At 38.4% G+C, this 48,088-nt stretch carries 52 protein-coding genes and 1 riboswitch; of the genes, 12 read left to right on the forward strand and 40 right to left on the reverse strand.

The window, feature by feature from the left end:
• Window positions 1-292: 292 nt before the first annotated feature.
• The 9 genes from hisC to hisZ are packed head-to-tail and all read right to left on the reverse strand — an operon-like array spanning window position 293 to window position 7,870.
• On the reverse strand, window positions 293-1,372 hold the full coding sequence (hisC, locus tag G532_RS0110730; RefSeq protein ID WP_027964823.1) for a histidinol-phosphate transaminase: 1,080 nt from the start codon (window positions 1,370-1,372) through the stop codon (window positions 293-295).
• Between the two features lie 6 nt (window positions 1,373-1,378).
• Window positions 1,379-2,008 carry a bifunctional phosphoribosyl-AMP cyclohydrolase/phosphoribosyl-ATP diphosphatase HisIE gene (gene hisIE, locus G532_RS0110735; RefSeq protein ID WP_027964824.1) on the reverse strand — a complete coding sequence of 210 codons (630 nt, stop codon included), beginning with the start codon at window positions 2,006-2,008 and terminating at the stop codon, window positions 1,379-1,381.
• Window positions 2,008-2,766 carry an imidazole glycerol phosphate synthase subunit HisF gene (hisF, locus tag G532_RS0110740; protein ID WP_027964825.1) on the reverse strand — a complete coding sequence of 253 codons (759 nt, stop codon included), beginning with the start codon at window positions 2,764-2,766 and terminating at the stop codon, window positions 2,008-2,010. The genes hisIE and hisF overlap by 1 nt, the downstream gene beginning before the upstream one ends.
• A 2-nt stretch (window positions 2,767-2,768) precedes the next feature.
• Window positions 2,769-3,476: a 1-(5-phosphoribosyl)-5-[(5-phosphoribosylamino)methylideneamino]imidazole-4-carboxamide isomerase gene (gene hisA, locus G532_RS0110745; RefSeq protein ID WP_027964826.1), complete on the reverse strand. Its 708-nt coding sequence runs from the start codon at window positions 3,474-3,476 to the stop codon at window positions 2,769-2,771.
• A complete protein-coding gene (gene hisH, locus G532_RS0110750; RefSeq protein WP_027964827.1) occupies window positions 3,473-4,087 on the reverse strand; it encodes an imidazole glycerol phosphate synthase subunit HisH in 615 nt (204 codons plus the stop codon). Before hisH ends, hisA begins: the two co-directional genes overlap by 4 nt.
• 16 nt (window positions 4,088-4,103) lie before the next feature.
• Window positions 4,104-4,691, reverse strand: a complete 588-nt coding sequence (gene hisB, locus G532_RS0110755; protein ID WP_027964828.1) for an imidazoleglycerol-phosphate dehydratase HisB — start codon at window positions 4,689-4,691, stop codon at window positions 4,104-4,106.
• 14 nt (window positions 4,692-4,705) lie between these two features.
• Window positions 4,706-5,989: a histidinol dehydrogenase gene (gene hisD / locus G532_RS0110760; RefSeq protein ID WP_027964829.1), complete on the reverse strand. Its 1,284-nt coding sequence runs from the start codon at window positions 5,987-5,989 to the stop codon at window positions 4,706-4,708.
• Window positions 5,986-6,639 carry an ATP phosphoribosyltransferase gene (gene hisG, locus G532_RS0110765; protein WP_027964830.1) on the reverse strand — a complete coding sequence of 218 codons (654 nt, stop codon included), beginning with the start codon at window positions 6,637-6,639 and terminating at the stop codon, window positions 5,986-5,988. The genes hisD and hisG overlap by 4 nt, the downstream gene beginning before the upstream one ends.
• Window positions 6,629-7,870, reverse strand: coding sequence for an ATP phosphoribosyltransferase regulatory subunit (gene hisZ, locus G532_RS15170; protein ID WP_051189148.1), 1,242 nt, complete (start codon window positions 7,868-7,870; stop codon window positions 6,629-6,631). The genes hisG and hisZ overlap by 11 nt, the downstream gene beginning before the upstream one ends.
• 125 nt (window positions 7,871-7,995) lie before the next feature.
• On the opposite strand from hisZ, the gene G532_RS0110775 reads away from it, so the two are divergent.
• Window positions 7,996-8,793: a histidinol-phosphatase HisJ family protein gene (locus G532_RS0110775; protein WP_027964831.1), complete on the forward strand. Its 798-nt coding sequence runs from the start codon at window positions 7,996-7,998 to the stop codon at window positions 8,791-8,793.
• A 129-nt stretch (window positions 8,794-8,922) separates the two neighbouring features.
• On the opposite strand, the gene G532_RS0110785 is transcribed toward G532_RS0110775, so the two are convergent.
• The 4 genes from G532_RS0110785 to G532_RS0110800 all read right to left on the reverse strand — a co-directional run bounded on the left by G532_RS0110785 (window position 8,923) and on the right by G532_RS0110800 (window position 12,729).
• Window positions 8,923-9,753, reverse strand: a complete 831-nt coding sequence (locus tag G532_RS0110785; RefSeq protein ID WP_027964832.1) for a DUF368 domain-containing protein — start codon at window positions 9,751-9,753, stop codon at window positions 8,923-8,925.
• Between the two features lie 90 nt (window positions 9,754-9,843).
• Window positions 9,844-10,608, reverse strand: a complete 765-nt coding sequence (locus G532_RS0110790) for a heme ABC transporter ATP-binding protein (protein WP_027964833.1) — start codon at window positions 10,606-10,608, stop codon at window positions 9,844-9,846.
• Window positions 10,609-10,635: 27 nt separating this feature from the next.
• The gene (locus G532_RS0110795; RefSeq protein ID WP_035512937.1) at window positions 10,636-11,676 is read right to left on the reverse strand and encodes a FecCD family ABC transporter permease; all 1,041 of its coding nucleotides are present in this window, start codon (window positions 11,674-11,676) and stop codon (window positions 10,636-10,638) included.
• A gap of 21 nt (window positions 11,677-11,697) precedes the next feature.
• Entirely contained in the window at window positions 11,698-12,729 is a 1,032-nt protein-coding gene (locus G532_RS0110800; RefSeq protein WP_027964835.1) for an ABC transporter substrate-binding protein, read from the reverse strand.
• A 146-nt stretch (window positions 12,730-12,875) separates the two neighbouring features.
• A riboswitch (cobalamin riboswitch) is annotated at window positions 12,876-13,060 on the reverse strand.
• 117 nt (window positions 13,061-13,177) lie between these two features.
• Between G532_RS0110800 and G532_RS0110805 the strand changes: the two genes are divergently transcribed.
• Window positions 13,178-14,419 (forward strand): helix-turn-helix domain-containing protein, encoded by a 1,242-nt coding sequence (locus G532_RS0110805; protein WP_027964836.1) that lies wholly within the window; start codon window positions 13,178-13,180, stop codon window positions 14,417-14,419.
• Between the two features lie 14 nt (window positions 14,420-14,433).
• Window positions 14,434-15,204: an enoyl-CoA hydratase gene (locus tag G532_RS0110810; protein WP_027964837.1), complete on the forward strand. Its 771-nt coding sequence runs from the start codon at window positions 14,434-14,436 to the stop codon at window positions 15,202-15,204.
• A gap of 94 nt (window positions 15,205-15,298) precedes the next feature.
• Here the strand turns inward: G532_RS0110810 and G532_RS0110815 are convergent, their stop codons facing one another.
• Window positions 15,299-15,862 carry an NADPH-dependent FMN reductase gene (locus tag G532_RS0110815; RefSeq protein WP_027964838.1) on the reverse strand — a complete coding sequence of 188 codons (564 nt, stop codon included), beginning with the start codon at window positions 15,860-15,862 and terminating at the stop codon, window positions 15,299-15,301.
• A gap of 44 nt (window positions 15,863-15,906) precedes the next feature.
• Window positions 15,907-16,434, reverse strand: coding sequence for a DNA topology modulation protein (locus G532_RS0110820; protein ID WP_027964839.1), 528 nt, complete (start codon window positions 16,432-16,434; stop codon window positions 15,907-15,909).
• 278 nt (window positions 16,435-16,712) lie between these two features.
• Between G532_RS0110820 and G532_RS15905 the strand changes: the two genes are divergently transcribed.
• Window positions 16,713-17,456, forward strand: a complete 744-nt coding sequence (locus G532_RS15905) for a 3D domain-containing protein (RefSeq protein ID WP_245570142.1) — start codon at window positions 16,713-16,715, stop codon at window positions 17,454-17,456.
• 99 nt (window positions 17,457-17,555) lie between these two features.
• Here the strand turns inward: G532_RS15905 and G532_RS0110830 are convergent, their stop codons facing one another.
• The 3 genes from G532_RS0110830 to G532_RS0110840 all read right to left on the reverse strand — a co-directional run bounded on the left by G532_RS0110830 (window position 17,556) and on the right by G532_RS0110840 (window position 20,575).
• On the reverse strand, window positions 17,556-17,972 hold the full coding sequence (locus G532_RS0110830) for an organic hydroperoxide resistance protein (protein ID WP_027964840.1): 417 nt from the start codon (window positions 17,970-17,972) through the stop codon (window positions 17,556-17,558).
• A 64-nt stretch (window positions 17,973-18,036) separates the two neighbouring features.
• A complete protein-coding gene (locus tag G532_RS0110835; RefSeq protein WP_027964841.1) occupies window positions 18,037-20,121 on the reverse strand; it encodes a putative bifunctional diguanylate cyclase/phosphodiesterase in 2,085 nt (694 codons plus the stop codon).
• Between the two features lie 256 nt (window positions 20,122-20,377).
• On the reverse strand, window positions 20,378-20,575 hold the full coding sequence (locus G532_RS0110840; protein WP_027964842.1) for a cold shock domain-containing protein: 198 nt from the start codon (window positions 20,573-20,575) through the stop codon (window positions 20,378-20,380).
• Window positions 20,576-20,847: 272 nt separating this feature from the next.
• Between G532_RS0110840 and G532_RS0110845 the strand changes: the two genes are divergently transcribed.
• Window positions 20,848-21,669: a SurA N-terminal domain-containing protein gene (locus G532_RS0110845; protein ID WP_027964843.1), complete on the forward strand. Its 822-nt coding sequence runs from the start codon at window positions 20,848-20,850 to the stop codon at window positions 21,667-21,669.
• Window positions 21,670-21,865: 196 nt separating this feature from the next.
• Here G532_RS0110845 and G532_RS0110850 read toward each other — a convergent pair whose 3' ends face one another.
• The 4 genes from G532_RS0110850 to G532_RS0110865 are packed head-to-tail and all read right to left on the reverse strand — an operon-like array spanning window position 21,866 to window position 24,650.
• Window positions 21,866-22,516, reverse strand: a complete 651-nt coding sequence (locus tag G532_RS0110850; protein ID WP_425402132.1) for a class I SAM-dependent methyltransferase — start codon at window positions 22,514-22,516, stop codon at window positions 21,866-21,868.
• A 52-nt stretch (window positions 22,517-22,568) separates the two neighbouring features.
• On the reverse strand, window positions 22,569-22,979 hold the full coding sequence (gene arsC, locus G532_RS0110855) for an arsenate reductase (thioredoxin) (protein WP_027964845.1): 411 nt from the start codon (window positions 22,977-22,979) through the stop codon (window positions 22,569-22,571).
• 12 nt (window positions 22,980-22,991) lie between these two features.
• Complete coding sequence (locus G532_RS0110860) at window positions 22,992-24,290, reverse strand: arsenic transporter (protein ID WP_027964846.1); 1,299 nt, start codon at window positions 24,288-24,290, stop codon at window positions 22,992-22,994.
• Between the two features lie 15 nt (window positions 24,291-24,305).
• Window positions 24,306-24,650 (reverse strand): ArsR/SmtB family transcription factor, encoded by a 345-nt coding sequence (locus tag G532_RS0110865; RefSeq protein ID WP_027964847.1) that lies wholly within the window; start codon window positions 24,648-24,650, stop codon window positions 24,306-24,308.
• Window positions 24,651-24,854: 204 nt separating this feature from the next.
• Here G532_RS0110865 and G532_RS0110870 point away from each other — a divergent pair, with 204 nt between their 5' ends.
• The 3 genes from G532_RS0110870 to G532_RS15180 are packed head-to-tail and all read left to right on the forward strand — an operon-like array spanning window position 24,855 to window position 26,190.
• On the forward strand, window positions 24,855-25,508 hold the full coding sequence (locus tag G532_RS0110870) for a cobalamin B12-binding domain-containing protein (RefSeq protein ID WP_027964848.1): 654 nt from the start codon (window positions 24,855-24,857) through the stop codon (window positions 25,506-25,508).
• Window positions 25,508-25,813, forward strand: a complete 306-nt coding sequence (locus tag G532_RS0110875) for an antibiotic biosynthesis monooxygenase family protein (protein ID WP_027964849.1) — start codon at window positions 25,508-25,510, stop codon at window positions 25,811-25,813. The genes G532_RS0110870 and G532_RS0110875 overlap by 1 nt, the downstream gene beginning before the upstream one ends.
• On the forward strand, window positions 25,813-26,190 hold the full coding sequence (locus G532_RS15180) for a hypothetical protein (RefSeq protein ID WP_051189149.1): 378 nt from the start codon (window positions 25,813-25,815) through the stop codon (window positions 26,188-26,190). Before G532_RS0110875 ends, G532_RS15180 begins: the two co-directional genes overlap by 1 nt.
• 37 nt (window positions 26,191-26,227) lie before the next feature.
• Here the strand turns inward: G532_RS15180 and G532_RS0110885 are convergent, their stop codons facing one another.
• Entirely contained in the window at window positions 26,228-27,016 is a 789-nt protein-coding gene (locus tag G532_RS0110885) for a hypothetical protein (protein ID WP_027964850.1), read from the reverse strand.
• A gap of 129 nt (window positions 27,017-27,145) precedes the next feature.
• Here G532_RS0110885 and G532_RS0110890 point away from each other — a divergent pair, with 129 nt between their 5' ends.
• Both G532_RS0110890 and G532_RS0110895 read left to right on the forward strand, forming a co-directional pair.
• Window positions 27,146-27,568 carry a disulfide oxidoreductase gene (locus tag G532_RS0110890; protein ID WP_027964851.1) on the forward strand — a complete coding sequence of 141 codons (423 nt, stop codon included), beginning with the start codon at window positions 27,146-27,148 and terminating at the stop codon, window positions 27,566-27,568.
• Between the two features lies 1 nt (window position 27,569).
• Entirely contained in the window at window positions 27,570-28,043 is a 474-nt protein-coding gene (locus G532_RS0110895) for a thioredoxin family protein (RefSeq protein ID WP_027964852.1), read from the forward strand.
• A gap of 48 nt (window positions 28,044-28,091) precedes the next feature.
• Here G532_RS0110895 and ytzI read toward each other — a convergent pair whose 3' ends face one another.
• The 11 genes from ytzI to G532_RS0110955 all read right to left on the reverse strand — a co-directional run bounded on the left by ytzI (window position 28,092) and on the right by G532_RS0110955 (window position 38,502).
• Window positions 28,092-28,292 carry a YtzI protein gene (gene ytzI / locus G532_RS15185; RefSeq protein ID WP_035512938.1) on the reverse strand — a complete coding sequence of 67 codons (201 nt, stop codon included), beginning with the start codon at window positions 28,290-28,292 and terminating at the stop codon, window positions 28,092-28,094.
• 79 nt (window positions 28,293-28,371) lie between these two features.
• The gene (locus G532_RS15190; RefSeq protein WP_035512939.1) at window positions 28,372-29,517 is read right to left on the reverse strand and encodes an acyl-CoA dehydrogenase family protein; all 1,146 of its coding nucleotides are present in this window, start codon (window positions 29,515-29,517) and stop codon (window positions 28,372-28,374) included.
• 48 nt (window positions 29,518-29,565) lie between these two features.
• The gene (locus G532_RS0110910) at window positions 29,566-30,435 is read right to left on the reverse strand and encodes a DMT family transporter (RefSeq protein WP_027964853.1); all 870 of its coding nucleotides are present in this window, start codon (window positions 30,433-30,435) and stop codon (window positions 29,566-29,568) included.
• On the reverse strand, window positions 30,428-30,781 hold the full coding sequence (locus G532_RS0110915) for a hypothetical protein (protein WP_027964854.1): 354 nt from the start codon (window positions 30,779-30,781) through the stop codon (window positions 30,428-30,430). Before G532_RS0110915 ends, G532_RS0110910 begins: the two co-directional genes overlap by 8 nt.
• A gap of 324 nt (window positions 30,782-31,105) precedes the next feature.
• Window positions 31,106-32,074, reverse strand: coding sequence for a ring-cleaving dioxygenase (locus G532_RS0110920; protein ID WP_027964855.1), 969 nt, complete (start codon window positions 32,072-32,074; stop codon window positions 31,106-31,108).
• A gap of 315 nt (window positions 32,075-32,389) precedes the next feature.
• Window positions 32,390-32,824 (reverse strand): pyrimidine dimer DNA glycosylase/endonuclease V, encoded by a 435-nt coding sequence (locus G532_RS0110930; RefSeq protein WP_027964857.1) that lies wholly within the window; start codon window positions 32,822-32,824, stop codon window positions 32,390-32,392.
• 12 nt (window positions 32,825-32,836) lie between these two features.
• Window positions 32,837-33,697, reverse strand: a complete 861-nt coding sequence (locus G532_RS0110935; RefSeq protein ID WP_027964858.1) for a 5'-3' exonuclease — start codon at window positions 33,695-33,697, stop codon at window positions 32,837-32,839.
• Between the two features lie 19 nt (window positions 33,698-33,716).
• Window positions 33,717-34,073 carry a hypothetical protein gene (locus G532_RS0110940; RefSeq protein WP_051189150.1) on the reverse strand — a complete coding sequence of 119 codons (357 nt, stop codon included), beginning with the start codon at window positions 34,071-34,073 and terminating at the stop codon, window positions 33,717-33,719.
• A gap of 3 nt (window positions 34,074-34,076) precedes the next feature.
• Entirely contained in the window at window positions 34,077-35,225 is a 1,149-nt protein-coding gene (locus G532_RS0110945; protein WP_051189151.1) for a M20 family metallopeptidase, read from the reverse strand.
• Between the two features lie 100 nt (window positions 35,226-35,325).
• The gene (locus G532_RS0110950; protein ID WP_027964861.1) at window positions 35,326-37,971 is read right to left on the reverse strand and encodes an MMPL family transporter; all 2,646 of its coding nucleotides are present in this window, start codon (window positions 37,969-37,971) and stop codon (window positions 35,326-35,328) included.
• A 30-nt stretch (window positions 37,972-38,001) separates the two neighbouring features.
• Entirely contained in the window at window positions 38,002-38,502 is a 501-nt protein-coding gene (locus tag G532_RS0110955; protein WP_027964862.1) for a GNAT family N-acetyltransferase, read from the reverse strand.
• 181 nt (window positions 38,503-38,683) lie between these two features.
• Here G532_RS0110955 and G532_RS0110960 point away from each other — a divergent pair, with 181 nt between their 5' ends.
• The gene (locus G532_RS0110960) at window positions 38,684-40,414 is read left to right on the forward strand and encodes an ABC transporter ATP-binding protein (RefSeq protein ID WP_027964863.1); all 1,731 of its coding nucleotides are present in this window, start codon (window positions 38,684-38,686) and stop codon (window positions 40,412-40,414) included.
• Window positions 40,404-42,245 carry an ABC transporter ATP-binding protein gene (locus G532_RS0110965; RefSeq protein ID WP_027964864.1) on the forward strand — a complete coding sequence of 614 codons (1,842 nt, stop codon included), beginning with the start codon at window positions 40,404-40,406 and terminating at the stop codon, window positions 42,243-42,245. The genes G532_RS0110960 and G532_RS0110965 overlap by 11 nt, the downstream gene beginning before the upstream one ends.
• A 290-nt stretch (window positions 42,246-42,535) precedes the next feature.
• On the opposite strand, the gene G532_RS0110970 is transcribed toward G532_RS0110965, so the two are convergent.
• From G532_RS0110970 to G532_RS16090, 6 genes are all read right to left on the reverse strand, one after another.
• On the reverse strand, window positions 42,536-43,318 hold the full coding sequence (locus tag G532_RS0110970) for a DUF3298 and DUF4163 domain-containing protein (RefSeq protein ID WP_027964865.1): 783 nt from the start codon (window positions 43,316-43,318) through the stop codon (window positions 42,536-42,538).
• Between the two features lie 106 nt (window positions 43,319-43,424).
• Entirely contained in the window at window positions 43,425-45,053 is a 1,629-nt protein-coding gene (locus G532_RS15195) for a BCCT family transporter (protein ID WP_084500716.1), read from the reverse strand.
• 104 nt (window positions 45,054-45,157) lie between these two features.
• Entirely contained in the window at window positions 45,158-45,880 is a 723-nt protein-coding gene (locus tag G532_RS0110980; RefSeq protein WP_027964866.1) for an amino acid ABC transporter ATP-binding protein, read from the reverse strand.
• The gene (locus tag G532_RS0110985) at window positions 45,873-46,532 is read right to left on the reverse strand and encodes an amino acid ABC transporter permease (protein ID WP_027964867.1); all 660 of its coding nucleotides are present in this window, start codon (window positions 46,530-46,532) and stop codon (window positions 45,873-45,875) included. Before G532_RS0110985 ends, G532_RS0110980 begins: the two co-directional genes overlap by 8 nt.
• Window positions 46,533-46,566: 34 nt before the next feature.
• Window positions 46,567-47,418, reverse strand: a complete 852-nt coding sequence (locus G532_RS0110990; protein WP_027964868.1) for an ABC transporter substrate-binding protein — start codon at window positions 47,416-47,418, stop codon at window positions 46,567-46,569.
• Between the two features lie 526 nt (window positions 47,419-47,944).
• A partial coding sequence (locus G532_RS16090) for a transposase (RefSeq protein ID WP_211220363.1) occupies window positions 47,945-48,088 on the reverse strand: 144 nt, incomplete at its 5' end.

Consider the following 48,088-nt stretch of genomic DNA (forward strand, 5'->3'; position numbering starts at 1 on the left):
TTTCCCCAATGAAAAGGCCGCGTTTCGTCTAATTGGAGCCGTGTTAATGGATTACAACGATAACCTAGATCGAGGCAACCGCAAGTATATCTATCGAGCGAACACGTAGTCATTTGACACCGCCCTTAGGGACCATGCATCTCGAGGTCAACAGGCAGCTTTTCAAAAATTCTGCCTCTCTGCCTAAAAGGCTCGCATGGTCCCTCCTCGGCGTCAAATGCGCAGCGTTATCTAGACGAAGTCGTCCCCTAGATGACCCGCTCTACCCACAGGTGAAAATGAAGTAGCACTTTTACACATAATTATGGACTTGACACCGCACAATTTCCTTCACTGCTTGAATAAGGGCTCTCATCTCTTCATCGGTTCCTACGGTTACTCTTATATAGCCATTTATGACAGGCTTATTAAAGAAGCGCACGTAAATTCCCCTAATTTTCAATTGCTCGTATAAGTATGCTGCGTCGACATGTAACGGTTTTAAAAATAAGAAGTTCGCTTTGGAGTCGACTACCTCAAAAGATAACGCTTCAAACACGTCTTTACACCATTCGCGTGTTGCAATGATCTGATTTAAAATTTCTCGATAGTACTCTTCATCCTGTACAGCCGCTTCTGCTCCAGCCAACGTCACACGGTTAATCGTATACGAATTAAAGGAATTTTTTATCCTAATTAATCCTTGAATTAAATGCTTTTGACCGACTGCATAACCTAACCGCATGCCGGCTAATGCGTGCGATTTCGAAAGCGTCTTCGTCACAAGTAAATTAGGGTAAGTGTGCGTGAGTTGCACCGCCGACTCTGCTCCAAAGTCGACATAAGCTTCATCAATAATAACCACTTTATTCGCATTGGCTTTCACTATCTCTTCAACTTGCTCTATGTTTAAGGCGATGCCAGTCGGTGCATTGGGATTTGGGAAAATGACTCCCCCAATTGCACTTTTCATCCCTTCTACATCAATCGATAAATCTTCCTTTAAAGGAACTTCTTGAAAAGGAATATCGAAAAGTTTGCAATAAACAGGGTAAAAGCTATACGTAATTTCCGGAAACTTAATCGCTTCATTCGGTTCAAAAAAAGCTTGAAAGGCAAAAGCTAACACTTCATCTGAACCATTTCCAACGAAGACATTTTGATCAGAAACCCCTTCTTTTTCTCCAATTTTTATTTTTAATTGATCCAAAGTTGGCGAAGGATATCTTCTCAAATGATCATTCACTGCGAGTTTCATTGATTCGATACTTTTAGGAGATGGTGGGTACGGGTTTTCATTTGTGTTTAGTTTTATAACACCCGCTTCATACGGTTGTTCCCCTGGCTGGTAAGGTTCTGTATTTTTCACCGTACTGCTCCAGAATTTACTCACCTAAGCTCACCCTTTCATTCGTTCTGTAAGTACTTGTTTCACTTGTTCAATAGAAACCTCTTTTTCACCCATCAATACAAGGACATGATAGATTAAATCTGCAATTTCCATTGATAAATTTTCATTGTCATCGTTTTTAGCACCGATTAAAATCTCCCCAGCTTCTTCACTGATTTTCTTCAATATTTTATCGACGCCTTCTGTTTGAAGATATGTTGTATACGATCCTTCTTGCGGGTTCTTTTTTCGATCTTGAATCGAGGCAAATACATCGTGAATCACTTCGCGTTTATATTCCATCGTTTCATTCTGTAGTTCGACCGAGCGATAAAAACAGGAATGTTCCCCCGTGTGGCAAGCTGGTCCTTCTGGTTCTACTTTTAATAAAATGGTGTCCTCATCACAATCATAGTCAAAACTTTTAACATGTTGGATATTTCCAGAAGTTGCGCCTTTATTCCACAACTCGTCTCTACTTCTACTGAAGAACCAAGCTGTTTTTGACTCGATCGTACGTTTTACTGCTTCATCATTCATGTAAGCAAGCATCAGGACTTCTCCTGTCCGCACATGTTGGACAACAGCGGGAATCAATCCTCGATCATCGTAATTAAAATCTGTACTGTTCAATCTCATCACCCTTGTCTAATTGGAATCTGATGTTCCACTAAATATTGTTTTAATGAAGCGATCTCTATTTCATTGAAGTGGAACACTGAAGCAGCTAATGCCGCATCCGCTTTTCCTTCAACAAATACATCACGAAAATGTTCCATACTTCCTGCTCCACCAGAAGCTACAATTGGAATAGACACTTGCTCTCCAAGTAATCGCAGGGTTTGGTTATCATACCCTTCTTTCACTCCATCCGTATTAATAGCGTTCAAAACAATTTCCCCTGCGCCACGATCTTCTCCTTCTTTCGCCCAGTCAATTAAATTCATGCCTGTATCTTCTCGACCACCTTTAACAAAAACGCGGAATTCTCCGTCGATTTCTTTGGCATCAATCGATAACACGACACACTGGCTACCGAATTTTTGAGCTGCTTGATTAATTAAATCAGGATTTGCAACGGCAGCACTATTTATTGAAATTTTATCCGCACCAGCGTTTAAAACAGAACGAAAGTCTTCCACGGTACGAATACCTCCGCCAACCGTGAAAGGGATATGCACTTGTTCTCCGACTTGTTCTACGATCTCTAAGAAAATATTCCGCTCCTCATAGGAAGCAGTAATGTCATAAAGGACCACTTCGTCTGCTCCGAGTTCACTATAGCGTTTAGCTAATTCAACTGGGTCCCCAACATCTTTAATATTCTCAAACTTAGTTCCTTTTACAACGCGTCCGTCCTGCACATCTAAACACGGTATAATTCGTTTTGCTAACATGTTTAAAGCTCCTTTACAATCGACTCGAAATCGATTTTTCCTTCGTATAAGGCTTTTCCAATTATCGCGCCAGAGAGATGGTTAGCTTGCAATGTTCGTAAGTCCTCAAGAGTTGTCACGCCACCAGAAGCAATCACATCGATTTCACTTAATGTATTAATATCTTGAAGTTCCGTTAAGTTTGGTCCAGCTAACATACCATCTTTGGATATGTCAGTATAAACAATTGTTTGCACACCAATTGCTTCTAACTCTTTCACAAATGTACTTGCTTGTTTCGAACTCGTTTCTTTCCATCCATCCGTTGCGACATACCCATCTCTGGCATCTACAGAGATCACCACTTGCTCCGCATATCGCTCCACTGCTACTTTTAAAAATTCCGGATCTTTAATTGCTGCTGTACCGAGAATGACACGTGTGACACCTAAACTAAGGAGCGCTTCAATCCGCTGAATACTTCGCACGCCACCACCGACTTGAACGGGCACATCCACAGCTTCAATAATATCAGCGATCACTGCCATATTATTGTTCGTATCCCCTTTAGCCGCGTTCAAGTCCACTAGGTGAAGGTATGTCGCTCCCTTATCCACCCATTTTTGAGCCATTTTCACCGGATCCCCATACGAGGATTGGCGGTCATAATCCCCTTGAATTAATCGGACACTTTGTTGATCAAACAAATCAATCGCTGGATAAATTATCATTTTGTCATCTCCCCGAAGTTAAGTAATAACTGCTTCCCGACACGTCCACTCTTTTCCGGGTGAAATTGCATGCCGATTACGTGATCACGCTTCACTGCAGAAGGAAACGTCTGTCCATACTCTGTTTGGAACAATATATCTTGCTGGTCATGTGGGTTTGCAAAATAGGAATGAACGAAATAAACATAGTCTAAAGGCATAATATTTTCATTAATTAGATCGTCTATATACGTTTCTGTTACTTCTAGTTGATTCCACCCGATATGTGGAACTTTTACAGAACTTTCAAACCGAACAATATCGCCTGGAATCAAACCTAATCCTTTGTGCTTTCCGTATTCGAAGCTTTTATCGAATAATAACTGCATACCTAAACAGATACCTAATAGTGGTTTGCCTCGGTCCACTTGGTCTTTAATTACCTCTATAAATCCCATGTGCTCGAGCTGTTCGATCGCTTCTCCAAACGCGCCAACACCAGGCAAAATAATACCAGATGCATCCTCTAATTCTTCTGGATTGGTTGTAATGAATGCTTCAATTTCCAATTCCTTCAAGGCATGTCGCACGCTTTTTAAATTTCCAGCTCCATAATCAATAATCGCAATCATTCCTATACCTCCAATATTACAAGCTGCCTTTTGTCGAAGGAATGGACTGATTTCCTTCTTCCACTGTTATAGCCGTTCGTATAGCCCTACCTAGCCCTTTGAAAATCGACTCCACTATATGGTGGCTATTCTTTCCGTGAATAAGTTTCACATGTAAGGTGATCCCGGCATGTGTAGAAAATGCTCTTAAAAATTCTTCCACTAATTCGCTATCAAAATCCCCTATTTTCTCTGGTAAATCAGCTACATCATAGACAAGAAATGGTCGGTTGGATAAGTCTAGTGCAACTAATGATAAGGACTCATCCATCGGTGTATAGGCATGCCCATATCGAGTGATGCCCCGCTTATCCCCTACTGCTTCTTTTACAGCCTGTCCTAAAACAATACCGACATCTTCAACCGTATGATGGTCATCTACGAAAGTGTCACCATCAGCATTTAGAGATAAGTCGAGTTTCCCGTGAGCTGCGAACAACGTCAGCATATGATCGAAAAATCCAACACCTGTATGAATCGTTAGGTTAGGATCTGATTCATCTAAAGCTAAGGAAAGATTAATTTTGGTTTCATGTGTTTCTCGTTTAATATTAGACTCTCGCATGTTAAAGCCTCCCGTTATTCAAAGCGTTTTTTTACAGAAGCGGCGTGCCCATCTAGCCCTTCTTCTAATGCAAAACGATCTATTTGATTCACTACTTTACCTAAAGCCTCTTCGTTGTAATATATGACACTTGATTTCTTCATAAAATCATACACCCCTAAAGGTGAGGAGAATTTCGCAGTACCATTCGTTGGTAACGTGTGATTTGGTCCAGCAAAATAATCACCTAATGCTTCCGGTGCATACTCCCCTAAGAAGATTGCTCCCGCGTGCTTGATTTTTTCTAACTGTTCAAAAGGATTTTCGGTATGCACTTCCAGGTGTTCTGGTGCAAGTTCATTGACCAGTTCGAATCCTATTTTCAAATCATCCACTACATATAAAGCACCTTGCTGTTTAATCGATTGGTTTATAATAGATTGGCGATTTAACTGTTCCGTTTGAGCTTCCACTTCTTGTTTCACCCGTTCAGCAAACGCTTGAGAGGTTGTTACTACAATCGACGAAGCAAGCTCATCATGTTCAGCTTGAGCAAGCATATCAGCCGCTACAAAAGCTGGATTGGCATATTCATCCGCGATCACACAAACTTCACTCGGACCGGCGATCATATCTATTCCTACATCACCAAAGACCATCTTCTTTGCGCGAGCAACATACGCATTTCCAGGTCCTACTATTTTATCAACTGGAGTAACCGTTTCTGTTCCATAAGCTAACGCTGCAATCCCATGAGCCCCACCTACTTTGAGGATCTCATCAGCACCTGCAATAGAAGCGGCGATTAGCGTATTTGGATGAATCGAGCCATCTTCCTGTACAGGGGTCGTAACCGTAATCTTCTCAACTCCTGCAACCTTAGCGGGTATCACATTCATCAAAACCGTCGATGGATAAGCCGCTTTTCCACCTGGAACATACACCCCCACTCGATCAATAGGTCGAACTTGTTGCCCAAGCCATACGCCATCCTCTTGATTCGTATACCAAGATTTCTCTCGCTGTTCCTCATGATATGCGGTAATATTCGTTTTCGCCTCTTTCACAATATCTTGAAACGCTTTTGAGGTAGCTTCAAAAGCAGCATCGATTTCCGCCTGTGTGGCGACCAATTCATTTATATCCGCGTGATCAAGTTCTTTAATATAGCGAAAAACTGCTTCGTCTCCTTCTTGGCGAATCGCATTCACAATAATTTGTACACGTTGATCGATTTGAACATAGTCTTCACTTGTTCGTTGTTTACGCTCTTTGACTATCGTGGGAATTTGTTCTCGCGTTACTGATTCAAGCTTCATGAAGACACACTCCCCTGCTTTGATAATTGTTCTTTTACATGATTGATGAAAGGTGTGATTCGAGACTCTTTTGTTTTATAACTTGCTTTATTTACAACTAATCGAGCACTAATCTCAATCATATCTTCTAGAATTTGTAGGTTATTTTCACGAAGGGTGTTACCTGTTTCCACAATATCTACGATTACATCACTCAAGCCCACAATCGGGGCCAACTCTACTGAGCCATTTAATTTAATCGTTTCTATTTGTTTTCCCTGCTTTTTGAAATAGTCATTCGTGATTTTTGGGTATTTCGTCGCGATGGTTAACGGAGATTGTTGATAAAAGTCATACGATTCCGGCCCGGCGATAGAAAATTTACATTTACCAAAACCTAAGTCAACTAGCTCGTACACGTCAATGCCGTTTTCTAGTAAGGTATCTTTCCCGGCAACGCCAATATCAGCCGCTCCATTTTCCACATACGTCCCAACATCCATCGCTTTTACAAGAATCATCTCAAATGCTCCGTCATCACTAAGGAATGTAAGCTTTCTACTTTTTTCATAATAAGAACTGAAATGAATTCCTGCTTGCTCAATTAATTGAAGGAAATCGTCTGTTAACCTTCCTTTTGCTAAAGCTAATTTAATTGGTTTATTTGCCATGTTGGGTCACCTCGTTTACTACATCGCTTATGGAAGGGATCGGTTTCGATTTTGAGCCTTGGAGTTTAAATGAACCATCATTTAGGTTAATGACATTTCCCGCTTCTGGAATGGAACTTGTGTTTGAACGAATTTCAGCTACTACCCCTGCTTCTCTTAGTTGTTTAGCTAGCTTAATCGCAGCTGCAGCTTGATTGGAATCGGGATATATAGAAACACTTGTCGACTGACCTTCCGTAAGTATATTCCCTTGATTTAAAATCGCAATCAAATCATCTACATAGACTCCAAAACCTATTGCACTCGTTTCCATATCAAAATGCTCTGTTAAGGCATCATAACGGCCACCTTGGATCACTGATTTCCCGTATCCCTCAACAAACCCTTGAAAAATAGTACCCGTATAGTATTGAAAATCATTAATTAATCCTAAATCAACGGAAACATATCGATCATATCCAAGCTCGATTAATTGTTCACTTAAAAAAGTAATATGACTTAACGTTTCACTCATTTCATTATTTAAACATAAAGGCTTTGCTTGCGTGACAACCTGTTCTACTTGCCCAAACAATTGAGGCAAAGCAACGATTACATCAGCCACTTCTTTCTTTATATTCAAAGCTTCTACTTTACGTTTAATTTCAGCTTGATTTTTCTGTTCAATCAACTGTTGTAATTCGAATTGTTCTGCTTCTGTCAGGTCTACTTCTTTCATTAACCCTTTGAAAAATCCAGCCTGTCCTAATTCTAGATAAATGTTTTCCATTCCCGATGTAAGTAAGGAATCGATTGCTAGAACTATCATTTCTAAGTCGTGAATCGCTTCGCCTTGATCAAATTGTTCTACTCCTACTTGAGTAAACGACCTGGAAAACACATCGGACTCTCCATTATTCATGCGGAAAACATTCGTGACATAGGACAATTTATGAAAATCATTAACGTCTAGTTGTGCACTCGCCGCCATACGAGCAATAGGGATCGTTGCGTCTGGTCGTAATACAAGTATTTTCCCATCATGATCAATCATTTTAATCATTCGATCTGGATTGATTTTTCCAGGAATAGATAAAAATAAATCATAATATTCAAAAGTAGGTGTTTGTATTGGTTGAAACCCATTTGTATGCAATAATTGTTTCAGATTATCTATTACTCTTTCTTTTCTTAAGTAATCTTTCGCGTATAGGTCCGTTACACCACGAGGTAACGACTGTCCTTGATCCATCTAATCACCCTTTAACACTCTATTAGTTTATCGCTTTATCAGGATAAAGTTTTATTTTACTATTTTAATCAGTATACATGAAGCTGTCAACCGATTAAAATGATAGCTACAGAAAGGATGAGTTGATGTTTGATAACCACATGCACTCCAATTTTTCAGCCGATTGCGATGCTCCTATGGAAGACATGATCGAAAGCGGAATAAAACAGGGAGTAAAACAACTTACGTTTACAGAGCACATTGATTATGACTATCCAGATCAAACCATTACATTTGACGTGGCACTTGACGCCTACGCTGAAAAAATCGCAGCCATGCAGCAAAAATATAAGCAGCAGATTGAGATTCGAAAAGGTATTGAAATCGGTGTTCAGCCACATATATTAGCTCAGTATGAAACATTATTAAATAAGGAAACGTTCGACTTCATTATTTGTTCCATGCACACAACGAATAAATTAGACTTGCATTCTGGCAACCTATTTAATGGTCGATCCCTAAACGAAGCCTATGAATTGTATTATCAAGAACTATTAGATTGTGTACAGCGATTCGAACAATTTAGCATTCTAGGACATTTAGATTTAGTCACTCGTTATAAATACGAACCAGGAGTTCATCACTTTTTTGAAATCATTGATGAACTATTTCATACCATCATTCCGCGTGGACAAGGGATCGAGATCAACACTTCTGGTTATAAATACGGAATGGAACGGTTGCACCCAACAAAAGATATCTTAGAACGCTATAAGGAACTTGGTGGCGAAATTATTACAGTCGGGTCCGATGCACACAAGCCCGAACGTGTAGGAGATCGATTAGAAGAGGCCTATCACCTATTAGATGAAGTTGGTTTTAAGTATGTCACGACCTTCAAAGATCGGAAGCCGCAGTTTCATAAGTTAAATGATCTGTTGTAAAGATCATTTTGAAGCCATCAGCCACTTGTTGACCAGCTGGTGGCTTAAATATATCCAGAAAACTCCACCGATATCCAGAAAACATATAAAAGCTCCTCCAACCCTATTGATTGAAGGAGCTTCATTCATTTATTGCTTTAACTCTTTATATTCTAGTTTCCCTAATAAATAGGCTGCGAATAACCCCACACCTAGCATTAATACACTCATCAAGTTCATCATCATTTGCGCTTCAAACCCTGGGAAAATAACAAACACAGAGCCGACCACGAGTCCGATAATCAAGGCAAAGGTCTGATAGTAGTAATTATGCAAGAAGTATCGAATGATCTTACTCATAATGATCAACCCGGTCACAATTCCCATTGCAAGTGGGATTAATCCTTCAATCACAACTTCTGAGATTAAATACAAAAACGTTGGATACATTCCTACAATTAACAACAATAATGATCCGCTTATTCCAGGCAAGATCATTGCCGTACTCGCTAACCAACCTGATAAGAAAATGATTAGATAAGTTGAAGCACTAAACGTGGTAATCGTTGGTGGTGCACTCGCTTCTTGGAAAAATGCCATAGAAGCAATTAAGATTGCTGCTAAAGCAAATAATGCATAGTGCTGTGTCCCAAATGATTGTTTATAATTTGATTTTGCGAGTAGCATTGGTAACACACCAATAATTAGACCAATAAACAAGAATAATACCTGATTCTCATAGTTCTCTAATAACCATTTTATAATCGAACTGAAAAAGTATAATGCCGTTCCTACTCCTAATAATAAAGGAAGTAGAAATGCAATTGACCTTAGCCAGGCTTTCGTAAAAACGCCATTAATGGCTTCGATCAATTGTTGATAAATTCCTAACACAAGTGCAATTGTACCGCCGCTCACACCGGGAACGACATCGCTGACGCCCATAATGAACCCACGATACAAGTTACGCCATTCCATCATCTCGTATCCTCTTTTCTGTACAAGTACATGTTCTATTTCTATCCTATTATACTAGACTGATTGAATATTACTATCCATTCAAAAGAATCTTTATAATAAAATTTGTGGGATATTTGATCTTGGATGTCGGATGATTTCTGGCGATGCGTGATAAACATCAAATAGCGTCTCCGCTGATATTACTTCTTCATTCGTACCTTCTTTTACTACTTTACCTTCATCTAATAAAATGAGTCGATCACAAAACTGCGCAGCTAAATTCAAATCATGCAATACCATTACTACTGTTAAATTAGACATCCGTTGCCAATCCTTCACAAGTTGAAGAACATTCAACTGATAGCCAATATCTAAAAAAGTAGTAGGTTCATCAAGTAGAAGAAGTTCAGGTTCCTGTACCATTGCTTTAGCGATGGCTACACGTTGCCGCTCTCCTCCACTTAACGTATCAAGGAGTTGGTCTTTGAACTCGGCTAAACCTGTCAATTCAAGCACACGGTTCACATGGTCATGATCGGACTTATTTTCTCTTTGAAAAAAACCTAAATGCGGATAGCGTCCCATTAAAACAGCATCATACACACTGATTGGGTAAGCAGCTAACCCCTCTTGCGTTAAAACTGCTACCTTTTTGGCTATTTGCTTCGTTGACCACTGCGTAAGCGACTTTCCAGAGAGCTCAATAGAACCAGAGGAAGGTTGATTGATACCCGATATCATTTTCATCAATGTAGATTTGCCTGCGCCGTTCGGTCCAATTAAACCGACACAACTTCCACGATCTACGCCAATGCTCACATCATCTACAATTTTTCTATCATCTATGATTTTACTTATATTAGATACCGTCAACATAAACGTAACCTCCCTTTAGTTATCTACTTAGAAGTAAGCTCGCTTCGCTTTTCTTAATAAATACGCGAAAAACGGTGCACCTAAAAATGCCGTGATCACACCTAATGGCAGTTCCCTCGGTGCTAGTATAGTTCTAGCAACAGCATCTGCACCGACTAAAAAGATTGCTCCACCTATTAAAGATAAAGGTAATATTAATCTATAATCTGCCCCGACAATTAAGCGGACAATATGCGGAACAACTAAACCAACAAACCCTATCGCACCAGAAACAGAAACGGCTGCTCCTGTAATTAGTGAAGCTAATACCAATAAGTAAAAGCGGGTCTTTTGAACAGAGACACCTGAATGATGTGCCACCTCTTCCCCTAATCCAAGCATATTTAATTCACGTGTGAAGAATAACGCAATGATGGTTCCTAGAAGAATTACAGGAAACACAAATTGATTGTAACTCCAATCTGTTAACGTTAAGCTCCCCATCATCCAAAATACGATCGTCTGAAGCTGTTCATTAGAAAGCGCCATGACTAAGGACAAGCATGCGCCAATAAAGGATTGGACAACAACACCTGCTAAAATAATCGTTTCCATTCGTACTTTGTTTCCTACTCGTGCTAGGAAATAAACCACCATCAAAGCAGAGAATCCAAATAAAAAGGCAACTACTGGTAAAGTAAATCTACCTAACCAAACGACTTGAAAACCAAAAGCAAAAACTAGTGCCGCTCCAAATGAGGCACCTGATGACACCCCTAAGATAAATGGATCTGCTAAAGGATTTCTTAGTACACCTTGATAGATTGCTCCAGCTAATGCTAAAGCAGCTCCGACTATTGCAGCTAAGATAATCCTTGGCATCCGTAAATCCCATACAATTGTTTCCGTTGAGTCTGCCCAAGTCTGCTCGATCACACCATTCATAAATGGAAGTTTAGATAAGACAACTTGCCACACAGAAAGGAAGTCCACTTGTGCCGCTCCTAATGAAATAGACACACCGACAGAAACAAATAATAAAACAAGTAATATGGATAGAAACAACACTAATTTATGCTTTACTTGCATTTAAAAATCCCCTAGATAAACTTATTCTGAAACGTAGTCTGGATATAGAATTTCTGCGATTGCTCTAAGACCCTCTGCTAAACGTGGACCTGAACGAGAAACGATATCCGTATGAACGTCATATACTTCTTCATTTTCTATAGCAGTGATTCCTTGCCATTGCTCTCTACTCAATACTTGCTCTTCAGCATCTTCTGTAGTAGCACCATACGTTGTAATGATGACATCTGGATCTCTTTCTATAATTACCTCTTCGCTCACTTGAGGCCAACCTTGCTCGTCCCCAATAATATTCTCTCCACCAGCAAGTGTAATCAGCTGATCAAGAAATGATCCTTCTCCACCTGAATAAAGTTCTGGACCGACTTCCATCCAAACAGATTTCCGTTCATCTTCAGGAACCTCAGCTACAGCCTCTTCCACTGCTTCTACTTCTGCTTGCATATTTTCGATTACGTCATTTGCTTCTTCTACATTACCTGTTGCTTGTCCTAAGAGTTCAAGGTCTTCATATACCTCTTCTAGACTTTGTGCACCTAAAACTACCACATTAAGTCCAGCTTCTCTTAGAGCTTCTACACTTTCTCCGTTATCTAAATCAGCAATGACCACATCTGGTTCTAGTGATACAATTTGCTCTATGTTTAAATTCATATCTCCGACTTTTTCAATATCATGTACTTCTTCTGGGTAGTTTGCCCACTCGGAAACACCTACTACTTGATCGCCTGCTCCTACTGCAAATACACCTTCTGTTGCACTCGGAATAACAGATACGATACTTTCTGGCGCTTCTTCGATTGTAACCTCTTCACCAGATTTATCTGTGAAAGTTACTGGATAAGAATCGGCTTCTGCAGATTCACTCTCTTCGCTTTCTTCATTTTCATCCGACTCCGTATCTTCTGTATCTTCTGTTTCCTCTGTTTCTTCTACATCTTCTTGATTATCTGAGTCTTCTTGATCCCCATCTTCTTGGCAAGCTGCTAACCCGACAGCAAGCGTAAGCATCAATACTAGGAAAAATCTTTGTAACCATTGTAAATTTTTCATTCTGTTCTCCCTCTCTTGTGTAAATAGAAATTAACATCAAAAATGCCTGCATTTCCTTCAGTAAAAAGAAGGAAAGCAGGCATTAAACCGCTACTATATAGCATCACGTGTGAATTTATACAGCCATTCCTTTAAACCCGAAGGAAACGAACTAAATTAATGAGGCAGGTCTCCTGACTTGAGTTCTTCACTACTAATCCCTTCCCATCCTCATCAGACAGTGGTTTGATTACTAGCTCCCTCTTACAGTGGCGGGACCGCGTCGGACTTTCACCGATCTTCCCTATTAAAAAAGCAACTGATTGCTTTTACCTCATTACTCTACATTTAAGTTGTTACTTTAATGATAGTCTGAAAGTATCCTGTCGTCAACTTTTACTTTTATTTCAATTAATGAAGAAGTACATGTTAAAATGAGTAATAATCTAGGTGAAAGTGGGTGCTCCTTATGGTCGATATTGGAACCCTTATTCAGTACCATAGGATCAAAAACCAAATGACACAAAAAGATCTCGCCGCAGGAGTATGTTCCATTTCCTATCTTAGTAAAGTTGAAAATGGAACAGTAGATCCTGGGCAAGAACTATTAGAAGATTTAAGTGAACGATTACAAGTCTCTATTGATCAATTTTTAACATTTGATACAAATCAATTAATTCAAAAAATCATGCAGCTATATAAAGAAATCAATAAAAGTAACAAAAGTGATGCAGATTTACTACTAGAGGAAATTAATGAGACACGATCTCCGCTTCACAACCCAAAAGCTCACCATTTATTTAACCTTATTTATTTATTCTACTTGTTGGAATCTAATCAACGGGAAGAAGTATATGTACTCGCAGCGAAAGTTCTTGATGCGAAGGAGTCCCTATTAGAAACCCATTCACACTTGTATCACAAAGTAATTGGTCTATATTATATTTACTCGGAACAACCTAGGCAGGCCTATCAATGTTTACTAGAAGCATATAGTCAGATGGAAAAAGATAACCAACCTGATGCGGACATTTATTATTTGTTAGCCAAGTCACTCTCTAATATGGACCAACCTGCGTACTCTAATCACTACTTACAAATTGCAATTGAGCAATATATTCAAGAATTTTTCTACCAAAAGGTTACTGATTGTTATATTTTATTTGGAATAAACTACACCAAACTCAAAGTATATAACCTTGCAGAAGATTATTTTTTACAAGTGCTCCACGCAAAGCCTATGATGGATATGAAAGATCATAGCGCCCAAATTCAATATTTAATTGGAGTACTATACACCCAAATGGAAAAAAGAAATTATGCTGTAAAGTTTTTAAAGAACAGCTTAAAAAATGAACAAGATTCTCATCACCACTTGAAAGTTTATCGAGCACTTACAAAAATCCACTTTCAAAAGCAGGAATTCGACATGGCTGTATGGTATTTAGACAAGGGGGAGCAAATAGCTAAACAATTAAACCACCAAACGTCGATTTATTTATTTGAGCTTTTGCGTGTACAATTGGAGGGCAAGGCACGTTCAGAAGAGTTTATAAATAGGTTAAGCGAAACGATTCTCCCTTATTTTGAAGAAGAGAAAAATAAAGAATGTTTGCAAGAAGTATACCAATTATTAGTTTACTTATGTAAAGAAAATGGCCAAACAAATGAAGCTCTATTTTACCAAGAAAAATTGTTAAACTTACATTAAAAGAGGTGCTCAACATGGAAACTGTACAATTAAAACTCGAAGAAAGAGTTGCTACTATTACACTAAACAGACCTGGACAATTGAATGCGATGAATATTGAATTACTTACTTCATTAAATAACGCTTTAGAAGAAGTAGAAAAAAGTTCTGCAGACATTGTGGTAATCACTGGAGCTGGAAAAGCCTTCTCAGCAGGTGGCGATATGAAAATGATGCTGCAAGAAGCGGACGCACAGCAATTTTCTCAAGTAATGGATATGATCGAAAGTATCAGTCTTAAATTTTATTCTTTACCTAAAATAACGATTGCCGCATTAAATGGTGCCGCGGCTGGTCTCGGGTTAAGCTTAGCCTTAGGTGCTGACTATGTTATTGCTGACCAAAACGCTAGAGCAGCAATGAATTTCATTGGAATTGGACTTGTACCTGACGGCGGTGGTCATTTTCATATGGAACAAAGACTTGGAGCTGTAAAAGCCAAACAATTGATTTGGCAGGGAGAAATGTTGAATGCAGAACAGGCATATGAGGTAGGTTTAATAGATCAATATACTACTAACGAATTCAGTCAACTTGTGGAAGAAACAGTTGGACACATCCTAAAGGCGCCAACTAAATCAATGATCGAAACGAAGGAAATCATTCAAAAGAAACATTACAACACTTTAGCGGAAACTCTTAAATCAGAAAAGATCAGCCAACAGAAAATGCGAGAAACAAAAGATCACCAAGAAGGTGTGGATGCGTTTTTAAATAAGCGACACCCTGAGTTTAAAGGCGAATAAGGATTTGAAAAACCCTTAACAGTTTGAAAGCTGCTAAGGGTTTTTACGTTCTTGAGCCAATGACCTATCATGCTTACAGTCATGTAACACATTTTTATTTATTCAACCAATCACCTTCACGAACTGCACGGCTCATATCTAAGTATTCAAGAAAAACTCGAGACAATTCATGGATCCGTTGTTTCACGTCGTCATCAATCAATTCTTTTGTATAAGAAAAATGAGCAGTATGCGTGTATACGTAATTTGGAGTTACTAGGCAGCGCAAGTAATCTAATATTGGTTTTAATTGATATTCCATTACCATATGGTGGTGCATACTTCCGCCGTTTGCAATAATCGCTACTGGCTTATACCGCATCGACTTCGGTTGAATTAAATCAAACATATTTTTAAGGACACCTGGAATGGAACCCTGGAATACAGGGGAAATTATGATGTACCCATCAGCTTCTTCGATTTTTTTAATTAAAGCGGTGGTGTCTTCCGTATATTCCTCTTTTGGACGTCCATCTGCGAAATTTAAATCGTAGTCCTCTAAATGAACTTGTTCAGTCGTATGATTATGGTCAAACTGACTTATATAGGTTTCTGTTACACTAACCAACGAACGGGTTTTTGTACCAGTTACTGTGCCATTTATTATTAGTATATGCATGCGAATCCTCCTTCAAAGAATATTTTATGATAGGAAGGTTTCATTCAGCCAGTTTCTTGACTCATTTTTTCCTTTACATTTCGGATAAACTGCTCGGTTTCTTTGGGGGATTCAAGCCGGATCACTCTTTGAAGCTCACTTTCTGCTAAAGATTGATTAATTTCACTCATCTTATTTTTAGGAAAATCCCATATATATTTAAGAAATTCCAGATCAATTTTTTCTTTACACCCAGAACCCATATCCGGCCGAATAGTACCGTTGTACTGGATTCTTCTTTTAATAGCGCGGTACATACATAAATAGCGAGAATAATCGAGCAAAATTACTGTGTCTGCTTCTTTCAGTCTGATATCGAAAGTTGAACCGTAAAACCCATCAATAATCCATTCAGAATCTTGAACCAACCTATGATTCACCTCCCTGAACTTTTCCTTCTCCAGCGGTCGCCAGTTTGGTTGCCAATAGTACGCGTCCAGATGGTGTACCTTTTTACCTAATATTTCTCCTAATTTTATTGCAAGTGAAGATTTTCCCGCTGCACTTGATCCAATAATTAATATTCGGTCCAACCCTCACACCTCTTCCTATGTATAGTTTTAAATACCTAACCATTTTAAACATTTACATAAAACAAATCAACTTTTGACCTTTTTTATATGTAATTTTTAGAAATATTACAAGCAATGTTATGTAATTGTCACCTTTTTGTATTAGCGTTGTGATTGACCTGAAACACACACTTGTTATACTAGCACATGGACTTGGGACATGAGTAAAGTCCTAAGAAATTAAACTCGAATACGAGTGATTATGGCGAAAGCCTTAGTTTCATGGAGGTATGTATACGATGAAAAAAGTACTATTTAGTGTTTCAGCAATTATAATTATACTCGCAGTGGTGTTGATGGCATTCGATCAGGATGACACGGAACAAAACACAGAAGCAGATAATAAACAAACAGAAGAAGTAGCAAACGAAGTCCAAACACCAATTGATTTTGAGACGATGGACGTTGAATTAGAAGCTGCAAAAGGTCAAGAAGACTTCATTGCTTCTATTATAGCAGAAGAAGAAGCGCAACTAGCTCAAGAACGTCAAGAACAAGAAGAACGTGAAGCACAACAAGAACGCGAAAGACAAGCCGAGCAAGAAGCTCAAGAAGAACGTGAACGTCAAGCAGCTCAAGAAGAACAAGAGCAACAGGAACAACAAGTAGCTCAGGAAGAACAACAGGAAAGCCAAGAACAAGAAGCTGAAAATGAAAATATTCAACAAGTAAGTAACGAGACAGAAGCTTCCGGTGAAACGATGTATATGACAGCAACAGCATATACTGCACATTGTGACGGTTGCAGCGGCACAACTTACACTGGACAAGACTTAAGAGCAAACCCAAACCAGAAAGTAATCGCAGTTGATCCAAATGTGATTCCTTTAGGCTCAAAAGTTTGGGTAGAAGGATATGGCACAGCAATCGCTGGTGATATCGGTGGTGCCATTAAAGGTAATAAAATCGATTTATTTATGGCAGATGAAGAAGAAGCACTTCGTTATGGAGTAAGACAAGTAAGAGTGGAAGTTATTGAGTAATATTGTTTAAGAGAGAAGGGATAAATTATTTCTTCTCTCTTTTTTTGAATAAAAAATCAGGCAAGGCTATTTAGCCCTGCCTGATCTTTTTATATGATTTTATTTAGCTTTAGCTACTAATGACACTTCAATGTTGTTACGTGTTGCTTTCGAATATGGACAAACTTGATGTGCTTCATCCATTAAATCATTCGCTTCATCTTGAGAGACACCATCAATTTCAGAAGTTAATTTCACAGCGATTTTAAATCCGCCATCAGATTCATCTTTTAAAAACGAAACTTCACCATGAGTAGTGGAGTCAATATCTTTTCCTTTGTTCTTAGCAACTAAATTCAATGCACCATCATAACAAGCTGCATATCCTGCAGCGAATAGTTGTTCAGGGTTTGTACCTGTTTCATCCGTATCATCTGTTGGCATTACAACGTTTAAGTCAATAACACCATCATCTGACTTCACATGACCACCACGGCCACCTTTAGCAGTTGCTTTTGTTTTGAAAAGTTCACTCATATTATACACTCCTTTTTTATCGGTCTCTCTATTCCATACCCGTTACATAAAATTTTATGCATCGTTAATCAGAAGCAGCAACTTGTTGGTCATGTTCATAAGCATCTAACCATGGCACTAATTCTCCTGAAGACATTGGTTTTGCATAGTAGAAACCTTGAATTTCATCGACTTTGGTACCTCGAATAATATCAAGTTCTTCTTGAATTTCGACACCTTCCACTACTACTTGTAATCCGATTGATTTACCTAAGTTTACTACGTTGCTTAAAAACTGTTGGCCCTCTTTATTATGTGTTATATCTTCTAAAAATGATTTATCAATTTTCATTTTATCGAGAGGTAATTTTCGCAAATAAGTGAGTGAAGAAAATCCTGTTCCAAAATCATCTAAAGCAATGGTTGCTCCTAATTTTTTCAGATGATTAATTGTTTCGACTGCCATTTGCTCCTGCCGAACGACACTCGTTTCTGTCACTTCGAACTCTAATTTGCTAGCAGGTACTTTATGTTCTAATAACAATTTATCAAGATCTTTTGTGAAGTTAGGTTCTGATAGTACTTTACCAGACAAATTAATTGCAACTGTATCCACATGAATATCAAGTTCTTTCCACTGCTTTACTTGTTTCAGGCACTGTTCGATTACCCACAAAGTTATTGGATAAATATCTCCTGTTTCTTCAGCTACTGGGATAAATTTTGCAGGGGATATTTTCCCCATTTGTCTATCTTCCCAACGTAAAAGCGCCTCCACACCGACCATTTCTTGAGTGGTATTTGAGATTTTAGGTTGGTAAACCACATTTAGTTCACGGTCAAATTCCATCAATCGTAGCCTTTCAATCAATTTATCTTTCAAACCTTTTTGATGAAGTGTATGGCGATAAATCGCGTACTGTCCAATCAATTCATCTCCTTTTACATTGATTACAGCATATGCCTGTTCAATCAATTCATCCGGATTCACTGCTGTTTCTGGTTTAAGTGAAATACCAATGGATAAGGAAGGATAAAATTGCTCTTCACCTATGACTATTGGGTTTTTAACAACTTGTAATAATTCTCTTGAAAAATCTACACTTCTTTGTTGCACGTTTCGATCATTATAAATGACAGCCAATTTTTGATTACTTAACCTATATATTCTTAATTCATTTCTAAAGGCATATTTTTTATAAACATCTCGTAGCTGCCTTACTAATTTAATAATTGCGTCATCACCAAATTGATAACTATATTTTGTGTTGATTGTCTCTAAATCATGTAAATGAATAATGGCTACCCCTGTTTGTGGAGAGCGATCACTACACTGTTTTAATTCATTAATGAACATTTTTCGATTAGGCAACTTAGTAAGTAAATCATAGTGCTTCAGACGTTTAGACAACTGCTGATCAAATAAACTACTATATAATGAAAAGCTAATCATAATACCGATAATTGCTGTTACAGCCATGACTACAATTTCCATCGAGTGAGCACTTCCAGAAGCCATCTCCATTTGGGATTCATTCACCACTAGAGTGGTCGCTCGCATGCCAGTGTAGTGCATCGAAGAAATTCCAAATCCTAATAGAAGAGAGACGATCGCTTTATGATGCCACTTCAAAGCACCACCTTGGTTCATTAATATATAAAGGGCCAGTAAGGAAATCAAAATGGCAACAACCACTGATAAAATTAGCCACATCATATCATAGCTCAAGTAGCCATTCGGGATTTGCATTGCTTCCATCCCCATATAATGCATACCGGCGATTCCAATACCCATGACAATTCCGGCGATAATAAATACCAGCTTATGAATCTTCCTTATATATACTAACCAAAAGGCAATTAATGATGCACCAATTGCTGGTAAAACAGATAAACCTGTGAGGAACCAATTATAACTAAAGGAAGCACTGCTCTCATAAGCACTCATTCCAATAAAATGCATCGCCCAAATTCCAAGCCCCATTGTTAAAGATGCTAAAATGATCCAATATGTATAATGCATGATTCCAACGCGCATTAAACGTTCATTTAAAGTAATCGCAGCGTAGGAAGCAACAATTGCAATGATGATGGACAGACTAACTAAACTAAGGTTGTATTCCCCATCTATGTGAATCATATGTAATAACATAGTCCATTCCTCGCTCATAAACATTCTCCCATTCGACAAATTATTCCTCTATTCTACTACAACCATGAAAAAATGACTAGGTCATTCGTTTTGAAGTTTAAATTTTCTGATTATTCAGAAGGGCTAATTGTGATTTGGAATGATATCCAGAATAATCTTCTTTTATCCAGAAGTAATAGCGCTTATCCACAAATCTCTATTGCATCGATAAAATAAAAAAAAGCATGTATGGAAGATCCATACATGCTTTCTTATTTATTGGTTTACGTTTTAACTACTGAGCAACAACGTTTGCTGCTTGTGGTCCACGGTCGCCTTCAACGATTTCGAACTCTACAGACTGACCTTCTTCTAGAGTTTTGAAACCTTCAGCTTGAATCGCAGAGAAGTGTACGAATACATCGTCACCGTCTGGACGTTCGATGAAACCGAAACCTTTTTCTGAGTTAAACCATTTTACTGTACCTGTCATATTAAATGACCTCCTTAAATTGCATTGAATCAATTGAATCTAGTTACTTATAGCTTCATTTAAGAGAGGCCGTTCAGTAATCATCGATATCAATCATTCTTACAGGTATTACTTTACATGGTTTTTTACGAAAATGCAAGGGGTATGATTAAAAAAGATAAATGTTACAATTATTTTTCATTTTGTCCTATTGGTTGTACTATTAAAAATTACTATGCTACAATGCATACTCGAAAGATAATTTTTTCAAACTACAAAGGATGTGTTCTAACATGAAAAAAATGCTAATGGTTTTATTATTAGCAATATTCTCCATAATGTTGGTTGCTTGTAATGATGATAACGGTGATGGAGAAGCGTCACCTGAAGAAGAAAACAACCAAGAAGAAACAGAGCAAGAAGAAGGTGCTGAAGGCGAAGATGCTGAAGAAGGCGCTAAAGGAACTGAAGGTGAAGAAGGAATGGCACCTGAAAGTGAAGAGGAAGTTGACATTGACACTTCAGAATTAGATGAAGGCGAAGTAGTTGCAACAGTAAATGGTGAAGAAATCCAAGCTAGTGATCTAATGCAAAATGAAGAAATGGTAGCACAACAATATCAAATGTATGGTATTGATGCAGAAGAAAACCCTGGCTTAATTCGTCAAGCTGCATTAGACCAATTAGTAAATACTACAATCATTCAACAAAACGCAACAGAATCTGGTTTAGAACCTTCTGATGATGAATTAGAAGAAGAATATAACTCATTTGTAGAAGAATTGAAGCAACAGCATGAAGCTGATGATATCGAAGAAGTTTATGAAGAATTTGAAGTAACAGAAGAAGAAGTTCGTGAAGATATCCGTTTAGACTTAATGCTAACTCGTTTCATTGAAGAAAACACTGAAGAAACAGAAGTAACAGATGAAGAAATTGAGCAAGCATATGAAGAATATGCTGCACAAGCTGAACAAGCAGACCAAGAAGTAGACGACTTAGAAGATATGCGTCCAACTCTTGAACAACAAGTTCAAGAACAGAACCAAAGCGAACAAACACAAGCGTTAATTGAAGATCTTCGTGAAGAAAGTGATATCGAGATCTTAATTTAATTCTAGAAATAAAAAGAATCGGGAAATTTCCCGATTCTTTTTTTGTTTATGATTAGAACTTTCAACATTATCAGTAGAACATTCTCAATAATGAGTAGAAGTTTCACGATAATCAGTAGAACATTTTGCTAAATCAATAGAACACTTCGCCAAATGAGTAGAACATGGACCAAAGACCTCGCCCAGCATTCCCACGTTACTTTTTTCTAAATATAGAAATCCACATAAACGTTAAGGACTGCTTCAAGTCTTTAGGCAAAGAACCGACTGATTTTAAGTCAACGCCCTTTTTATAAACACCTTCATCCGCTACTAACTCCAATCCGAATTCACTTGCTAGCTGCTCGAACTCCCAGGGCATCATGGTATTACATATTACATCTTCCCCGTAAAGTCGCTGGTAACTATTTTGTCTCGGTTTAGCTGTTGGACCAAGGATTCCGACACAAAGGTAGCCACCACTATTCAGTTTACTTAAAATATGTGCTAATGCTTCTGAAGGGTTTTCTGTCCATTCTAAGGAATTAATTGCAAGTACCGCATCAAAACTTCCTTCCGCATAAGGTAGATCGAGCATGTCTGCCTGTTTAAAAGATAAATCGTTCATCTCCTCATTCACTTGTTTCTGTGCCGTTTCGATCATATGATCAGATAAATCTATTCCGACTACTTTATATCCCTTTTGCCATAGCCGGTAAGATCCATACCCGTCTCCACATCCAATATCCAACACTTTTGCATGAATAGGAATATGTTCAGAGAAGAAAGGAATTATCGATTTTCGACTTCCTTCCTCCCACATACCTTCACTTTTGGAATGCCAGAAAGCAGCTTTTTCATTCCACATCTGCTTTGCTTGTGTGTGCCATAAGTTATTCTCGCTCACAAAAGCTCCTCCCTTATTTTAAACCTTCGATCCTGCGCTTGATTTCATCTCTTACATCTCGAAACACTTGGTCAACCTCTTCTTCTGTTCCTTCTGCTTTAGCTGGATCAAATAGCCCCCAGTGATCTGTTTGCACTTTTGCTGGAATTACCGGGCAATTTTCTTTTGCATCCCCACATAGGGTAATTACTAAAGAAGCACTATTTAGAATCTCCATATCAATTATAGACGATTCTTGATCCGTAATATCGATCCCTACTTCGTTCATCATTTCTATCGCTTTCGGATTCACACCATGCGCTTCAATCCCAGCACTGTGTACTTCCCACGTATCACCTAAAATCTCTTTTCCTAATCCTTCAGCCATTTGACTTCGGCATGAGTTTCCTGTGCATAGAAAATATAAAACTGGTTTGTTTTCCATCTTCCCCACTCCTTATAATGTAATTAAAACTAATGAAATGTATAACCCTAATAAAGTAAAGAATAAAACCGGAATCGTTAAGATCAACCCAACTTTAAAATAATAGCCCCAAGAAATGTGAATGCCTTTTTTAGATAACACATGTAACCATAATAAAGTCGCTAAGGAACCAATCGGGGTAATTTTCGGACCTAAATCACTACCTATTACATTGGCGTAGATTAATGATTCACGTAATACCCCACTTGTATTCGTTTCTGCAATAGCAAGCGCGTCAATCATTACTGTAGGCATATTATTCATTACGGAAGATAAAATCGCCGCGATGAAGCCCATAGACATCGTCGCTACAAATAGCCCTTGATCTGCTGCACCATCTAACACATTTGCGAGTACATCTGTTAACCCAACATTTCTAAGACCATAAACAACCACGTACATTCCAATCGAGAAGAACACAATAGCCCAAGGTGCTCCCTTTACTACTTCCGTCGTCGGTACAGCAGGACTCCTTCTAGCCATCATTAGAAAGAAGATCGCAATAATACCAGCAACGAACGAAACAGGTACATGGATAAACTCACTTACAAAATACCCCACAAGTAAGACCGCTAATACCGCCCATGAAAGACGAAACATTCGGTGGTCTTTAATTGCCTCATGTGGTGCCTGTAAGATACTAGTGTCATAACTTTTCGGAATTGATTTCCTAAAAAATAAGTACAACACAGTAATACTTGCAATCGTTGAGAATACATTCGGTATAATCATACGTAACATGTATTCCGTAAAACCTAAACCAAAGAAATCAGCCGAAACGATATTCACCAAATTACTTATGATTAATGGTAAGGATGTCGTATCTGCAATAAATCCACTCGCCATTATGAAAGGTAAGATCATTGCCTCTTTAAAGTTCAAAGCACGAACCATAGACAATACAATCGGTGTTAAAATTAATGCAGCCCCGTCATTTGCGAATAAAGCTGCCACAGCCGCACCTAAAAGAGTTACTAATATAAACATTTTCACTCCATTACCATTTGCGAGCCGAGCCATATGTAGTGCAGCCCATTCAAAGAAACCAATTTCATCTAAGATAAGTGATATAATAATAATCGCTACAAACGCTAATGTGGCATTCCAAACCAATTCGGTTACATCCACTACATCTTGCACAGATACCACTCCAAAAATAAGTGCAATCACTGCACCTGCACAAGCAGACCAACCAATCCCTAACTTTTTAGGTTGCCATATAACAAAAGTTAACGTAATTAAAAAAATCGAAACTGCTATAAATACGTCCACTTCATGTCCTCCTTACTAGTCACAAATTATTCGTAAATTATTATTTGATAGTTCATCTAATTCTTTTTTTGAATCAGGGATTTGCTTTAAAATTTCGTGGACCACATAGTAGGCTTCGTGCCCTTTATTAATCTCATAAAAGATCCAATTACCTTTACGTTTCTCTTTAACCAATTTAGCATCTCTTAATTTACGTAAATGCTGACTAATGGCTGGTTGAGACATATTTAATAATTCCACAAATTCACATACACAACATTCATCTTCTTCCAAATAACTCATAACCGATAATCGTGTTTGATCTCCTAAAAGCTTTAACACATTCGCTAAGTCTGCTTTCTTCATGTATGTCTGTTCCATTAAAGTCCCCTCCTCTATATAAGTAATTGCTTATATAGTAATATACTTTTATAGATAAAGCAATGCAGTACATTGAAATATACCTTGTTATTTACTTCCAAATGACTAGTCAGCAGGCTATATTATTGATAGAATTAATGCTATACACTGTGTATTCGTCATTATGATGCATAAGGTTAGAGAACGATGAAGGAGATTCAAAACATGTCTTCCAGAGAAACATTTAAACAGGAATATTTAAAGTTTTTACTAAATGGAGATGCAGCAGATGCGATCGAATATGCACAGCAATCTTTACAAGAAATCAAACCAATAGAGTTATACTTAGCTATTTCAGATGCAATGCATGAAATTGGTCAGTTATGGCAGCGTAATGAAATCTCCGTGGCCCAAGAACATATGGCGACATCGATTTCACAAACGGTTGTAACTCAGATTGGCATATTGTCAAAGTCGCATACAAATCAAGATACAAATCAAAGTGTTTGTATGTTTTCAATTGAATCCAATGCTCACTATTTAGGAATTCAAATTATACGAAACGTCTTCCAAGAGCACGGTTATCAAACCTATTTCTTCGGAGCTGATATGCCGAACATTCATATAATAAAAGAATTAAAGAAAATCCAGCCAGATTTTGTAGCTTATTCGATTACACTATCTAATCACATGCTACCAGCACTCGAATTGAACGATTTAATTCGTAAGGAAGATAGTCTCCAGAATACACGGATTATTATTGGTGGATATGCTTTTCATAAAAATGATAGCTTAATTGAGAATATTGACTACGACGCGCACTTCTTACATGCAGAAGACTTGCATCAATGGTTGGTGAAAGAGAACGGGGGAATTTGATGTATATAGTAGATTCAACGGTCATTGTACCTGAAGGAAAAGAGCAAGAAGTGATTGATATTTATAGAAACCGTTCTAAATCTGTCGACACCCAAACAGGTTTTATCAAATTCCAATTACTTCAGAACGATAAAAAACCATACGAATTAACTGTGCATACGATATGGGAAACAAAAGAGGATTATTTAAACTGGGCTAGGAGTGATAACTTTAAAAAGATTCATGAGCTGGAGAAAAACTACCCAGACCAGGAACTTGCAAGCATTGTACCTAAAGTTAAAAAATATAAGGTGGTCGCTAATTAATGAATTTTACGAAAAACGTTAACTACGACCCAAAAATGGGACAAGTCGTTAAATTGGTAGTTGACGGGATCTATAAAGAAAATCCAAAACTCTATGAGCTATTCGGACATAGTGGATTAGAACGATGTACAGAAGACAATTTCTTTCACATGCGTTATTTACACACAAGTTATCAACTGAATAACCCAAGTGTGTTTGAAGATTACACCGAATGGCTCCACGATGTATTAACTAGTAGAAAGCTTCATACCGAACATATCATTCAAAACTTTGAATTAATGTATGAAACAATCGATAAGATGAATGATAAAGGAAATTGGGATTTTCATCTCGAGCGACTTGAAGATGCTATCGAAAGTTTACGCTTAAAATTATAAAACCGTTCCGGCAAATTTAGCCGAAACGGTTTTTTTATTAGTTCACTTCTTCCCACTGCATATTCATGGTACCACTAATATTTTTCCCGTGATAAATTAAGCGAAGTTCCCCGTCATGCTCTGATTCAAATAGATAGTGCCACTCATCATTTTCACCGATATATTCCACGGTTCCTAAGTTATTTGAAGTCGGATGTACTTTTAAACCATACGGATTCTCTTCTTCACCGATCTCCCAATTAACGAGGATTTCATAACTTTGACCCTCTTCTACAGGTATTTGCACAATTTCTTCTCCGTTAAACAAATCAAAACTAGCAGTATAGGATTCATTCTGATAATCCGATTCAAAAGCAAGCTTCACCGCAGGGTTCCAAATTAAGATAGTCAACACAATCAAAATAGCTGGAAAACCAACGATAAACGGACGCATTCTCGTTTTCTGTGCGTACATGGTTAAAAAATAAAATATAATAAACGCTACAACGCTAAAAATACTACTAAATAAAACAAGGTATATGTACCAAAAGAATGAATCAAAAGCAACGTTCAAATAACCAAACACCCACACCAAGAAACCAGCAGTCATGTACAACGAAACATACATTTTCTTGGATTCATCCTCTAGCTTAATGGCTGCCCATTCCACAACAAAAGATGCCAGAACTAAATAAACTATAAACACACCCCAGATCACCGGGTTTGCTAATAAATCATACGCATCTGACAAATGAAAGCCAGTATAGACCAAATAAACAAGATAAGCTATTAAAAAGGATGCAAATGCACAAGCAACTCTAACACTTATTTGATGAAACAAATTCATGGTTGTCCCTCCAATCTTCATTTATCATACACTATTTCGTTAATTTAGAAAATGTTCAAACATATCACTTACTTTCCACTCCAATTCATACTATAATTTTCATAGAATCCATTTTTAAAAGGAGAGCTTATGGACAAACGTCAAGAAAATTATGCCGTGGTTAGCTGGGTCATTGCTCTCGTTGCTACATTAGGTTCATTATATTTTTCTGAAATTAGAAATTTTGAACCTTGCCAATTATGTTGGTATCAACGAATTCTTATGTACCCATTAGTCATCATATATATCATTGGAATCGTTCTAAAAGATGGTAATGTGTTTAAGTATGGTGCCGTCCTGTCATTTATTGGATTAGGTACTGCTAGCTATCATTACGCCATTCAAAAATTACCGTTTTTACAAGATAGCGCGCCAACTTGTGGCCAAGTCGGCTGTACAAGTGCTTATATCAACTGGGGTGGATTTATAACCATTCCTTTCCTTGCTCTCGTTGCATTTCTTATTATTTTCGTTGTAAATGTCATTGCTTGGAAGAATACAAGGGAGGATTAACATGAAGAAACTACTTATTTTCGGATCCATTATCATCGTTTTATTTATAGCGATTGCACTACTTTCTAATATGGCACAAACTGATGAAGTCGACGGGGATAACCCATATAATAAAGATAGTCTTCATTCTGATACTGCTGACTTATTAGATGACCCTAATTACCAAAACAATATACTACCTGAAGAGTTAGAGTCAGAGATTGAAAACGAAGAAGAAGTTACTGTATATTTCTACAGCCCTTCTTGTGAACATTGTATAGAAGCAACACCACGCTTAATGCCAATTGCAGAAGACAATGATGTCGAGCTTCATCAATTCAATTTACTTGAATTTGAAGAAGGTTGGAGAAGCTACAATATTGAAGCGACACCTACCCTTGTTCATTATGAAAATGGAGAAGAAGTAGATCGCATTGTAGGTGCTGCACCGAACGAAGAATACGAAGCTTTCTTAGAAACGTATGCAGCTGAATAATAATACAAAAAAGGTTCCTTCACGTAATGTCGAAGGAACCTTTTTCTATTATTTCGAGTCTGAATCGTTAGGTATTTCTTTCGAATTTTCATCTTCGTGCTCTTCATCTTCCGTTTTATCTTGGTCTTCTTCTCCTGGAATTGGGTCTACCGTATGTTCATAGGCATAACCTTTTGAGATTGCGATCACAGATAAAATCAAGACAAAGATTATGATAGCAATAGATAACAGTAATATATAAAAAAACATGTACATACCCCTTGTTAAGCGTTTGATTATATTATAAATGATTCTGAAATTACTACCAAATCATTCCGCTTATTCAACTTTAAGAATTGTTTAAATCAGCTTTAGCGAAATTTTCGAGAACAACTTCTTCGATTGGAGGATTGTGTAATCCCGCGCGGACATCACGATAATATTTTTCGAATGGTAAATGGTTAGATAAACTTCTACCCCCTGCAATTTGCATGGCTAATTCGGCCACTTGTTGCGCATCTTTCGTGATAGAAATTTTCACTGTCTGCAAGGCTTCGTTGATAGGCCCTTCATTTTTCGTCGCGCGAAGTGCCACATCATAAAGTAGATGACGAGAGCGCATAATAAGGAATTTCATTTCTCCTAATTTTTCCTGAATATGACTTACTTCTGCTATTGGTTTATTTAAGCTTCCCGGCACAAACTCCTGAGCGAAGGTTAATGCATCTTGATAAGCAGCTTGCGCAATTCCTAAGTAACACGTAGGAATGTGCAGGAGCCAACTTTTAGGTACTGATTTTTTTACTCCTTGAAGTTCCACAAGATGATTAATTGGCACATGGACTTGATGAAAGATCACATCATCACTTCCTGTCCCTCTCATTCCTAGTGTATCCCACGTTTTCTCAACCGATACACCCTCTGACTGAAGATCAATTAACAACGTTCCTACTCTGTCTTCTTCCGTAAAATAGACAGAAACGATTCCATAATCTAAGTGAGCCGCTAATGTACTGAAGGTTTTTCGGCCGTCTACTACATAAATATCCCCCTGTTTTTCAGCAGTTGTCTCCGGAACAGCACCTCTTGACGGGCTACCTGAGTTGGGTTCTGTAGTCAGTCGATTCACAAGCTTATGTTTACTAACCTCATTAGACAAATAGTCGTAACGGTCTTTTTCCCACACTTGATGATCGCGCAATTCAAGCATCACACCTAAATGCCACCCAATGGATAATGCAGTAGAACCGTCAGCAATCGCTATTTGTTCTTGCATTAGTAACCATTCATAAAGGCTCGCACCTTCCCCTCCTAAATCTTCTTCTAATGTCAGGGTCGTATATTGATAATCCTTTAATATTTGAATAATTTCTTGCGGTAATTGCGCTTGTTTGTCACCGATTGCTGCATATGGTTGGATCGCTTGTGCAATCATCTTCGCACGATCAACCAATTTTCCCTCACGTTCATTTCTAATAAATAATGACGATGTCACTTTTTCTCTCCTCCTCTAACTATCTTTACAATATGAAATTTATTCGTATCATGTTTGTGTTCTTCTCCTTCTTGCTTGGGTAGAAAGGATAACTAACCCACTTACTATCAATAATAAGCCAGTAAACGAAACGACACTTAAACTTTCTCCTAATATGAACACTCCTAAAAGTACAGCTGTTAAAGGCTCAGCTAAAGCGAGTGTCACTGCATGGGAAGCGACTACACCTTTTAACCCTCGAGCGAATACAATATAAGCAATGGCAGTAGCTAGAATCCCTAAATGGAAAACGGACAGCGCACCATCCACTTCTAATACCCAGCTTAAATCCGATACAAACAAAATGGGTAGTAAGAAGATTGCGGCTGTTGAGAAAATCAATGCAACGACTACATCAGAAGGATACTGTTCCACAAGACTTTTACTAACCAATGTATAGGTGGCAAAGGACAACCCTGCTAAAAGGGCATATACCATGCCAGAAGGTTCAAAAACAATTTGTCCGCCACCTTGAAAAATAAGCGTACAGCCAGTAATCGCTAAGAGGGTGGAAAATATCCAAGTTCTATCGGGTAATTTTTTATAAAAAAATCCTTCTAAGATGCCAGCAAACATCGGCGCGCTGCAAATCGCAACGACCGTTCCTATGGCAACACCAGTCAAATCTACTCCAATAAAAAAGAACGGTTGATACAATGCCATCGCAAGCGCACTAATCAATAACGCTTTTTTCGGAATGGTTCCTAATTTTAATCTCCCCGTAAATGAAATAAATACAAATAAAGCACCACCACCAATTAATAAGCGAAGTGCGCCTATTACTAATGGTGATGCTGCTTCTGGAGCCAATGCTTGAGCTGTTCCAGTTGTTCCCCATAAAATTGCCCCAGCTAAAACGAGTAATACACTCTTATTCATTTATATCGCTACTCGCATCAACGACAGGTAAATGTCGTTCAAATCGCATATAAGAATAAATACGCATGAGTAAAACCAGGCTCAATACAACAATCAAAGGGATTTTAATATAAGGAATTTCTGCGAAAAAAACCATAAACAGCCCAATTACTGTTATACCTGCTAGAAAATTTGAATACTTCCCGTTTAAAGGAGTATTGCTTACAGCAAGTGAGGATACCGATTTGATTCGCTCCACATAACAAGTGCTACAATAGGCAGCAACCCAAAAGAAAATTTGCGTTGTAAACAATTGTTTTCTTGAAGTGATCTCTTTTTCGCATTTTTGACAATAAATTTTTCGCATCATCTTCACCTTTTTTATGTATTTTCTATTTTTATTGTAACACTTTCCATAAGAGCATGCTGTGGATACCTTACTAGTTATATAAGTGTAGTAGAGTCCTAATAATTAGAACAGGTTTGCCGGCATTAAGGTTTATATGCCGGCAAAAGGGATCTTACACCTGATTAAGCACCCCATCCGCCTGTAACTAAATTCTTACACCCGAAAAGCACTTCCTTCCGCCCGCAAAGCACATCTGTCCGCCCGATTCCGATGAACGAAAAAAAGAAGTACAAATCTCTATACGAATTGTACTTCTTTTAGTGAAATGAGCATTATGCGATTTCACCCTTTATAATTTACGGGTTTTAGTTTACTTTCAATTTCTTCTCGGCGACTTTCTAGAAATGGTGGAAGAGCTAAGGATTCCCCTAAATGAGCTTCCTCTTCATCGGTCGCAAAGCCTGGTCCATCTGTTGCAAGTTCAAACAAAATACCATTCGGCTCACGGAAGTATAGGGACTTGAAATAAAATCGGTCTACATATCCGGAATTTCCTAATCGCGCTTCATTTAAGCGATCTAACCACTTATAAAGCTCCTCTTGATCTTTCACACGAAAAGCCACGTGGTGGACTCCTCCACGACCTAGTCTTTCTGGAGGTAAATCTGTTCGTTCATGCACATGCAATTCCGCACCAGTTCCACCTTCACCCGTTTCATATACTACTACGTCACGTTCTGTTTGATAATGTTTATATTCACCAATTCGCTTAAAGCCCATTACTTCTAACAGCACTTGCTCAGTAGGCTCTATTTCTGGAACGGTTAAATGAATAGGACCTAAACCTATGATGCCATGTTTAGGATCAGCAGCACTCTTTTCCCAAGGTACCCCGCCAGCTACCCCGCTATCATTTTCATCGGATACCAACATTAAACGCTGATTCTCAAAATCTTTAAACGGAAGCACTTTTCTACCAAACTGCTCCACGATTCCGTCATGATTTACATCCGCTTCGGTTAAACGTGTTTCCCAATACTCAAGAGCTTGATCATTAGGGACACGTAAAGAAGTCGTCGAGATACTTTTGTTCCCATCATGGTTTTGACCAGCCATAGGAATTTCGAAAAAAGTTAATTCCGTTCCTGGATTACCAACTTCATCCCCATAAAATAAATGATACATAGATGGTTCATCCTGATTCACTGTCTTTTTCACCATTCGCATACCTAGTATTTCTGTATAAAAATCAACGTTACGCTGTGCCTTTGCTGTCATAGCAGATAAGTGATGTATTCCTAAAAGTTCCATATTCATCTTCCTTTCTTTTCTATATTTATAATATCAAATAATATCTTGAATTCAAAGTAATTTGTTTTGAAGGTGGTTGAAGATCCGAGCGTGAGTATTCGCATGCCTTGTTTGCCGGCATCCAGCACCTTATGCCGGCATAACGATAGGTTTACCCGATTCAACCTCTCCTTTGCCGGCATAGCGATAGGTTCACCTGAATCGACTGCTTTTTTGCCGGCATCGAGCTTCTCCCCGCCCGAACGCACCTCCACACAGCAGTCGTCAAAATTATTGTAAATAAAAAAACGTGCTATTATACACGTTTTTCGGTGGCTATACTTTTTCCCAATTCTCGATGTCCCCATCAATGACATGAAAAAGGGGGTGACATTGAACGGACTGTTGTTCTAATAGTTGAAGCTCTTCTAATCGAACGGGGTCACGTGTTGCTAATTTCATTAAAAGATGTTCCCATTCAAATTGCATTTGTCCCGTTGTAACTGGCACTACTTCCACAACTTTTGTAGAGACGATTTTAGATGCGTCGAACTTGTATCCTCTTGCATTTGCCTCTTCATAGACGGAAGTTAAGTATGCTCCAATCGAGGATAAGGGATCTTCTTGTTTTTTAAAACGTTCGAGTTGGGGGTGGTTCTTATAACCTTTTGTGTTCCCCTGCAACACTTTTTGCGCTAGCAATGTTTCTCTCCATAATGCAACGAGACCTTTTGCATCTAAGTAAGTTGGGTGAACAGACCATATACGCACACTTCATCCCCCTTAAAGTAGATCCTCGAGACGTTTAAATTCTACTTCATCAAATTTAGCTAAGACTTTATCACGATCTAGTTTGAATTCTGCATCTTCAAGGTCGCAGCTAACTCCTGTTTCACAATGTATTTCTGCAAGCTTGCGAGATAGCTGGACCATGTCGAGATCTGTCTCAAATTTGGTTCGTTGTGCTTTGGTGAGCTGGTCTAAATTTTCAAGAATAGTATCTAAAGAACCGTGTGTCATCAGAAGTTTAAGCGCGGTTTTCTCTCCTATCCCTCGAACACCAGGATAATTATCACTGCTATCGCCCATCATTGCTTTTAGATCAATCATTTGATGAGGCGTGATTCCCTTCTCTTCAACAAATTTCTCCGTATGATAGACATCGTAATTTCCAAAGCCTTTTTTAAGAAGAATAACACGTGTGCTTTCGTCTAATAATTGCAGAATATCTTGGTCACCAGTTAATATATCGACCTTCGCATCGTCTTTATATATTTTTGCCAGTGTTCCAATGCAATCATCTGCTTCATAACCTGGAATCCCTATATTCGGGATGTCCATCGCTTCTGTTACTTCTTTTACTAATTCAAATTGAGGAATCAACTCTTCTGGTGGATCACCTCTGTTTGCTTTATATAGATCGTATAAATCATTTCGGAATGTATGACTACCCATATCCCAACAACAAATGACGTGCGATGGTTGAAACGTATTCGTCGCCGTTAATAAGTGTTTCACGAATCCATGGACGGCATTGGTAGGGACACCTTTACTATTCACCATAAAATAATTACTCATCGCTGTTGCATAAAAAGCTCGGAATAATAATGCCATCCCGTCAACTAATAACACACTTTGCTTCATCTTCTTCTCCCCCTAAAAATTACTTCACTTCTACTTCTCTAAATGCTGCTATGAATGTATCCGGACGATCTTTAATTTGATACGTAAAAACGCCTTTTGTTGTATGCAAATATAAAAAGCCATACATACCAGATAACATTTTATAGGACATGTCAAAGACGGTTTCGATTGGGAATTCTTGCTCGTCGCTAACCACTTTATGCTTGTATAAATAAACATAAAAATCTTCTTCTATGTTACGTTGCACAAAATTGATATGATCAATTTCTCTTCTGAACTTCACATAAGGGTGTTTTTCAATAATAGTCGCCAGACTCCCTTCGAAAATATTTATCCATAGTATATCATGTTCTATCCAAAAAGAAGTCGACGACAATCGTCAACTTCTCACTTTTCCATATTCACATAAAAGCATTGCGAGTAAGGCACTTCTTCTTGGCATTTGTGAGATAATCACATGCTCATGATTCGCATGCGCCCCGTCACCCACTGCACCAAGCCCATCTAAAGTTGCAGCAATCGATGCGGTAAAGTTTGCATCGCTCCCACCACCTGTCGACTCCTCTTCCAAATCAAGATCTAAATAGGTTTTTGCTAAGTCACGTGCTTTTTCAAATAAAACTTCTATTTCATCTGTTCGCTCTAATGGGGGGCGGTAAATTTCGCCCTCAACCTGAATTTCAACTTCCTCATCGACTGGCTTTAATTCTTCAATTAAGGGCGCGATCCTGTCCATCTCCTCCTGGGTTTGAACACGAACATCTACTACTGCGTGGGCTTCTTCTGCAATGACATTTTTCGAGCTACCACCATCAATAATGCCTACGTTCACAGAAGTCCCTTTATCCAAATCCGTTAGATTAGATAAATAAGTGATTTTCTCTGCTAACTCTTCAATGGCACTGGCGCCTTTTTCTGGTTCAATTCCAGCATGCGAAGATATTCCTTTAATGGAGATATCATATGTCCCGACACCTTTTCTTGCTGTTTTCAATGCACCATTTTCCCCTTGGGAGGGTTCTAATACAAACACTGCTTCACTCTTTTTTGCTTCTTCTATAATGAAATCTTTTGACGTAGGACTACCTAGCTCCTCATCACTCGTGATTAAAAGTACAATCTTACAATCCAGTTCCACCCCGTTCGTTTCAAGAGCTTGAATAGCATAAATTGCTTGAACAATCCCAGCCTTCATATCAAAAGAACCAGGTCCGTAAGCCTTGCCATCCTTCACTTCAAACGGCATCGTTTCTAACGTGCCTTGTGGCCATACGGTATCTAAATGAGTAAGAATCAATAACTGGTTCTCGCCTTCTCCCCATTCTGCACGAATATGGTCTGTGTATTCCTCACTGTGAATGCGAGATGTTTTCCCGTTCGTCATTTTTTCAAAGCATATCGTTAAATAATCAGCTAACTGCGCTGTTAATTGTGGTTCCTGTGAAGGTGATTCCATCCTCACGATCTCTTCTAGAAATTGAAGCATGTCCTTTTCGCTGTGTTTCAAGTAATCTACTATGTCGATCATTGTAATCCTCCAATGTTGCATCTCTTTCTTCATTATACACGTTTTGACAAGTCACTGGGGATCAAATCATTGTAGAAATCTATTGATTTTGATCATCATATTATTTATTTTTCCAAAATGGGAACCAAGCATACTTCCCCAATAGCACGGTGACCGCAGAAATGAATAGCGGCAAGACAATCAAACCGTATAATAATAAACCGGTAATAACAATGGTTGCTATTTGCATAAGGCTTAAGACTCCTGATGGAATCATTGCTGCAAAGGTTCCAGCCAAAATAATTGCAGCTGTAATGATTACTGATCCCATTTTAGCCATTGCAATCGACATCGCTTCTTTGTAGCCTACACCTTTTTTCACTTCTTCTTGATATCTTGTTAATAAGAAGATCGAATAATCCACACCTAATGCAACGAGCATCACATAGCCAAAGAATGGTACTGCCCAGCTGATCCCGTCATAGCCAAGCATATTCACAAAGACTATCTCGGCAACACTGACGGATGCATAATACGTGAAAAGTAAAGAACCAATCATATACAGAGGCATAAGAAGTGAGCGCAATAGCACCACTAATATTACAAATAAAGCACTTAGCATAATGGTGGTTGTTTTTACATAATCATCAGATGAAATTTCGTCCAAATCACTGTTTATACTAGGAACCCCGCTGTAAGCTACGTCAATTCCTGTTAGCTTGCCTGTAAAGCCTGTTGATTCTACTGTCTCTTTCACTTCTTCTAGTATTTCCATCGCTTCAACCGAGTAAGGATCGACTGATAGAATCACTTCCATCGTCATGCCTTCTCCGTTTGCGAAAGTGAATTGATCGAGCACACTATTAAAATCTTCTTCTTCAAAAATCTCCTCTGGTAAATAAATATTTGTTTCCGCAGCTGTTTCACTATTTTGAATAGATTCTACTAGTTCGCCAGCTTCTGAAAATTCATCTACTATATCCTGAAGACCAGAAGCAGAATCTCCCACTCCCGTTTGGATTTCCTCTATCCCTTGGATTAAAGGGGCAACTGGATCTCCTAACGGTTGTAGTTCTTCATTTATTTCGACTAAGTCCTCCTCAACTGTTTCTAATTCTGAGACGAGGATTTCTAAATCATTTAACGCTTCAGGAACTTGTTCCGCTTCTTCCAATGAAGCACTAATAGCAGATAGTTCTTCTTCTATTTCAGCTATATTCCCGGCGGAAGTTTCAAGCTGTGAAGACACTTGCTCTGGAGCTTGTTGCTGTAAAGAAAGCGATCCTTCCTCTAGTTCCGCTATTCCTTGAGCTAATTGTTCTATCCCGTCATTTAACTCAGGAATATTCTCCTCGATTGTTTCATAATGCTCCTCCACCGTGATTCCCTCTAAAAGGTCACCACCCGGACGTGTAATTGTTCTTACACCATCTACACCTTCGACGCCTTCTATCTGGCTAGTTATATTTTCTAGGTGAGGAATCGCTTCGGCTGTCGCTATATCTTGATCTTGTTGCATCACCACTTGCACTGGTAATGCATCTCCTTCGCCGAATGCTTCTTCTATTCTTTCTAAACCTTCAACAGACTCATAGCCACTTCCTATTTCGTCCGTCATATTAAAGGAGAGGTCGTCTTCGTATAACAAAAGTAGCGGCACAATAATTACCGCAACCAGTAAAATAGAACGAACTGGACGTACAACGGATAAAAAGCTAAACCCTTTCCAAAGCTTACTCTCATTATGTGTCGCGGCTTTTTTGGATGGCCAAAACAATTTATCTTTCAACACAACCATGAAAAATGGTAGGACGGTAAATAAGATAAACAATAGTATAATGACCCCGATCGCTACACCTGCTGCAGATTTGTAGATTGGAAAGTCTGCAAAAATAATTACGAAAAAGGCAATAAACCCAGAAACAGCACTAGCGGCTAACGTTTTCCCTGCTGTTCTATACGTTTCTATAACCGCTTCCTCTACCCCTTTTCCGAGGGTTAACTCTTCTTTGTAACGGTTTAATAACAAGATACAGTAATCTGTCCCAATCCCAAACAGTACTGCTACTAAGAATATTTGTGTGTAATTTGATACTGGAAATCCAAACCATTCAATTAAAAATGCAACAATCGACTGACTTAATAGATACGTTAGTCCAACAGCCACAAGTGGTACCAGAGGTGTGACTACAGAACGAAAGACCGCTAATAATAACCCGAAAATAATAATGACTGTAATGATTTCAGTACGCTCTAATCCCTCTTGTGCACTAATATTTACATCATGATTAATCAGAGCCTCCCCTGTCATATACGTTTCCATTTCTTCCGGAAGGGTTTCTGACTTCACTGTATCTGCAAACGCATTGATTTCTTGTTCGGTTCCCTCCACAGTGACTGGCAATAAAACCGTTTGCTCATCTTCTGAGACAAACTGGTTTTCGGCTTGTTCATTTTCTAAAGGCTTCATCACTTCTACAACAGGAGCGCCATAATCTTGTAAATCATCTACAACGGTTTGAATGGTGTCCCGACTTTCGTCATTTAACGGATTTTCTAACGCAAAGACAACAGAAATTGTATCAGGAGAAGCATCTGCCTCTTCTAACATTTGAGCTGCTCTTTGTGAATCAGCATCATCAGCTAATTGAAAATTACCCGCTTCTTCCGCTTGCTCTGTTAGGTCAGGAGAAATGACAAACATCCCTACAGTAAGTACAATCACGCTGAATAAGACGAACCATCTATATTGAATTATTTTCCCCATGAGCTAACTCCCCAACTGCAAAAATTAAAATTAATTATTTTTTCCCAATATCTTCTGGTAATAAACAACATCTAACCATTCATCGAATTTATATCCCACTTGTTTAAAAGTTCCAACATGTTCAAACCCAAATAACTCATGCAGGCGAACACTTCCTTCGTTCCCATCTGTAATACTACTGATGATGGTGTGAAATCCTCTTTCTTCCGCAATATTAATCGTTTGTTCCATCATCTTTTTACCATAGCCTTGCTTGCGAAATGCAGAACTTAAGTAAATCGATAGCTCAGCAGTATACAAGTACCCATCTTCCTGGTGGTGTGGAGAAAGAGTCGTATAGCCGACAATTTCTTGTTGGTCATTTTCCGCCACTAAAACAACGAATTGTTCTTGGTGCGCATCTAACCATTTTCTACGGTCCTCAAGATCCTTTTCATGTTCATTAAACGACGCGGTCAACGTCCGAATTGTTTCATTATAAATTTCTAAAATCGCTGGTAGATCTCCTTGATGTGCTTCTCTCATTTTCATATTTATACGATCCTTTCCTATTTAAAACTTTCCGCTATAAAAATATTTCGATTCACGGTACAATAAGTTATAGTCATTCACCTGTAAGCTCTCACAACGTTTGAAGCTACAGTTAAGATTTATATTTCTATGATCTATTTTAAACTATATTGATAAAACATTGCACGTTGGGGGCCTTCCATTGAAATATATATTTTCAGACTTACTGCCATACCGAATACATATCATTATCGCATGGTCTCTAATGCTTGTGGAATTAGCAGTTGAGCTGATGCTTCCTTTCTTTCTCGGTAAAATGATTGACGAAGGAATTATGAATCAAGAAATGTCTAACATTATCTTTTGGGGCTCGATCATGCTAGGTCTCGCGATGCTTTCATTTGCAGCAGGGATTACCAATTCATTTTTTGCGGCACATACCACCTTCCAGTTTGGCTACGATGTCCGCCAACGTCTGTTTAATAAAGTTCAAGCTTTTTCGTTTAAAAATCTAAACGAATACCCTACTTCTGCTTTAATAACTAGGTTCACCAATGATGTAAGGCAAGTTCAAAACGGGATCTTTATGGCACTTCGAATCATGTTACGAGCACCTCTCATGGTTCTTGGTGGTGTCATCATGGCCTTTGTCGTCAATTGGAGAATTGCTTTGATTTTCCTTGTAACTGTACCTACCTTGCTATTCTTCTTATTTTGGGTGCTTCGAAAAGGAAGCAAATTATTTGAGCAGGTGCAAGCTCGCTTAGATAATGTCAATCGTGTCATGCAGGAAAATTTATCAGGGATTCGTTTAATTAAAGCTTTTTTAAGAAAGAACCACGAAGAAGAAAGATTTGTCGATGCAAATACTGGTTTGATGCGCGATACGAAAAGTTCTTTGCGTTTAATTGAAACGTCTATGCCTGTCTTATTACTCGTAATGAATTTAAGCTTGTTATTTATTCTTTGGTTTGGAAATATCGAAGTACAAAATGACAACGCTGCAGTTGGGGACATAGTAGCGATTGTAAACTATGCTCTACGTGTTTCCATGGCGATTTCTATGTTTGGATTTTTAACAATGGCCTTTGCTCGAGCGAAAGCATCAGCCGAACGATTAGAGAATGTCATGAAGGCTGATATTGATTTATTAGAAGCAGATGATGCAAGTGATCAAAAACGCATTCAATTAGGAAAAGTTGAATTTTCCAACGTGTCCTTTCGTTATCCTGGATTAAAAGTAGATGTCCTTGAAGAAATTAGCTTTACTGCGAAACCGAAAGAAAAAATCGCGATTATTGGTGCAACAGGTTCAGGTAAATCTTCTTTATTTCAGTTAATCCCGCGACTTTACGATGTTCATAAAGGAACAATTTTCCTAGACGGACATGATGTGAAGTCAATGAAATTAGATCATTTAAGAAGAGCGATCGGCTTTGTCCCGCAGGCCCCTCTCTTATTCACAGGTTCAATCCACAACAACATTGCTTGGGGCAAGAATGACGCTACCAGAGAAGAAGTCATTCAGGCTGCAAAAGATGCACAGATCCATGAAACAGTCATGAACTTACCAAATGGATATGAAACGAAAATTGGACAAAAAGGGGTAAACCTCTCTGGTGGACAAAAGCAACGTGTATCCATTGCGCGGGCACTCATTAGAAATCCTAAAATACTCATGCTCGATGACAGCACAAGCGCGCTCGACCTCCAAACGGAACAAAAACTTTTGGATGCGATTGAGAACTATCAATGCACAACAATGATCGTCACACAAAAAATCACCACAGCTAAAAATGCCGATCGTATTTTACTACTAGATGACGGAAGATTAATTGCAGAAGGCACTCATAAAGAACTCATGCAACACTCGGAAATGTACCAAAAGATCGTCACGTCTCAATTCGGAAAGGAAGAAGCCTATGAGCATTAAACAAGCGATCAAAGAACCCTTCCAATACGAAAAGATTGATCTAGATGAGGCGAGTAAGGTCAAAGATGAGAAGGCTAAACCAAAAGTACGTGACTGGAAAGGAACCATCACTAGAATATGGCGCTATTTACTGAAAGAAAATTACATGTTGTTATTTGTAATTTTCATGGTCATGATAAGTTCTGCCCTATCTCTATTAGGACCTTACATGATTGGTACGGGAGTAGATGAACACATTGTTGCTGGAAATCCGAGCGGACTTGGGACATTACTTTTATGGTTATTAGTCATTTATGTTGGATACTCTTTAGCTATTTTCCTACAAAACTTCTTTATGATTGGGATCGCCCAACATACGGTTTATGACTTACGAAAAGAATTATTTCATAAATTACATGAACTTCCGATTTCCTTTTTTGATAAACGACAATTTGGGGAAATCATGAGCCGTGTGACAAATGACGTCGACAATGTAAGTAATACGTTAAATCAATCAGTTATTCAAATATTCCAGAGTATCCTGACTTTAGTCGGAACCGTTGCTGTCATGCTTTATTTAAGTCCTATCTTAACTCTTGTTACCATGACCATTATTCCGATGATGGTATTCGGAATGAAGTGGATCACCAAACGGACCGGTCCATTATTCAAAATCCAACAGCGTAGGCTCGGAGAAATGAATGGTTATGTAGAAGAAACGATATCTGGCCAGCGAATTGTTAAAACGTTCTCTCAAGAAGACCGAGTCAAACAAGAATTTGATGAACGAAACAACCAAGTGATGTTCTCTAGTTATTGGGCTGCTGTGTTCTCAGGTTTTATTCCTAAACTAATGAATATGCTAAATTCCTTTAGTTTTGCGATCATAGCATTTGTCGGTGGATTACTTGCCATACAAGGAGAAAGCCTAGTCACAGTTGGTACGATTGTCATCTTCACAGAGCTTGCTAGACAATTTACTCGTCCTTTGAATGAGCTATCGAATCAATTTAACCAGTTGCTTGCAGCGGTAGCCGGTGCAGAACGGGTCTTCGATATTATTGATGAAGATAGTGAAGAATTAGATGAATCAGAAGCATTAGAAATAGAAGATCCTCAGGGGAATGTCGTTTTTGATGATGTGGTCTTTTCCTATGATGAAGATGAAGTTGTATTAAACGAAGTGTCATTTGAAGCGGAAGCTGGTTCCACCGTCGCCTTTGTAGGTCATACTGGTGCTGGTAAGACGACGATCATTAATCTATTATCCCGATTTTATAATTATGATTCCGGTAACATTCGATTAGACGGGTATGAATTGAATCAAATGAAGCGCTCCAGCTTACGAAAACATATGGGCTTTGTGCTTCAAGATGCCTTTTTATTCGAAGGCACGATTAGAGAAAATATTCGATACGGAAAATTGGATGCAAGCGATGAAGCAGTTGTTGCAGCAGCTAAAGAAGCCAATGCACACTCCTTCATTATGAAACTTCCTGAACAGTATGATACCCTGTTAGACCCAGATGGAAGCGGAATTAGCCAAGGACAAAAACAATTACTGACGATTGCTCGAGTTATTTTATCTAACCCGAAAATACTCGTCCTAGACGAAGCAACAAGCAGTATCGACACCGTAACCGAGATTAAAATCCAAGAAGCGTTGCAACATTTAATGCAAGGCAAAACAAGCTTTGTAATCGCACACCGCTTAAATACTATTCAACGCGCCGATCAAATTATCATGATGGAACACGGTAAAATTATTGAAAGCGGATCCCATCAACAACTCATACAGCAAAACGGAAAATATAAAGAACTCTTTCAAACACAATTAAAAGAACAAGCATAGACGTGCAGAAACCCGTATTAGCTTTTGTAATACGGGTTTCTGTTTTTACATGATATTTTCTCTTGATCGTTGATATATTTCTGCGAGTGCTGATATATTCCCGTAATCGCTGATATCCTTCTGCGACGGCTGATATATTCTCTTAACCGCTGATATCCTTCTGCGACGGCTGATATATTTTCGTAAACGCTGATATCCTTCTGCGACGGCTGATATATTCCCGTAATCGCTGATACCCTTCTGCGACGGCTGATATATTCCCGTAATCGCTGATATATCACTCAACAAAACTACAAATAATAATCCGAACTAGAATTCTGCTCTAGATTTAGCCGTTCCAACCACTCTGGATGGAACAATTCTTCCGCATCTTTAATTGGAATCCCAATCTCAGGCATACCTGCCACTCCTGCGACTACTTCATATTTATTAAATTTAAATACGACTTCTCCATCACGAATAAACATTTGATGAAAGTCAGGTGTCGTCTGATTCTTCCACGCTGAAAGTTCTTCATCTAAAATATAATCCTTATAGTACTCTGATTTCTCTAAACGTTCCGCCACCATCTCTGACAACTCTTTCCAAGCCGCTTCTGGATCGTTAAACAGTTGATCGCGATCGATTAATTCTCCTGTGTTTAAATCGACCATTTCGACTTTCGTTCGTTGATTCACATTTGCCCCACCTGTATAGGCTTCTTCTGCAAAAACAAGGGAATATATTTGTTCACCAGCAGGGTAAATTTCCAAACCTACAATAAGATCACCAGGTCGGTGCGAATCGACACTATCAAGCTCCTCTAATTCCTGCAAAAACTGTTGTTTCACTTGCTCAGCATATTGGGCAAAATATATATTCAATTGCTCATATTGAAAAATCGGAATTTCTATTTGTGTTTTATAATCTTCTTCCCTATCAATGATTGTTCGTATATAAATATTTTCGTAAGCAGACTCTTCTTCAACCTCCTCAGAGGCGATCCCTTCCTCTAAAGGTGAAAATAAAATAAGCCCAACTAGCATACTAAGAAACAAGGCCACTAAAAAATAACGAAGCATCTGGATACCCATAAACACATAACCTACCTCACATCTTTTTCTTAGTCATGTGTCTATATGGCGATTATTATGCCTAAAAATAAAAATCGTGGCCCCATAATTAGGACCACAATTTTATTTATTTCTTATCTTGATCATCCTCACTGGAATGATCATCTGTATCTTGTGCTTCTTGTTCTTCTTCATATCCCTCAGGTGGAATATCAGATTTTTCACTTTCCATCGCTACTCGTTTAAAGTGTTTCAATTCTCGTTTCGAAATCGGCACAGGCTCTTTTCGAATCAACTTAAAGATTGCCATAATCATGATTAACATAATCACCGTAAATGGCAATGCCGACACCAGAGACGCCGTTTGTAGTGCATCTAATCCACCAGCTAGTAATAGCACACCAGCAATTGCGGAAATTAATACACCCCATACAAGCTTCAATACTAATGGTGGTGTCAGGCTACCCTTCGATGTCATCGAACCTAGGATAAATGAAGCTGAGTCCGCTGATGTTACTAAGAACGTAAAGATTAACAGTAAAGATAGTACAGATAAAATAGTCGTCATCGGTAAATGTTCATATGTCTGGAATAAGGCAACCGTTATATCTTCATTAACTGCCGTTGCAATATCCGTACCTTGATTTAAATCCATAAATACTGCTGTACCACCAAATGCTGCAATCCACATACACGCGATTACAGGAGGTACTACCATTACACCAAATACATATTCACGAATGGTACGACCACGCGATACTCTTGCCACGAAGGCACCAACAAACGGTGACCATGCAATTGCCCAAGACCAGTAGAAAACCGTCCAGTCACGAACCCAGACACTTCCTTCATATGGTGTTAATCGGAAACTATAAGCAACGAAATGTCTTAAGTAATCTCCTATCCCTGCAGTAAACGCGTTAAGTATAAATACCGTAGGGCCTGCAATTAATACAAAAACAAATAATAATAAACAAAGTGATAAGTTCACATTACTTAAATATTTAATTCCTTTATCTAGTCCTGTTGTAGAAGAAATCATATAAGCGATAAACATCACGATAATAATCGCAATTTGCATCCATGTAGCATTCGGCAGATCAGTCACAGATGATATTCCACCATTCATCTGCAAAACACCGAGACCTAATGAAGTTGCAACCCCCATAACAGTAGCGATAACTGCAAAAGAATCAATCGTATTCGTTACAATTGGTTTTCTCCCAGTTACAGGCTCCATTGCTTTAGATATTAAACCAGCATCATTCCTTCTAAACTGCATGAAACCAACAACTAAACCAACAATCGCAAAAACCGACCACTGACTTATTCCCCAGTGGAAGAAAGAATAACCCATCGCGATCCGAGCTGCTTCTTCCGATTGACCTTCCACATCCGGGAAAGGCGTTTCGAAAAAGTGAGTCATTGGTTCTGCAACACCCCAGAATACTAGTCCCACGCCGAACCCAGCTGAGAAAAGCATCCCAATCCATGTAAAAAACGGGTATTCTGGTCGTTCCTCTTCCCCTCCAAGACGAATTTTCCCAAAACGGCTTATAGCTAAGTAAATTAAAAACAAAATAATAACAAATACGGAAATTAAGTAAAACCACCCGAAGTTATCTGTAGTGAATAAAAATAATTGTTCAGCTACAGAACCGAAAGCAGCCGGCATAAATGCACCAATTAATACTAAAATAGAGACAATTGAAGCAGATACATAAAATACCGGATTTTTAAAATGTGGTGTTTTCATGTGTGCTTGCCCCCAATAGTAGTTAGAATATTAAGTACAGGAATGTAATTAATATACCCTAGCAAGCAAATCGAAAACATGTAAACATAATTATTACTTACAAATTACAACACTTTATCCAAAAATGATTGGGCTCTCACGGTCTCAGGCTTTTCAAAAAACTTTTTCGGATTACTTTCTTCTACAATCATTCCTTGATCCATAAAAATCACACGGTCAGCCACTTCTTTGGCAAACCCCATCTCATGGGTTACTACTGCTAATGTCATTCCACCATGGGCAAGGTCTTTAATTACATCCAACACTTCTTTAACCATTTCAGGGTCTAATGCAGACGTCGGCTCATCAAATAACATCAACTCTGGCTCCATTGCTAGCGCCCTCGCAATAGCCACACGTTGCTTTTGGCCACCTGATAAACTGCTTGGGTACGCATCTTCTTTTTCAGATAACCCTACTTTGAACAACAAGTCACGAGCTAAAGATTGCGCTTCTTTTTTAGCAGTCCCTTTTACCGTCATTGGTGCATACGTCAAATTATCCAAAACATTCATATGGGGAAATAAGTGAAAATGCTGAAATACCATCCCCACCTGTTTACGAAGTTTTAATGTATCCGCATTAGGTTTAGTAATATCCTCCCCGTTCAAATAAATATGTCCAGACGTTGGTTGTTCCAGTAAATTGATACATCTTAAAAAGGTAGATTTACCCGACCCAGATGGACCAATGATCGTCAATACTTCCCCTTTTTCAATAGATGTATTTAGATCCGTTAACACTTCCGTTTTGCCGAAGCTTTTATGCAAATGCTCTACTTTAATCACTAGTTCTCAACCTCTTTTCCACATACTTTCCTATTAAAGTTAAGATCATCACGAGACAATAATAAATCAAGCCAACAAACATTAACGGTTCAAAATTTCTATAAATATCAGAACCTACGACTTGGGCACGACGCATTAAGTCCAGATAACTGATCACAGAAACCAAAGCGGATTCTTTCGTTAATGTAATAAATTCATTCATCAGTGCGGGTAAAATATTTTTCATCGCCTGCGGTAAAATGATCTTAAACATCATTGGACGGTAAGGAATTCCCAGTGCTTCTGCTGCCTCTTTTTGACCCTTATCTACAGCCTGAATTCCAGCACGAATAATCTCAGAAACATATGCAGAAGAGTTCAACCCAAATGTAAGAATGGCTGATAAAAACGGGGAAATATCATACCCAGTTAATTGTGGCACTGCATAATAAATAAGCATTAATTGAAGAATCAATGGGGTTCCACGAAAAATAGAGGTATATGCATCCGCTAAAAAACGCAAAATAGGAAATTTGCCTATCTTTACTAATGCGATGATCGACCCTAATATAAAACCAAATATAATTGCTATAATCACAAACTGTAACGTTACCCATATTCCTTCAAGCATAAAAGGAATATAAGGCACGATTTGGGTAAAATCCAAATTCATGCCTTAGTCACCTCTATTCTCTTAGTCTATCAATCTATTCTTCGTCTAATTCCCATTTCTCTTCTAATTCTGCAATTGTTCCATCATCTAAGAATTGCTCAATAATTTCACTTACTTCTTCATGAATTTCACTATCTTTTGGAAAAGCTACAGCCATTCCAGGAGCAGCAGAAGATGTATCATCAAATCCGGTTAAATCTTGTTCTTCGATATAACCTTCCGCAACCGTCTTGTCCATATAGGCTACATCAATACGATTTGTCATTATTTCTTGAATTAAATTAGTCGCTTCATCCACTTGCTTTAACTCAAAATCATATTCCTCTTGCAGTTGGCGAGCTCCTTCTTCCTGAATCGTCCCTAACTGTACACCGACTGTTTGACCTTCTAAATCTTCCATTTCCTGAACGTCTGAATCAGGCTGTGTAACAAACATTTCCCCTGAATGATGATAAGGCGTAGAGAAGTTTACGTTCTCTTGACGTTCTTCTGTAGCAGACATTCCAGCAAGCACCATATCTACACGTCCTGATTGTAACGCCCCAATTAGTCCATCAAAATTCATATCCTGTATTTCAAGTTCATAACCTAATTCCTCTGCAATCATATTCGCAAGGTCAATATCGAACCCTACAAATTCTCCCGATTCGTCAAAAGATTCAAATGGTGGAAAATCTGCTGACGTTCCCATACTGATCACTTGGCCATCATTTGAAGCTTCTTCTTCCTGACTTTCTGCTTCTGTATCTTCGGTTTGTTCCGTTTCTTCCGTATCATCTTCATTTTCTGCAGAAGTTTCATCCTCCTCATCCCCTGCTCCACATGCTGCTAATACGAAAATAAGTAATCCTGCTAGTAAAAATAAAAGCCATTTCTGTTTATTCATTTCTATGCACTCCTTTTGTATATTTATACGATTAAACGAATAATAACACAGTAACATATAGATTGAAAGGCAATTTCATGCATAAAAATAAAGTAAAATAATTCAGATAATTGAAAGGGCTTTCATTAGTGGAGGGTAACTATCAGGAAAATGAACAGAAGAAAAATAGAAATTAATCCAGAAATGTCGCCTTATATCCAGAATGCTTCTCGTTTATCCACGAGAATTTTTTTATATCCAGAATTGTGACGTGAATATCAATATAAAATGAACTTTATCCATAAAAGTCACTCTATATCCACAAATCTTCTATTAGAATTGTCAAGTCCATAATTATGTGTAAAAGTGCTACTTCATTTTCACCTGTGGGTAGAGCGGGTCATCTAGGGGACGACTTCGTCTAGATAACGCTGCGCATTTGACGCCGAGGAGGGACCATGCGAGCCTTTTAGGCAGAGAGGCAGAATTTTTGAAAAGCTGCCTGTTGACCTCGAGATGCATGGTCCCTAAGGGCGGTGTCAAATGACTACGTGTTCGCTCGATAGATATACTTGCGGTTGCCTCGATCTAGGTTATCGTTGTAATCCATTAACACGGCTCCAATTAGACGAAACGCGGCCTTTTCATTGGGGAAAATGCGCGCGACCTGTTCCCGCCGCCTTACTTCCTG

The sequence above is a fragment of the Halalkalibacillus halophilus DSM 18494 genome (assembly GCF_000423105.1).
Classification (GTDB): domain Bacteria; phylum Bacillota; class Bacilli; order Bacillales; family Alkalibacillaceae; genus Halalkalibacillus; species Halalkalibacillus halophilus.

Coding starts and splice junctions, on each gene's coding strand:
- hisIE (WP_027964824.1), bottom strand. CDS start 2,008: ATGAGATTGAACAGTACAGATTTTAATTACGATGATCGAGGATTGATT.
- hisF (WP_027964825.1), bottom strand. CDS start 2,766: ATGTTAGCAAAACGAATTATACCGTGTTTAGATGTGCAGGACGGACGC.
- hisA (WP_027964826.1), bottom strand. CDS start 3,476: ATGATAATTTATCCAGCGATTGATTTGTTTGATCAACAAAGTGTCCGA.
- hisH (WP_027964827.1), bottom strand. CDS start 4,087: ATGATTGCGATTATTGATTATGGAGCTGGAAATTTAAAAAGCGTGCGA.
- hisB (WP_027964828.1), bottom strand. CDS start 4,691: ATGCGAGAGTCTAATATTAAACGAGAAACACATGAAACCAAAATTAAT.
- hisD (WP_027964829.1), bottom strand. CDS start 5,989: ATGAAGCTTGAATCAGTAACGCGAGAACAAATTCCCACGATAGTCAAA.
- hisG (WP_027964830.1), bottom strand. CDS start 6,639: ATGGCAAATAAACCAATTAAATTAGCTTTAGCAAAAGGAAGGTTAACA.
- hisZ (WP_051189148.1), bottom strand. CDS start 7,870: ATGGATCAAGGACAGTCGTTACCTCGTGGTGTAACGGACCTATACGCG.
- G532_RS0110775 (WP_027964831.1), top strand. CDS start 7,996: ATGTTTGATAACCACATGCACTCCAATTTTTCAGCCGATTGCGATGCT.
- G532_RS0110785 (WP_027964832.1), bottom strand. CDS start 9,753: ATGATGGAATGGCGTAACTTGTATCGTGGGTTCATTATGGGCGTCAGC.
- G532_RS0110790 (WP_027964833.1), bottom strand. CDS start 10,608: ATGTTGACGGTATCTAATATAAGTAAAATCATAGATGATAGAAAAATT.
- G532_RS0110795 (WP_035512937.1), bottom strand. CDS start 11,676: ATGCAAGTAAAGCATAAATTAGTGTTGTTTCTATCCATATTACTTGTT.
- G532_RS0110800 (WP_027964835.1), bottom strand. CDS start 12,729: ATGAAAAATTTACAATGGTTACAAAGATTTTTCCTAGTATTGATGCTT.
- G532_RS0110805 (WP_027964836.1), top strand. CDS start 13,178: ATGGTCGATATTGGAACCCTTATTCAGTACCATAGGATCAAAAACCAA.
- G532_RS0110810 (WP_027964837.1), top strand. CDS start 14,434: ATGGAAACTGTACAATTAAAACTCGAAGAAAGAGTTGCTACTATTACA.
- G532_RS0110815 (WP_027964838.1), bottom strand. CDS start 15,862: ATGCATATACTAATAATAAATGGCACAGTAACTGGTACAAAAACCCGT.
- G532_RS15905 (WP_245570142.1), top strand. CDS start 16,713: ATGAAAAAAGTACTATTTAGTGTTTCAGCAATTATAATTATACTCGCA.
- G532_RS0110830 (WP_027964840.1), bottom strand. CDS start 17,972: ATGAGTGAACTTTTCAAAACAAAAGCAACTGCTAAAGGTGGCCGTGGT.
- G532_RS0110835 (WP_027964841.1), bottom strand. CDS start 20,121: ATGAGCGAGGAATGGACTATGTTATTACATATGATTCACATAGATGGG.
- G532_RS0110840 (WP_027964842.1), bottom strand. CDS start 20,575: ATGACAGGTACAGTAAAATGGTTTAACTCAGAAAAAGGTTTCGGTTTC.
- G532_RS0110845 (WP_027964843.1), top strand. CDS start 20,848: ATGAAAAAAATGCTAATGGTTTTATTATTAGCAATATTCTCCATAATG.
- G532_RS0110850 (WP_425402132.1), bottom strand. CDS start 22,516: ATGTGGAATGAAAAAGCTGCTTTCTGGCATTCCAAAAGTGAAGGTATG.
- arsC (WP_027964845.1), bottom strand. CDS start 22,979: ATGGAAAACAAACCAGTTTTATATTTTCTATGCACAGGAAACTCATGC.
- G532_RS0110865 (WP_027964847.1), bottom strand. CDS start 24,650: ATGGAACAGACATACATGAAGAAAGCAGACTTAGCGAATGTGTTAAAG.
- G532_RS0110870 (WP_027964848.1), top strand. CDS start 24,855: ATGTCTTCCAGAGAAACATTTAAACAGGAATATTTAAAGTTTTTACTA.
- G532_RS0110875 (WP_027964849.1), top strand. CDS start 25,508: ATGTATATAGTAGATTCAACGGTCATTGTACCTGAAGGAAAAGAGCAA.
- G532_RS15180 (WP_051189149.1), top strand. CDS start 25,813: ATGAATTTTACGAAAAACGTTAACTACGACCCAAAAATGGGACAAGTC.
- G532_RS0110885 (WP_027964850.1), bottom strand. CDS start 27,016: ATGAATTTGTTTCATCAAATAAGTGTTAGAGTTGCTTGTGCATTTGCA.
- G532_RS0110890 (WP_027964851.1), top strand. CDS start 27,146: ATGGACAAACGTCAAGAAAATTATGCCGTGGTTAGCTGGGTCATTGCT.
- G532_RS0110895 (WP_027964852.1), top strand. CDS start 27,570: ATGAAGAAACTACTTATTTTCGGATCCATTATCATCGTTTTATTTATA.
- ytzI (WP_035512938.1), bottom strand. CDS start 28,292: ATGTTTTTTTATATATTACTGTTATCTATTGCTATCATAATCTTTGTC.
- G532_RS0110910 (WP_027964853.1), bottom strand. CDS start 30,435: ATGAATAAGAGTGTATTACTCGTTTTAGCTGGGGCAATTTTATGGGGA.
- G532_RS0110915 (WP_027964854.1), bottom strand. CDS start 30,781: ATGCGAAAAATTTATTGTCAAAAATGCGAAAAAGAGATCACTTCAAGA.
- G532_RS0110920 (WP_027964855.1), bottom strand. CDS start 32,074: ATGGAACTTTTAGGAATACATCACTTATCTGCTATGACAGCAAAGGCA.
- G532_RS0110935 (WP_027964858.1), bottom strand. CDS start 33,697: ATGAAGCAAAGTGTGTTATTAGTTGACGGGATGGCATTATTATTCCGA.
- G532_RS0110945 (WP_051189151.1), bottom strand. CDS start 35,225: ATGATCGACATAGTAGATTACTTGAAACACAGCGAAAAGGACATGCTT.
- G532_RS0110950 (WP_027964861.1), bottom strand. CDS start 37,971: ATGGGGAAAATAATTCAATATAGATGGTTCGTCTTATTCAGCGTGATT.
- G532_RS0110955 (WP_027964862.1), bottom strand. CDS start 38,502: ATGAAAATGAGAGAAGCACATCAAGGAGATCTACCAGCGATTTTAGAA.
- G532_RS0110965 (WP_027964864.1), top strand. CDS start 40,404: ATGAGCATTAAACAAGCGATCAAAGAACCCTTCCAATACGAAAAGATT.
- G532_RS0110970 (WP_027964865.1), bottom strand. CDS start 43,318: ATGGGTATCCAGATGCTTCGTTATTTTTTAGTGGCCTTGTTTCTTAGT.
- G532_RS15195 (WP_084500716.1), bottom strand. CDS start 45,053: ATGAAAACACCACATTTTAAAAATCCGGTATTTTATGTATCTGCTTCA.
- G532_RS0110985 (WP_027964867.1), bottom strand. CDS start 46,532: ATGAATTTGGATTTTACCCAAATCGTGCCTTATATTCCTTTTATGCTT.
- G532_RS0110990 (WP_027964868.1), bottom strand. CDS start 47,418: ATGAATAAACAGAAATGGCTTTTATTTTTACTAGCAGGATTACTTATT.